Consider the following 56799-nt stretch of genomic DNA (forward strand, 5'->3'; position numbering starts at 1 on the left):
ATCTGACGGAAGAGGTCGGCGTCGATGGCACCGCGCACGTCGTCCAGCAGCTCCTCGGACACGGGCGAGTCGAGCGTCAGCACGCTGAGCGCCTGATCGCCCGCCGCGAGCCGCGAGATCTGCATGCCGGCGATGTTGATCCCGGCCTCGCCGAACTTCTGCCCGTAGACGGCGACGATGCCGGGACGGTCGGTGTAGAGCATCACGACGTGGTGCTTCTCGATCGGCAGCTCCAGGGCGTGGTCGTTGATGCCGACGAGCTTCTCGGCCTGCTTCGGTCCGGTCAGCGTGCCCGACACCGAGAGCTGCGTTCCGTCGGACAGCGCCCCCGTGAGGGTGATGACGTTCCGGTACTCCTCGCTCACGTCGTCCTTGAGCAGGCGCACCGCGATGCCGCGCTGCTCCGCCAGGAGGGGCGCGTTCACGTACGACACGGTCTCGCTCACGATGTTCGTGAAGACACCCTTGAGGGCCGCGAGCTTGAGCACGCTCACGTCGTAGTCGTTGAGCTCGCCGTGCACCTCGACGTCGAGGCTCGTGAGCGGCGACGTGGCCAGTGCGGCGAAGATCTGACCGAGCTTCTCCACGAGCGAGATGCCGGGACGCACGTACGGGTCGATGACGCCGCCCGCGACGTTGACCGCATCCGGGACGAGGTCACCGCCGAGCGCGAGCCGCACCGAGCGCGCGACCGAGACGCCGGCCTTCTCCTGTGCCTCTTCCGTGCTCGCACCGAGGTGCGGCGTGACGACGACGTTCGGGAGGTCGAGCAGGGCACGGGCGCTGCCACCCTCGGCCGGGGGCTCGGAGGTGAAGACGTCCAGACCCGCACCGGCGATCTCACCGGCGACGAGAGCTTCGTGCAGCGCCTCCTCGTCGATGAGCCCGCCGCGGGCGACGTTCACGACGAAGGCGGTCGGCTTCATGGCGGCGAACTGCTCGGCGCCGATCATGCCCGTCGTCTCCGGGGTCTTGGGCATGTGGATCGTGAGGAAGTCGGCTTCGGCGACGAGCTCGTCCAGCGAGAGGAGCTGCACGCCGAGCTGCTGGGCGCGCGCCGAGGTGACATAGGGGTCGTACGCGACGACGCGCATGTCGAAGGCGGCCAGACGAGCGGCGACGAGGGCGCCGATCCGGCCGAGTCCGACGATGCCGACGGTCTTCTCGAAGAGCTCGGCACCGGTGAAGGAGCTGCGCTTCCACTGGCCGGCGGACAGCGAGGCGTGCGCGGCCGGGATCCGGCGGGCGAGGCTGAGGATGTGGCCGACCGTCAGCTCGGCGGCGGAGACGATGTTCGACGTCGGGGCGTTGACGACCATGACGCCGGCCGCGGTCGCAGCCTTGATGTCGACGTTGTCGAGGCCGACACCGGCCCGCGCGACGACCTTGAGCTTCGGCGCGTGCGACAGCGCCTCCTCGTCGATGCGGGTCGCGGAGCGGATGAGCACCGCGTCCGACTCCGCGAGGGCGGCGAAGAGCGCCTCGCGATCGGTGCCGTCGACGTGGCGGACGTCGAAGTCGGGGCCGAGCGCCTCGATCGTGGCGGGAGAGAGTACTTCGGCGATGAGCACGACAGGCTTCGGCACAGTGGATCCTTCGGGGCAGCGCGACAGGCGGGAGGGGCCGATGCGCCGCACACCGTCGGGGGCGCGATCGCGACAACTCTACCGGAGCGCCGGGACCGCTCCGTGCCGTGTGACGGCGTGACGGATCCGGCTCAGGCGCTGGGCAGCGTCAGACTCAGCGCGAGCAGGCTCATCCAGAACACCGCGACGATGCCGAGTCCGGCGAGGAAGGTCAGGGCGAGCTCGCCCACACGACGGCGTCGGCCGATGGCGAAGGCGAACCCGAACACGATCACGGGGAACACCACGCCGAACAGCAGCGTCGCCCATCCGGTGCCGGTGAGGCCGGTCTGGGCCATGGTGATGAGGTGCGCGACCGCGTTCCACACCGCATACGCGTAGAAGAGCCCCGCGAGGGCGATGACGGTCCACACGAGCCAGCGCGGCGAGCCGGTCGCCACGGCGGACGGTGACTCCGGAGCGGTCATGAGCCGATCACCCCCACGGTCACGAACGGCCACGGCACGAGCAGCACGACGCCGGCCAGGAGCACGGCGGCGCGGATCCAGGAGGCCCGGCCCCGCGTCAGCACCCACGTCGCGAGGAACCAGAGCGCGGAGGCGGCGATCGCCAGCACGAACCAGGGCAGGAACATGAAATCCGCGACGAGGAACGAGGCGAGCGGCTGCAGGCGGAGACCGCCGGCGATCCACCCCACGGTGTAGAGCAGGTAGACGCCCCCGACGACACCGACGAGGACCAGCATCGCATTGCTGAGACCGGAGGGCGCTGCGGTCTCCTCGTCCACCGACGCGGGTGCAGACGCCGAGGGTGCGACGGCCTCGGCCGGGATCGGTTCCGGAGCAGGCGTGGAACGCCGTGCGGCGTCCCGGGGGCGCTGCTCCGCGCTGTCGTCGCCGTCCCAGCTCAGGGCGTCGTCCGAATCGGATGTCATCTCTCCAGAGTAGGACACCCCGACCACTAGGCTCGGGGATGCCTCGGCGGGGTCGCCGGGGACTTTCGGGGGAAAGGACAACCATGGCCGAGAACGAGCCCACGTCGTCTGCTGCGCCGCGTCGTTCCACGGCCGGCGCCACGACCGGCGAACCGCCCGCGGGCTGGACGCCGAGCCCGGAGGCCAAGGCCTCCGCGACGCGCTTCCGCATCATCGCCGCGGTCCTCTGGGCGCTCGCGATCGCGGGCGAGGCCATCGGCATCTTCTGGCTCCTGCGCCAGCGCGAGTTCGTCGATGAGGGCGGCGCGCTGCTCCGCGATCCGGACACCGGCCTCCTGGAAGAGCAGGGAGCGACGGCGCAGTTCCCCCAGTGGGCGTTCGTCGCCCTGCTCGTCCTGCTGTTCGTGATCGCGGCGCTGTCGATCATCGGCTCGATCCTGTGGAAGAAGGCCAACACTCTCGACCCCGCGCGCCGCGCCGACAAGACGCGGTTCTTCGTCCAGAACCAGCTCGGCGCGATCATCGCGGTCGTGGCCTTCCTCCCCCTGGTCATCCTCATCTTCCTGAACAAGGACATGGACAAGCGGCAGAAGGCGACCGCCGGCATCGTCGGCATCGTCCTGGCCGTCCTCGCCGCGATCGTCGGGACGAGCTTCGCCCCGCCGTCCGTCGAGCAGTACACCGCGGATCAGTCGGCCGTGATCCAGCTCCTCGGGGCCGATGAGGTCGTGTGGGTCGACGGCGGCAAGGTCTATCACGTCTGCGACGAGGTGCCCGCGATCCAGACCGGCAGCGAGATCCGCACCGGCACCACCTCCGAGGCCATCGAGGCGGGGAAGATCCGGCTCACCCTGCAGTTCGCGTCCGAGCTGCGCACCTGCGGCCTGGCGGTACCCGAGAACGCCGACGAGATCACCGAGGCCCTCCGCGCGATCCAGGCCGGCCAGGTCGACACGCCTCTCCCTGCTCCCGTCTGGGCCGACCCGACGGATGCCCCGATCCAGATCGAGGATGCCCCGGCCGACGAAGGCTGACGTCAGGAGGCGCTCAGGGCCTCGACGAGACGGTCCTCCGCCGAGGCGAGGTGGGCGCGCAGCACCGCGGCGGCGCGCTCCGCGTCCCCGGCGGCGACAGCCTCGAGCATCTCCGCGTGCTGCGCGGCGATGAGTTCGGCATCGAGGAGACGCCGCCCCTGCACCTGCGCCATGCACAGCCGCACCTCGTCCAGCACGCTCCGGTACATGCGGCTGGTCCGCTCGCTGCCCAGGGCGTCGATGAGCGCCGTGTGGAAGCGGAGGTCGGGATCGACCGTCGCGGGATCAGGGCCAGGTGCCATCGCCTGCAGCTCGGCGTTCGCCGCCACGGCGGCTGCCGGCACGGCGACGCTCTCCGCCAGCTCGCGTAGTGCCGCGCTCTCCAGCCGGATCCGCGTGCGGTAGACGTCGCGGACGGTCTCCGCCTCGATGCCGACCACGCGCGCCGTGCGATGCGCCGTCCGCACGAGCAGCCCGCTGGCCACGAGCTGCTCGATGGCCGCTTTCGCGCTGGGACGGGCGACGCCGTAGGTCTGGGAGACGGCCGCCTCGGTCAGAGGCTCCCCCGAGCGGATCTCGCCGGAGAGGATCCGGCTGCGCAGCTGTCCGGTCACGGCGTCGACCACGCCGACCACGCCGAGGGGGCGCTCCGCGATCGAGGTCATGCGGAACAGTCTAGTGAGGCGTCCGTCGTTCAGTACACTTGTCTGACAATCTTCGAGCGGAGCAGAGGAGCACCGTGCCCACCACCCTCGACCACCCCCTCGATCCCGCACTGCTGGGGCCCGAGACGCAGGTCCACGCCCGATCCATCGACCGCTTCGCCCGCGCCCACGACGCCTCGCATTACCTGCTCGTCCCGGACGCGGTGCTGTCCCCCGCGGACGCGGAGGGCGTCGCCCGCGCGTTCTCGGCGGTCCGGGCGGCCGGACGCACGCTCACGTTCCGCTCCGGCGGCACCAGCCTCTCCGGACAGGGCATCAGCGGCGATATCCTGGTCGACACGCGCAGCCACTTCCGCGACATCCACATCGAGGACGACGGCGCCGCGGTCAGGGTCGGCCCCGGGGCCACCGTCCGGCAGGTGAACACGCGGCTGGCCCGGTATCGCCGCAAGCTCGGGCCGGATCCGGCCAGCGAGATCGCCTGCACGATCGGCGGCGTCGTCGCGAACAACTCCAGCGGCATGGCCTGCGGCATCACGGAGAACTCGTACCAGACGATCACGTCGATGGTCGTCGTGCTGCCCAGCGGCACCGTCCTGGACACCGGACGCGCGGACGCCGCGGACGTGCTCCGCGCCGCGGAACCCGCCCTGTTCGCCGGGCTGTCGTCGCTCCGGGAGCGTCTGCTCGCCTCGCCCGGGAACGTCGCGTTCCTGCGGCAGCAGTTCTCGATGAAGAACACGATGGGCTACGGCCTGAACGCCCTGCTCGACTTCGACGACCCGGTGCGGATCCTTGAACACCTCCTCATCGGATCGGAAGGGACCCTCGGCTTCGTCGCGGAGGCCCGTTTCCGCACCATCGAGGTGCGCCCCGCGATCGCCACCGGTCTGCTCGTCTTCGAGACGCTGTCGGCGGCGATGACCGCGCTCCCCGCTCTCACGGAGCTCGGACTCGCGACGATCGAACTCCTCGACGCCGCCTCGCTGCGCGTCGCCCAGGGCCTGAGCGACGTCCCCGCCGCGATCTCCGAGATCGACGTCCAGGGCCACGCCGCCCTCCTCGTCGAGGTGCACGCCGTGGATGACGACGCCCTCGCCGTCGCGAGCGCATCAGCGCAGGCGCACTTCGATGCCCTCCCCCTCGCCGTCGCCCCACGCCTGACGACCGATGCCGCCGAGCGCGCCGCACTGTGGCACGTCCGCAAGGGCCTCTACACCGCTGTCGCCGGGGCGCGGCCGTCCGGGACGACCGCGCTCCTCGAAGACATCGTCGTCCCCGTCCCCCGGCTGCTGGCCACCTGCGAGCGACTGATCGAGCTGTTCGCGCAGCACGGCTACGAGGGCTCCGTGATCTTCGGGCACGCGAAGGACGGGAACGTCCACTTCCTGCTCAACGAGCGCTTCGACGACCCCGAGAGCGTGGCGCGGTACCGCCGCTTCACGGACGACCTCGTCGAGCTCGTCCTCGCGCAGGAGGGATCCCTCAAGGCCGAGCACGGTACCGGACGCATCATGGCGCCGTTCGTGCGGCGTCAGTACGGCGACGAGCTCACCGACATGATGTGGGAGATCAAGCGGCTGTTCGATCCGGACGGGATCCTCAACCCCGGCGTCGTGCTGTCCGACGACCCGGACTCGTACCTCCGGGATCTCAAGCGCGTGCCCACGGTGGAGCGCGAGGTGGACCGCTGCGTGGAGTGCGGCTACTGCGAGCCGACCTGCCCGAGCAAGAGCATCACGCTCACCCCGCGGCAGCGCATCGTGCTGCGGCGGGACATGGCCTGGGCCGAGGAGCAGGGCGACACGGCGCTGCTGCGGGACCTGCGCGCGGACTACGACTACGACGGCGTGCAGACCTGCGCGGTCGACGGCATGTGCGGCGTCGCGTGTCCGGTGGACATCAACACCGGCGACCTCGTCCGCCGCCTCCGGGCCGAGCAGGAGAACGCGGTGGAGGGTGCGGCCTGGGGGACGGCGGCGAAGCACTGGAGCACCGTCACTCGCGCCGGCGGCGTCGCCCTCACGGTCGCCGATGCTCTCCCCGTCCCGCTCGTGCGCGGCGCGACGCGGGTCGGACGGGCGGTGCTCGGCGCCGATACCGTCCCCCTCTACGACGGGGGTCTCCCCCGCGGCGGCACCGCGCCGCCCCGACCGGTCTCGCCTCCCGACGCCCAGGCCGTCTTCTTCGGCGCCTGCATCGGCACGATGTTCGGTCCGGAGGACGAGGGTCCCGGCTCCCGCGACGCCCTGCGCGCCCTGCTCGACCGCGCCGGGATCCCCGTCGTGGTCCCGGAGGAGAACGGCGGGCTCTGCTGCGGGACACCGTGGAAGTCCAAGGGGCACCTCGACGGCTATCGCCTCATGTCCGACCGGGTGCTGGCCTCGCTCTGGGACGCCAGCCATCACGGGGAGCTCCCGGTCGTCTGCGACGCGGCCTCCTGCACCGAGGGCCTCGACGTCATGCTCACCCAGGCCGTCGCCGCCCATCCGGAGTACGCCGGTCTGCGCATCGAGGACGCCACCACGTTCGTCGCGCGGGAGGTGCTGCCGCGCCTCTCCGTCGATGCGAAGCTCCCCTCGATCGCCGTGCACCCGACCTGTTCGACGACCGCGCTCGGCGCGACCGGGGCGCTGACGGCGATCGCCGCCGCCGTCGCTGACGAGGTCTTCGTGCCCGACGGCTGGGGCTGCTGCGCGTTCGCCGGTGACCGCGGCATGCTGCACCCCGAGCTCACCGCGAGCGCGACGGCCCAGGAATCGGCCGAAGTCTCCGCGGCCGATACGGCCCGCGGCGGCTTCGACGCCTTCGTGTCGGCCAACCGCACGTGCGAGATCGGCATGACCCGCGCCACCGGCCGCCCGTACCGCCACGTGATCGAGGTTCTCGAGGAGCGCACGCGCCCCTAGCTCAGCGACGAAGGGCCCCCGTCGGATCACCGACGGGGGCCCTTCTGCGGAGCGTGTGTCAGGCGCCGTGCGCGGTGAGCACGGCGACCGGAGCCTCGCGGAGACCGGCCGGGATCACGATGCGGGTCGAACCGCCGTCTGCGGACACCTCCGCCGGGGTCCCGTCGGCCCACGACAGCGCAGCGGCCGTGAGCTCGGACGGCAGCTCGAACTCGCCGTCCGCCGGGTCGAGCGCATGCACGTGCACCGCGTCGGTGGACGTGGTGTAGCGGCGAGGAGCCCCCGTGCGCTCCCCCATCCGCGTCCAGGGCCGCGTGCCGTAGATCGCCGCACCGCTCACGGCCAGCCAGCTGCCGAGCTCCTGCATCGCCTTCCGCTGCAGCGCCGGAATGGATCCGTCCGCCGCGGGGCCGACGTTGATGAGCAGGTTGCCGTTCTTCGCGACGACGTCGACGAGGAGCCGGATCAGGGCCGCGCCGGAGAGCGAGTGGCGCTCGTCCTCCGCCTGGTTGAACCCGAACGAGTAGCCGAGCCCGCGGGTCGACTCCCACGGCTCGGGGATGATGTCCGGGATGTCCGTGTATTCGCGGGTGAGGAACCCGTGGTACGGCACACCCCAGCGGTCGTTGACCACACCGTCCGGGACGGCGTCGAAGTACCGCTGCAGGAGTGCGGCCACGGCGTACTCCTCCGTGCCCTTGCCGCCGTCCGGCCACTCGATGTCGTTCCAGAGCACGTCGGGCGCGAACCGCTCCACGAGCTCCTCGAGCTGCGCGGCGGCGTACCGGGAGAAGTGGGCGTCGTTGCGACGGAACCGGAACAGGTCGGTGTCCGACTCGATCGGTGGGAAGTCGCTGACGTGCCAGTCGAGCGCTCCGGAGTAGTACACGCCGAACTTGGCTCCCGCCCGCCGCGTGGCGTCGTGGAACTCGGAGATGAGGTCACGGCGAGGGCCGCGCGCGACGGCGTTGAATCCGGTCGTGGCGGTGTCCCACAGACAGAACCCCTCGTGGTGCTTGGTCGTGGGCACGACATAGCGCGCTCCGGCCGCGACGAGTTCACCGACGAAGGCCTCGGCATCGAAGGCGTCGGCGTCCCACTGGTCGGCGAGGTCCTCGTACGAGGTCCCAGGACCGTAGGTGCGCTGGTGGCGCTCCCACGTCGGGCTGCCCGGGATGCGCACCGTGTTGCCGTACCACTCCGCGTACTGGTGCCACGCATAGGCATCCTCGGTGGGGATGTTCACGCCCTCCCCGTGCTGCACGGCCCACGCCGGCACGGAGTACAGCCCCCAGTGCACGAAGAAGCCGAGCTTGGCGTCGCGGTACCAGTCCGGCACGCCGTTCGCGGGGTACACCGGGGACGCCGCACCGAAGTCGGGGCCGGTGCGCTTCTCGAAGTTCATCATGATGCCGTGTCCTCCTCGTCGGCCCCGCGGCGCACGACCACCGCGGTCAGATCGGGGTCGCCTGTCGTGTCGAACGGGAACACCCCGGGGCGCAGGCGATGGTGTCCGAGGCGGAGCAGGTCCTGGTCCACCCCGCCCGGGGTGAGCGCCAGCGTCCATCCCGCTGCCAGCTCGTACAGCTCCGGCTCCAGGTAGCCGATCTTCACGACCACGATCTCGGCCGTCGTCGGCTCGAGCCCCAGAATCCGGAAATCGGAGAGGTGGTGGAAGGGCTTGCGGCGCTCGGTCAGGATGGCGTGCAGCCCGCCGACCGCGAGCACCACCTGGGTGCCGGCGTCCGGGTCGCCGTCGGTGACGGAGAACACCGTGCCGGTGATCTCGACCGGTCCGTGGGGCCCGGAATCGACCGCGGCTCCGGCTGACAGCGTGACCGTCGCACCGACGCCCGCCTCCACGGCTTCGGCGACGGCCCGCGGATCGAAGATCGAGGCGACCAGCGTCGTGTGCGTGCCGTCGGTGAGCTCGGGTCGCTGCAGCAGGTGGGCGAGGGTCCAGGTCACATCGCCCGCTCCCCCGGCCGTCGGGTTGTCCCCGGAGTCGGAGATCACGTACGGATGCGGGGCACCGGGGGCCAGCGCCTCCTCCAGCGCGTCGTCGAGGCTTCCCGTCTTCGCGACGAAGACGAAGTCCTTCCGTGCCTCCCAGAACATCCGGGCCACGCGCTCCGCCTCACGGGCGATGACCTCCCTGTCGTCCCCGGTGACCACGACGTACGCCTGGCAGCGCGGCTCGTCGGCCCATGCATAGCCGATCCACACCGACGCGTCCACGACGCCAGGCAGCGCCTCGATCTCCGGCAGCTCGGCGTAGATGCTCCGCGCGGGCTCCAGTCGCGTGCTCGTCTTCTCCCCGGGCAGCAGCACGGGCACGGGCACCCAGGCCGTGAAGGGCCGCCGTGCCTGCACGTCGCTGCCGTGCGGGCCGCGGAGACGGTCGAGCAGGTTCCACACCGCCCGCTCCTTCGTGTTCAGCCAGTCCTCATGCGGCGCCATCCGGTAGCAGGTGAGCAGATCCACCGCGTCGCGCAGAGTCTCCGAGACGTTGCCGTGCAGGTCCATCGATGTGGAGACGAGGGTGTCCGGGCCCAGGGCGTCCCGCACCGCGAGAGCGAGGTCGCCCTCGGCATCGTCCATCCCGACGACGCTCATCGCGCCGTGGATGTCGAAGAAGAATCCGTCGAACGGCCCCTGCGTGCGGATCCCCTCGACGATCGCGTCCTTCATCCGGCGGTAGGTGTCCGGGTCCACGGCACCACCGGGCAGCGAACGGCCGTGCGTGAGCGGGACCCACTCCGCGGCCTCGGCGAGCTCGCGTCCGGCGTCGAGGAACGGGTAGTACGCCCGCAGTGCATCGCCGGTGCGGATCGTGAAGGCCTCGTCCCCGGAGATATGCGGGGAGAAAGTGCTCGACTCGATGGAGATGCCGCCGATGCCGATCCGGGGCCGCGCGAGCCCGCCCTCGGCGAGCGGCGGCAGCGGACCCATCCAGATCTCGTGGGCTTCCGGGCGTGCGGTCACGGTGGTGTTCTCCTCTGCGGTCGCAGTCGTGGTCAGGAAACGGGGGCGAGGGCGCGTCGTGCGCTCTCGATGGCGCCGAGCGCGACGGCGTCGGCTCCGAGGACGGCGGGGACGACGCGCAGCGCGATGCCCGACACTGGGGCATCGGTACCGAGCGTCCGCTCGATCGACGGCTCCAGGAGGTCCCAGGCGGCCGTGACCCCGCCGCCGACGATGGCGATCGGCAGGTCGAGGAGCGTCGCGGCACTGGCGCAGGCGAGAGCGAGCGCCCGTCCGGCGGCGTCGAACACGGCGCGGGCGTCGGCGTCGCCGGCCCGTGCGACCTCCGCGACCTCCCTGGCATCGTTCACCGGACGACCGGTGCGCTCCTCGAACCGCCGGGCGATCGACGTCCCGGACGCCAGGGTCTCCAGGTGACCGGTCTGCCCGCAGGTGCAGACGAGGTCGCTGTAACCGGGCGTGTGCCCGATCTCGCCGGCCGCGCCGTGGGGGCCGTGGTGCAGCTCCCCGCCGATGACCAGCGCGCCGCCGACGCCCGTGCCGAGCATCACACCGAGAACATCGGGAACGCTCGGACCCGCCGCGGCGGCTTCTCCGAGGAGGAAGGCGTTCACGTCGTTCTCGACCCGCACCGGGACGCCGACGCGCTGCGCCAGCTCCGGGCCGAGCGGGAAACCCGCCCAGTCTGCGAACAGGGCGGACGCGGCACGGATGGTGCCGCTCTCATGGTCGATGACGCCCGCGGCACCCACCCCCACCGCGGCGACGGCGACACCGGCTTCGGCCGCCAGCCGCGTGACGAGGTCGGCCGCGGCGTCCGCCATCGCCGAGCCGCCGACGCTCGCGGGCGCCGGGACGCTTCCGCGTGCGAGGACGTCTCCGAAGGCGTCCACGACGAGGGCCGCGATCTTCGTGCCCCCGATGTCCACCCCCGCCAGAGCGAAGTCGGACCCGGGGCCCGTGGTCGTTCGTCGAGGGTCGTCCGTCTGCTGCCCGACCGCGTTCATCGTCCGCCCAGTCCGGCCATCGCGATGCCCTTGACCAGGTGCTTCTGCAGCACGATCACGAGCAGGGTGGTCGGAATCATCGAGATGATGGCGGCGGCCATCTGCAGGTCCCACCGGGTGCCGGTGAGACCGGCGAAGCTCGCCAGACCGACCGGCAGCGTGCCGTGCGCGTTGTAGTCGACCGTGACGATGAGGGGCCAGAGGTAGCTGTTCCAGAAGGACAGGAACGTGAAGACCGCGAGTACCGCGACCGCGGACTTCGACAGCGGCAGGATGATCTGCAGGAAGGACCGGACAGGGCCGGCGCCGTCGACACGGGCTGCCTCCTCCAGCTCGTAGGGGATGCCGCGGAAGAACTGCCGCATCAGGAACGTGCCGAAGGCGCCGAACGCGAAGGGAAGGATGAGCGCCTGATAGGTGTCGACCCAGTTGAACCACTGCATGACCTGGAACATGGGGATGACGAGCACCTCGGCGGGCACCATCAGCGTGGCCAGGAAGAGGACGAAGACCGCGTCGCGGCCCTTCCACCGCAGGCGCCCGAACGCGTATCCGGCGGTCGTGGACACCACGAGCACGACCAGGGTGCCGCCGATCGCCACGATGAACGAGTTCATGATGTACGTGAGGAACGGCCCGTAGGCGAAGACGTCGACGAAGTTGCTCCAGCGGAGCTCGGAGCCCACGAGCGTCGGCGGCATCGAGAACATCTCGGAGTTCGGCTTGAGGGCCGAGAAGAACGCGTAGACGAGCGGCGCGATGAAGATGAGCGCCGCGACGTAGATGGTGACGTGCGCGAGGATCAGTCGGGCGCGCGCGCCCGGCGTGGTCGCCGCACCACGCGCCTTCTCCCGCTCGCGCTGACGCCGCGGGGCGGTGCCGGTGGGCCGGACGAGGGTCTCAGTGCTCATAGTGCACCCACTTCTTCTGTGCGGCGAACTGGATGCCCGTGATCGCGATGATGATCGCGAACAGGATCCACGCGGCGGCGGCGGCGAGTCCGAGATCGCCGAAGGTGAAGCCCTGCTCCCAGATGTACATCACGAGGGGCTTGGTGGCGTTGCCGGGGCCGCCTCCGGTGAGCATCTGCGGCTGGACGAAGACCTGGAGCGAGGTGATCATCGTCATGATCGTCGCGAAGAAGATCGACGGCGAGATCATCGGGATGATGATGCTCCACACACGCCGGATGCCCTGTGCGCCATCGATACTGGCCGCTTCCAGGACGCTCTCCGGGAGCTGTTCGAGGGCGGCGGAGAAGATCAGCATGTTGTAGCCGAGTCCCTGCCAGACGCTCATGACGACGACCATGATCATCGCCCAGTTGGGGTCGGCGAGGAAGTTCGGCAGCTCGATGCCGAACCAGGTGACCGAGAGGCCGTTGAAGAGCCCCTGCGGCTGCAGCATCATCTTCCACACCAGGACGTTCGCGACCATCGGGGTCACGACAGGGATGAAGAAGAGGACGCGCAGGGCACCGCGGCCGCGGATGCGGGGGCCGAGGCCGAGGGCGAGCACGAGCGAGAGAGCGACGCTCAACGGCACGTACAGCAGCGTGTACACCGCCGAGTTGCGCAGCGCGGGCCAGAAGTCCGGGCTGCTGGTGAACAGCTTGACGTAGTTGTCCACCCCGTTGAAGGTGCGTTCGCCGAAGGTCGGCCAGTCGAAGACGCTCATCACGATCGAGAGCCCCACGGGCACGATCGTGAACAGGGCGAGGCCCACCAGGGCTGGGCTTGCGAAACCCAGCGCCTGGCGGCCCTCGACCTTGGCGAGCGATCCTCGACGTCTCGTCGTGATCGTCATCTCGTTGTCTTTCTCTGTTACTGCTGTGCGGGCCGGATCCGGCTCACTCGCCGAACTGCGCCTGGGCGTTCGACAGCAGCTCCTCCATCGTCATCTGGCCGTTGTAGACGCTGACGAGGTTGGGCTGGATGTAGCTGTCGAGCTTCTGCCAGTTCTTGGTCATGTACAGCGGCACCGTGTCGCCGAACGCGGCCTCGAACACCGACTGGACCTGGTCGCGGTACTGCTCGTCGATCGACTCGAAGTACAGCGGCTGCGACGAGATGCGGGCCGGGTAGGAGCGGCCGGACGACGCGATGTAGTCCTGCGCGTCCTCGCCGACGAGGGAGCCGAGCACCTTCAGCGCGGCCTCCGGGTTCTTGCAGTTCTCGGCGATGCCGTAGCCGGAACCGAGGATGGGACCGGGGTTGCCGTCCACGCCCGCGGGCAGCGGCACCATGCCGGCGGCGAAGCCGGACTCGTTGTTGAGGTAGCTGACGGCGTTCCAGGTGCCGTCGACGGCCATGGCCGCGTTGCCACCCGTGTACTGGTTCTCGCCCCAGCCGGTGTCGGAGGCGGAGGCGACCGGAGCCGCGACCTTCTTCTCCGTGACCAGGCCGGCGTACCAGGACGCGGCGTCGACGAAGTCCTCGTCGTCGATGTGCAGCGTGCCGTCCTCGGAGGCGGGCTGCGTGGCGGAGTACGCGATCGGCATCGACATCCACTGGTAGCCGCCCATGCCCATGCCGAAGCCGTACTTGCCGTCCTTCGTGGCGTCGGCGGCGATCGTGTCGAAGTCGTCGAACGTCCAGCCGATCTCCGGCGTGGCGGCACCGGCGGCGCTGAGCATGTCCTGGTTGTAGTAGACGAGCATCGTGGCGACGTCGAACGGCACGCCGTAGACCTTGCCCTCGAAGCTGAGGATGCCGTCGGCGCTCGGGTTGAACTCCGACCAGTCGATGCCCGCGGTCTTGAGATCCTCGTCGCTGAGCTCGCGGAAGCCGGCCGTGTAGCCGCCGAGCTGCGCGCCGCTCATGCCGGTGATGCACGCCATGTTGCCGCTGGCCATGTTGGTCGTGAGCTTGGTGAAGAAGTCACTCCACGGCGACGTCTGCAGCTTGATCTTGATGTCCGGGTTCTGCTTCTGCGCGAACTCGATCTGCGCCTCCAGCGCATCGACGTCCGACTCGCTGCCGGCCCACATGTCCACCACGATGGTGTCGCCGTCGGCCGAGCCCCCGGATCCCCCGCTGCTCGCACAGCCGGTCATCGCCACGGCCACGCCCGCGACAGCGGCGACAGCCCCCACACGCAACTTCTTCATTGAATGCCTCCTGAGAAGGGATAGGTTATTTCGACGCTCGAACTAACCAATTAGGATTTCGTATGAAGTTACGCTGTCATAGTTCGCAAGGTGCCGCAAGCTGAACATCCGATGTTTATAGGGTGGTGATAATTCGTCACTCGCCTGAAACACGCGGCACCCCCGCTACGCTGACGATGCCTCGAGACGAAGGGCCTTCATGACGAACCCCGCCGACACCACCGTCGACGACCCGCACACGCGGCGCATCCTCGACTTCGTCGCCCGCGGACAGGCGCGCTCCCGCTCCGAACTCGCCTCCGCCCTCGGCGTGGCCGCGTCGACCGTCGGCCTGCGCGTACAGGCGCTCCTCGATGCCGGCGTGCTGGAGGAGGCGGGGGCCGGCACCTCCCGCGGCGGACGACGGCCGCGCGTGCTGCGGATCGCCGGCGACGGCATCGTGCTGTCCGCCGATCTCGGCGGACGCCATGCCCGCATCGGACGGCACGACCTCAGCGGCGGCCTGCTCCACTCGGAGACCATCGCGATCGACGTCGCGGACGGCCCGGAAGCGACGCTGGAGAGAGTGTCGGAGGTCTTCGAGCGCCTGCTCGCCGAGACACGGGTCCACGCGATCGGCGTGAGCCTGCCCGGCCCCGTCGACGTCGCGACCGGCTCCGTGGATCAGCCCTCGCGGATGCCGGGGTGGCCCGGATTCCGCGTCGGCGAGCACCTCGCGGAGCGCCACGGCGTCCCCGTCGTCGTCGACAACGACGCCAACCTCGCCGCGCTCGGCGAGCACCGTCGCCAGCTCGGGCACACCCAGCACAGCATCACCGTCAAGGCGGGCACCGCGATCGGCAGCGGGATCATCGTGGACGGGCACATCCATCGGGGAGCGACCGCCGCAGCCGGCGACATCACGCATACGCGGATCGACGGCAGCGGCGACATCCCCTGCTCCTGCGGCAACACCGGCTGCCTGGAGACCGTGGCCAGCGGCGCGAGCCTCGTCCGCCAGATGCGCGAGCGCGGCAACACCGAGGTCCGCACCACGGCCGACGTCCTCACGCTGGCGCGGGACGCGGACCCCCTCGCCACGACCCTCGTCCGCACCGCGGGGACCCACCTGGGTCAGGCACTGTCCGGCGTCGTGAACTTCTTCAACCCGCACGCCCTGTTCCTCACCGGGAGCATGAGCGCCTCCGAGCCGTTCATCGCCGCGGTGCGCAGCCGGGTCTACGAGGCCTGCCACCCGCTCGCGACCCAGCGCCTGCGGATCGAGGCCGCGGCCACCGGCGCGGACGCGATCCTGCACGGCGCCGCCCGCCTCGCGCTCGAGGGCATGGACATCCCGGTGGCGACGGCCTGAGCCGCCGCCACCGTCAGCCTCACTCCCCCGTGAGGCGCAGTTCGATGACCGGCATCAGCACGTCGGGACGCCGTACCGGAAGATGCACCGTGAGCGTCCCCTCGGCCTCGCCCGCCGGCGTCATCAGGTCGGCCTGCTGGTCCGGGTCGCTGACGCTCGTACGCAGCCAGGAGCCGTCGTTCAGCAGCCGCGCATACGAGACCTTGCCCGCAAGACCGGGCAGATGCACGAAGCCCAGCGGCCAGCTGAACAGGCTCAGGTAGAGCCGGTCGCCGCGGAGCGTGTACACGCCCTCACGGGGCGGCGTGAACGGCGCGTGACCGGCCCCGATCACGGCGCGGTCGTGCAGGCGCATCCACTCCCCGATCTCGGCGAGGGTCTCCGCATCCCGGGGCGCGATCGCCCCACGCCCGTCCGGGCCGATGTTCAGGAGCATGTTGCCGCCCATCGACACCGAGTCGACGAGCATCTGCGCGAGCAGCACCGGCGACTTCTGGTCGGTGTTGTCCCGGTGGTACCCCCAGGAGCCGTTGAGCGTCTGGCATGCCTCCCACACGAGGGGCACGCCGTCGCGGACGATGGGAGCCGTCGGCTGATACTGCTCGGGCGTCACGAAGTCCGCGGGGATGCCGAGCCGGTCGTTGACGAGCATCTCCGGCTGCAGCTCCCGACACAGCGCAAGCAGCGCCTCGGCGTCCCAGTCCTGCGGCCCCTTCCCCTCCCAGCCGTCCTTGGACTCGGGATAGGTGAAGTCGAAGAACAGGTAGTCGATGTCGCCGTACCCGGTGAGCAGCTCGCGGACCTGACCGTGCAGGTACTCGCGGTAGCGGGCCATGTCGCGCCCCTCGTTCAGGGCGTGCGCGTTCTCGTCGTCGCGTCGCGGGTGGTTCCAGTCCACCGTGAAGTCGGGGTGATGCCAGTCGATGACCGAGTGGTAGAGGCCGACCCGGATCCCCTCGGCACGGAGGGCGTCGACGTACTCGCGCACCAGGTCGCGCCCGACCGCCGCGACGGAGGTGAAGTCGGTCAGCTTCGAGTCCCAGAGGCAGAAGCCGTCGTGGTGCTTCGTCGTCAGCACGACGTAGCCCATCCCCGTCTCCTTGGCGGTCTTCGCCAGGGCCGCGGCATCGAAGAGGTCGGGATCGAAGTTGTCGAAGTACGGGCGGTACTCCTCGTCGGTGAGGCGTTCGTAGTTCTGCACCCACTCGTGCCGCGCGGCCCCGCTGTAGAGGCCGAAGTGGACGAACATGCCGAAGCGGGCGTCATCAAACCATTCCTGTCGCATGCGTCCATCCTGGCACAGACATCGGATGTCTGCGCCGCGGAATGCCGTACGGAACGCCGAACGGGCGCCCCCGGAGGGACGCCCGTTCGTTCGCGAGTCGAATCAGCGCGCGGCGCTACCGTCGACGTAGTCCTCGTCCTGCTGCTTCCAGGCGAAGAGCGAACGCAGCTCCTTGCCGGTCGCCTCGATCGGGTGCTGCTCCTCCTTGGCGCGGAGTGCGAGGAATTCCTCGGCCCCGTTGTCCTGGTCCTCGATGAAGCGCTTCGCGAACGCGCCGGACTGGATGTCGGACAGGACGCCCTTCATGCTCTCCTTGACGCGCTCGTCGATCACGCGCGGGCCGGACACGTAGTCACCGAACTCGGCGGTGTCGGAGATCGACCAGCGCTGCTTGGCGATGCCGCCCTCCCACATGAGGTCGACGATGAGCTTGAGCTCGTGCAGCACCTCGAAGTAGGCGATCTGCGGCTGGTAGCCCGCCTCGACGAGGGTCTCGAAGCCCGCCTGGACGAGGTGGCTCATGCCGCCGCAGAGCACGGCCTGCTCGCCGAACAGGTCGGTCTCGGTCTCCTCGGTGAAGGTCGTCTTGATGACGCCGGCACGGGTGCCGCCGATGGCCTTCGCGTACGACAGCGCGAGGTCCCAGGCCTGGCCGGAGGCGTCACGCTCGACGGCGATGATGTCGGGGATGCCGCGGCCGGCGACGAACTCGCGACGCACCGTGTGGCCGGGAGCCTTCGGGGCGACGAGGATCACGTCGACGCCCTCGGGCGCGTCGATGTAGCCGAAGCGGATGTTGAAGCCGTGCGCGAAGGCCAGGGTCTTGCCCGCCGTCAGGTTCGGGGCGATGGACTCGCTGTAGATCGTGCGCTGGTGCTGGTCCGGCGCGAGGATCATGATGACGTCGGCCCACTCGGTCGCCTCGGCGACGGTCTTCACGGGGAAGCCGGCCTCCTCGGCCTTCGCGGCGGACTTCGAGCCCTCCTTGAGGGCGATCGCCACCTCGACACCCGAGTCGCGCAGGTTCTGGGCGTGGGCGTGGCCCTGCGAGCCGTAGCCGACGATCGCGACCTTCTTGCCCTGGATCAGGGACAGGTCGGCGTCGTCGTCGTAGAAGATCTCGGTGCTCACTGGTTTCTCTCCTTGGTTGTGGTTGTGCGGGACGCGCGGTCCCAGAGTCTGTCGAAGGGTCAGCCGCGCAGGACGCGCTCGGTGATGCTCTTGCCGCCGCGGCCGATCGCGAGGAGGCCGGACTGGGCGATCTCCTTGATGCCGAAGGGCTCCAGAGCGCGCAGCAGCGCCTCGACCTTGCCCTTGTCGCCGGTGACCTCGATGACGAGGGCGTCGGCGGCGTAGTCGACGACCGACGCGCGGAAGAGGTTGACGACCTCGATCACGTTCGAGCGGCTGGCGTTGTCCGTGCGCACCTTCACGAGCATGTGCTCGCGCTGCACGGACGACGCCGGGTCGAGCTCGACGATCTTGATGACGTTGATCAGCTTGTTGAGCTGCTTGGTCACCTGCTCGAGCGGCAGTTCCTCCACATCGACGACGACCGTGATGCGGGAGATCCCCGGCACCTCGGTCACGCCGACGGCGAGGGAGTCGATGTTGAAGCCGCGGCGCGCGAACAGGCCGGCGACGCGGGTCAGAAGGCCGGGGGTGTTCTCCACCAGCAGGCTCAGGACGTGGGTCGACATGGCTCAGTCCTCCTCGTCGAACGCGGGCGCGTGGTCGCGCGCGTACTGGACATAGCTGTTGCTGACCCCCTGCGGCACCATCGGCCACACCATGGAGTCGGCGCTCACCACGAAGTCGATCACCACGGGGCGGTCGTTCGTCTCCAGCGCGAGCTGGATGGCGGCGTCGACCTCCTCCTCCTTCTCCACGCGGATCGCGAGGCAGCCGTACGCCTCCGCGAGCTTCACGAAGTCGGGGATGCGGATCGTGCCGTGTCCGGTGTTCAGGTCGGTGTTGGAGTGGCGGCCGTCGTAGAACAGCGTCTGCCACTGCCGGACCATGCCCAGCGACGAGTTGTTGATGATCGCGACCTTGATCGGGATGTTGTTGATCGCGCAGGTGGCGAGCTCCTGATTGGTCATCTGGAAGCAGCCGTCGCCGTCGATCGCCCAGACCTGGCGCTCCGGCTCGGCGACCTTCGCTCCCATGGCCGCCGGCACCGAGTAGCCCATCGTGCCCGCACCGCCGGAGTTCAGCCAGGCGTTCGGACGCTCGTACTTGATGAACTGCGCGGCCCACATCTGGTGCTGCCCCACACCGGAGGCGAAGATGCCCTCCGGTCCGGTCAGCTCGCCGATGCGCTGGATCACGTACTGGGGCGCGAGCAGGCCGTCGGTCGTCGGCGCGTACCCGAGGGGGAACTCGTTCCGGAGGCCGTCGAGGTACGACCACCACTCCTCGATGTCGGGCTTCGTGTCTGCCGTCGCTCCGCGGAAGGCCGCGTCGAGATCGGTGAGCACGTCGCGCACGTCTCCGACGATCGGCACGTCGGCCGTGCGGATCTTGGAGATCTCCGCCGGGTCGATGTCGACGTGCACCACCTTCGCGTGCGGCGCGAACAGTGCCGCCTTGCCCGTGACGCGGTCGTCGAACCGTGCGCCCAGCGAGACGAGGAGGTCGGCCTCCTGCAGCGCCAGCACGGCGGGGACCGTGCCGTGCATGCCCGGCATTCCCAGGTGCTGCGGATGCGAGTCGGGGAAAGCACCTCGCGCCATCAGCGTCGTGACGACGGGCGCACCGGTCGACTCGGCCAGTTCGAGCAGCTCGGCCGCGGCCCGGCCGCGGACGACACCGCCGCCCACGTACAGCACCGGCTTCTTCGCCTCCGCGAGGAGCGCGGCCGCCGCCTGGATCTGCTTGCCGTGCGCCTTCGTCACCGGGCGGTACCCGGGGAGCTCGATCTTCGGCGGCCACACGAAGGGCGCGGTCGCCTGCTGCGCATCCTTGGTGATGTCCACCAGAACCGGACCGGGGCGACCGGTGCCGGCGATCTCATAGGCAGCCGCGATCGCGCCGGGGATGTCCGCGGCGTCCTTCACGAGGAACGAGTGCTTCGTGATCGGCATCGTGATCCCCACGATGTCGGCCTCCTGGAACGCATCCGTGCCCATCAGCGTCGAGAACACCTGACCGGTGATCGCGAGCAGCGGCACCGAGTCCATGTAGGCGTCCGCGATCGCCGTGACGAGGTTGGTCGCCCCGGGGCCCGAGGTGGCGATGCACACGCCGACCTTGCCGGATGCGGAGGCGTATCCCTCCGCCGCGTGGCCCGCGCCCTGCTCGTGCCGCACGAGGATGTGACGCAGCTGCGACGCATCCATCAGCGGGTCGTAGACCGGGAGGATCGCTCCGCCGGGAAGGCCGAAGACGTCCGTGACACCGAGAAGCTCGAGCGAGCGGACGACGGCCTCCGCACCGGTGATCTCCGGAGCGGATGGGCGGGCGGGCGGCCTCGGCACGGCCGAGACGGAGTCAGCAGTCATGACTTTCCTTCTGATGAACTGTGCGGGACACCGGCGCTCCGATCGAGCGGTTCCTGAGCCGGTCGATGGATCAGCCGGTCGTCGCTCCCTCGGCGGCGGACCGCACGAGGCGCGAGTACTTGGCAAGAACGCCTCGGGTGTAGCGCGGGGGAAGCGGCTCCCAGCCAGAGCGGCGGGAGGCGAGCTCCGCCTCGTCGACGAGTAGGTCGAGAGAGCGAGCTGCGATATCGACCCGTATCAGATCACCATCGCGCACGAAGGCGATAGGACCTGCGTCCACCGCTTCGGGTGCTATATGTCCGATGCACAGGCCGGTTGTGCCGCCTGAGAATCGTCCGTCCGTCAAGAGTAGTACATCTTTTCCGAGCCCCGCGCCCTTGATGGCCGCGGTGATGGCGAGCATCTCGCGCATACCCGGTCCGCCCTTGGGGCCCTCGTACCGGATGACGATGACCGTCCCCGGCTCGATGGTCCCCGCGGCGACCGCGTCCATGGCGGCGCGCTCGCGCTCGAAGACCCGCGCGGGACCCTCGAAGACGGCCGCGTCGAAGCCGGCGGTCTTGACCACGGCACCCTCCGGAGCGAGCGACCCGTGCAGGATCGTCAGGCCGCCGGTGGCGTGGATGGGGTTGTCGAACGTGTGGATGACCTCGCCGTCGATCGGCTGCGGGTCGAGCTCGGCGAGGTTCTCGGCGAGCGTCTTGCCGGTGACGGTGAGCGCGTCGCCGTGCAGCAGCCCTTCGTCGAGCATCGCCTTCATGATGACGGGGATGCCGCCGTGCCGGTCGACGTCGTTCATGACGTACTTGCCGAACGGCTTCATGTCGGCCACGTGCGGGACCTTGTCGCCGATGCGGTTGAAGTCGTGCAGGCTCAGCTCGACCTCGGCCTCCCGGGCGATCGCGAGGAGGTGGAGCACGACGTTGGTCGAGCCGCCGAGGGCCATCGCCAGGGCGATCGCGTTCTCGAACGCCTCCTTGGTCAGGATGTCGCGGGTCGTGATGCCCTGGCGGAGCAGGTTGACGACGGCCTCGCCCGACCGGTGTGCGAAGTAGTCGCGGCGGCGGTCGGCAGCGGGCGGCGCGGCGGAGCCCGGCAGGCTCAGCCCGAGGGCCTCGGCGACGGAGGCCATCGTGTTGGCCGTGTACATGCCGCCGCAGGCGCCCTCGCCGGGAGCGATGGCGCACTCGATGCGCTTGAGGTCCTCCTCGCTCATGAGGCCGGCCCGGCAGGCACCGACCGCCTCGAAGGAGTCGATGATGGTGACGTCCTTCTCGGTGCCGTCGGAGAGCTTGACCCAGCCCGGCGCGATCGATCCGGCGTACAGGAACACGCTGGACAGGTCGAGCCGGGCACTGGCCATGAGCATGCCGGGGATCGACTTGTCGCAGCCCGCGAGCAGGACGGAGCCGTCGAGGCGCTCGGCCATCATGACGGTCTCGACCGAGTCGGCGATGACCTCGCGCGACACGAGCGAGAAGTGCATCCCCTCGTGGCCCATCGAGATGCCGTCCGAGACGGAGATGGTGCCGAACTGCAGCGGGTAGCCACCGCCGGAGTGCACGCCCTCCTTCGCCCCCTGCGCCAACCGGTCGAGGCTCAGGTTGCAGGGTGTGATCTCGTTCCAGCTGGACGCGATGCCGATCTGCGGCTTGTCCCAGTCGGCGTCCCCCATCCCGACCGCGCGGAGCATGCCGCGGGAGGTCGTGGCCTCGATGCCGTCGGTGACGACGCGACTGCGGGGCTTGATGTCGATGGGCGCGCTGGTGGAGGGATCATGCGAGGACATGACGAGAGTCTATTCCTGCGCGACGGCCCTCTCGTTCGCGAGCGTCTCCAGAAGCGCGGCGATCTGTTGTGGAGAGTCCACACGGAGGGTCGCGGCGCTCTCCCCCGGTCCGACGCGCACACCGAGGTCGCCTTCCTGCAGCACACGCATCGCATCCTCGTCGGTCACGTCGTCACCGGCGAAGAGGATGCCCGTCGCGTCGAAGCGCTCCCGAAGGGCGATCATCGCGGCGTCCTTGCCCTCGTTCCGCGACGAGAACTCCAGCACCCGATGGCCGGCGCGCCGGCGCCACTGCGGGAAGCGCTCGGCGACGAGGGCGTCGATCTCGGCGAAGACCCTCTCCTCCGTCTCCCGATCCGCGCGCCGGGTGTGCACGCCCATGCCGAAGGTCTTCGGCTCCAGTTCCGCGCCCTCGTAGCGGTCGATGATCGGCTGCGCGGCGGCCCACAGCTCCTCGCGCGCCCCGGGCTCGGTCGTGTCCCCCGGGGCGTCGGCGGCCCCCTCACCGGGGAACCAGTACTGCGCGCCGTGGGAGCCGGCGAGGACGAACACGGAGTCGTCGGTGTGCTCGGTGATCTCTCTGAGGTCGTGCATGCTGCGACCGGAGACGTAGGCCACGATCGTGTCGGGCATCGCCGCGAGACGGGCCATCTGCACGGCGACCTCCGGCAGCGCCCGCGCGGCCATCGGGTCCGCGACGAGCGGGGACGCGGTGCCGTCGAAGTCGAGGGCCACGACCAAGCGCGGCGTCGTCGCGAGGGCGGTGAGGTCGGCGTCGGCGGTTCCGGGGATCCAGGGGCGCGTCACGGTGTCTCCGATCGAGATGAAGAAGGGTGTGCAGGGAGTGCGGTCAGCGGCGGCGGACGTCGGCCAGAGCGTCAAGGAAGGATGACGACCAGGCGTTCACATCGTTGTCCAGCACCCGGCGGCGGAGGGAGCGCATGCGCCGCGACTGCTCCGCGGGGGACATCTCCACCGCCTCCATGATCGCGTCCTTGAGGCCCGCGATGTCGTGCGGGTTGACGCGCACGGCCTGGCGGAGCTCGTCCGCCGCGCCGGTGAACTCGCTGAGCACGAGGACGCCGCGGTTGTCTGTCCGGGTGGCCACATACTCCTTCGCCACCAGGTTCATGCCGTCACGCAGCGCTGTCACGAGCATGACGTCGGCCGCGAGGTACAGAGCGACCATCTCCTCGCGCGGGTACCCCTGGTGGAGGTAGCGGATGGCGGAGTGACCGACCGTGTCGTGGTCGCCGTTGATGCGGGCCACCGCGAGCTCGATCTCGTCCCGGAGGTGCGCGTAGGCGTCCACCCGCTCCCGGCTCGGGCTCGCCACCTGGATGAGGGTGACGTCCTCCACGTCCAGGCGGCCGTCTTCGAGGAGCTCGCCGTATGCCTTGATCCGGTGCCCGATGCCCTTGGTGTAGTCCAGGCGGTCGACGCCGAGGAGGATGCGCTTGGGGTTGCCGAGGCTGGCGCGGATCTCCGCGGCCCGCGCCCTGACGTCTTCGCGGGCGGCGAGTTCGAGGTACGGGGCGGTGTCGATGGAGATCGGGAAGGCCTTGGCGATGGCCGTCCGCGAGCCCCCCTCATCCGGGACCGCGATGCTCGACCCCTTCACCTCGTAGCGCAGCCGGCGCCGGACCGCGGTGAGGAAGTAGGTCGCGTCCTGCGCCCGCTGGAAGCCGATGACGTCGGCGCCGAGCAGTCCGCGCAGCACCTGGTCCCGCCAGGGAAGCTGGGCATAGAGGCCGTGGGCCGGGAAGGGGATGTGGTGGAAGTAGCCGATGGTGACGTCGGGGCGCAGCTCGCGGACCATCTGCGGCACCAGCTGGAGTTGATAGTCGTGCACCCAGACGGTGCCGTCCTGCGCCGCCGCGGCCGCGGCCGCCTCCGCGAAGCGTCGGTTCACCCGCACGTACGCGTCCCACCACTCGCGGTGATACTGCGGCGGCGCGATGACGTCGTGGTACAGCGGCCAGATCGTGTCGTTGGCGAAGCCCTCGTAGTAGTCCGCGACCTCGTCGGAGCTCAACGCCACCGGGATCAGGTGGATGCCGTCGGCATCGAAGGCCTCGAGCTCCACGTCGGGCTGGCCCGGCCAGCCGACCCAGGCACCGTGTACACGGCGCATCATGGGCTCGAGGGCGGCGACGAGGCCGCCGGGCGACGTCCGCCAGGTCTCCTCGCCGTCGGGGCCCACGACCCGGTCCACCGGGAGGCGGTTGGCGACGACGACGAAATCAGCAGCGGTCACAGGGGCACTCCTCGGTCCAGTAGCTTCCAACCTATCGAGGATGCGCGCCGACCGCCGGTCCTCCCTCAGGCCTTGACAGCGGACGCCGCGCGGTGCACACCGCTGAGAGCCCAGTTCCCGAGGCCCGCCGCGAACGCGATGCCGGCCGCGATCATCGGGAGGACGAGCGCAGCGGAGGTGCCGAGGCTCTCCGCGATCTCCCCCGCCACCGCGGCGCCGATCGACTGACCGACGATCACGCCGGAGCCGAGCATCGTCATCACCGTCGCCGACCGGCCACGGGGGCTTCGAGCGGCTCCGAAGCTGTACTGGGTGACGAGGGTCGGACCGATGCCGATGCCCATGATGGCCAGGGCCAGCATCATGCCCCCCGGGGAGTCGACGATGCCGAGGAGCAGCGATCCGGCGAGCAGGATCCCCGAGAACACGAGCCAGCACGCGCGCAGGGAGAACCGGACGGGGAGCCAGGCGACGCCGAGGGCCAACAGCGCGGAGCCGACGCCCATCACGCCGTACAGCAGCCCCGCCTGCTCCGGGGCTCCGAGGTCGGCCATGAACGAGGTGAGCGAGGTGAGCATGGTGCCGAAGAAGATCCCGACGCCGAGGATGCCGAGGACGACGATGAGGAGCTGCGGACGGAACAGCTCGGACACGGCGGACGGTGCCCGACCGTCGTCAGTGCGGTCCTGGGAGACGTGCCGCCCGCTCGGGTGCAGGGCGAAGGCTCCGACGAACACCAGGGTCAGCGCGGCGGCCCCGACCAGCGGGGCCCACGGCGCGAGCGCCGAGGCGAGCACACCCACGAGGAAGGGCCCGAAGACGAAGACGGTCTCGTCCGCGGCCGACTCGTACGCCATCGTGCCGGAGACGGTGCGCGCGCGGCGCTCCGCGGGCATCCGCTCGCCGATGATCGTCACCAGCCGGGAGCGCGAGAGCGGCGCCACCTGGGGCGCGGTCGCGCCGATGCCGATCGCGGCGAGGAGCACGAACCCATCAGCGGCCGGGCCGTAGACGACCGCCGTGAAGAGCAGGAGCATCGCCGCGTTGCCCACGGCGAGCGCGAGGAGGACCGTGCGCTGACCGAAGCGGTCGGCGGCGGCGCCCAGGAGCGGTCCGAAGCAGGCGGTACCGAGACCGACCGCAGCCGAAGTGAGTCCGCCGAGGGAGAGCGACCCCCGCGCCGACACGACGACGGTGAGGACGCCGACCACCATCATGGCGAACGGCAGTCGCGCGATGAACGCGATGAGGAAGTACGGCAGGCCGGCGAGGCGGAAGAGGCTCGGCTCGGCGGTGTCAGGCGTGGTGCTGGTGTGTGTCATGGCTCTCGCGCGTCGATGACGCGTGTCGGGTGCCGCCGCTGTCCGCCGGAGACGCCGACGGCCGGTAGATACACGGTTTCTGCGGCCGCGGGTGAACCGCGACCCTCCCATGATATCCGGTGGCCCTGGACGGACGCCCTGCCAGCCTCTCCCCCGGCTTGTCAAGGCTCCGGCCCCCGCGCCCCGGCTGCGGGTACCGTAGGGGCATGCGCTACCTCTTCAGCACCGGACTCGTCGCCGCGATCTCGGCTGGGATCTCGCTGCTGCGCGGCACCCGCAATGAACCCATCACCTGGCGCTCGCTCCTGTCGTGGGTGAGCTGGGGCATCACGATGGCGCTCGCGGTCGGCGCGGTCGTCGACATGCGCCGCGAACGCCACGGCGTGCCGGTGGACGCCGACTCCCCGCAGTCGGTGAAGAAGTCCAAGAAGGCGCAGCGTCTGCAGTTCCGTTCGCAGAAGGCCCTCGCCGATGCGCAGGGGCACGCCCAGGACAAGCGGTCCTGACGCACCCCCGCGCCTCCCGCGTCAACGGGTGAGGATCAGCGCCTCGCCCTGACCGCCGCCGCCGCACAGGCCGACCGCCGCGGTTCCGCCACCCCGGCGGGCCAGCTCGTGCGCGACGTGCACCACGAGACGGTTGCCGGAGGCGCCGATCGGATGACCGATCGCGATGCCGCCGCCGTGCACGTTGACGATGTCGCCGTGCAGCCCGAGCTCGGTCTGCGAGCGCGCGACTACGGCCCCGAACGCCTCGTTGATCTCCACGAGATCCAGATCCTGCGGCGTGATGCCCTGTTTCCGGCACGCCTGCTCGATCGCCCGCGCCGGCTGCGCCTGGAGCGAGTTGTCCGGGCCGGCGGTCTGGCCGCTCGCCCCGACGGTCACGAGCACCGGCCAGCCTTTGGCCTCGGCCGTCCCGCGCGTCGTGACGACGACGGCGGAGGCGCCGTCCGAGATCTGGGACGAGTTGCCTGCGGTGATCGACCCACCCTCGGCGAAGGCGGCACGCAGTCCCGCGAGGGTCTCCACGGTGGTCTCGGGGCGCACCCCCTCGTCTCGGGTCACCCGCACGGGCTCGCCCCGGCGCTGCGGCACCTCGACGGCGACGATCTCCGCGTCCAGCACCCCGCTCTCCTGGGCGGCGGCGGCCCGCTGATGCGAGAGCGCCGCCACCTGGTCCTGCATCTCTCTGGTGAGCTCGTATCGCGCGTTGTGCCGTTCCGTCGACGCGCCCATGCTCTCCCGGTCGTAGGCGTCCGTCAGCCCGTCGTAGGCCATGTGGTCGAGGACCTCGACAGTGCCGTAGGTCCAGCCGTCGCGCGATCCCATGAGCAGGTGCGGCGCGCGGGTCATGGACTCCATGCCGGCGGCGACGACCACCTCGGCGTCCCCGGTCCGGATCATGCGCGCCGCATCGATCACCGCGGTGAGCCCGGACAGGCACACCTTGTTCACGGAGTGCGCGGGCACGTCCCAGCCGATCCCTGCGCCGATCGCCGCCTGACGGGCGGCGTTCTGCCCGGATCCGGCGGCGAGCACCTGTCCCACGATCACCGCGTCGACGTCTGCCGGATCCACTCCCCCCTGCTCCAGGGCGCCGCGGATCGCGAACGATCCGAGCTGCGGCGCGGTGAAGGCGGCGAGCTGTCCTTTCAGCCGGCCCTGCGGGGTGCGCGCCGCGGCGACGATGACGACATCGTTCTCACTCATTGCTCGGTCCTTCCGTTCTCCAGTTCCGGGGCGAGGCGGAGGGACGGCTCCGTGGCCTCCCGTACCTGCTGCACCGTGACATCGGGCGCGACCTCGACCAGCACGAGGCCCTCCCGCGTCACGTCGATCACCGCGAGGTCCGTGATGATCCGGTCCACGACGCCGCGGCCGGTCAGCGGCAGCGTGCAGGCGTCGACGATCTTCGCCGAGCCGTCCTTGGCGACGTGCTCCATCAGCACGATCACCCGTCCGGCGCCGTGCACGAGGTCCATGGCGCCCCCGGGGCCCTTGACCATCTTGCCCGGGATCATCCAGTTCGCGAGGTCGCCGGAGGCAGAGACCTGCATCGCCCCGAGGATGGCGGCATCGATCTTCCCGCCGCGGATCATGCCGAAGCTGAGGGCGGAGTCGAAGAACGCCGCTCCGGGGAGCGTGGTCACCGTCTCCTTCCCCGCGTTGATGAGATCCGGGTCGACCTCGTCCTCCCGCGGGTAGGGCCCGACCCCGAGGATGCCGTTCTCCGACTGCAGCACCACGGTCACGTCGGACGGGACGTGGTTCGGGACGAGCGTGGGCAGGCCGATGCCGAGGTTCACGTACGCGCCGTCCGGGAGCTCGACCGCAGCGCGCGCGGCCATCTGATCTCTGGTGAGCGCCATGTCAGGCTCCTTCCGCGGCGACGGTCCGCCGCTCGATGCGCTTGGGGATGTCCTCGCCGACCTCGACGATCCGGTGCACGAAGACCCCGGGCAAGTGGATCGTGTCCGGATCCAGCTCCCCCGGTTCCACGAGCCGCTCCACCTGCGCGATGCACACGCGTCCGGCCATCGCGGCGAGCGGGTTGAAGTTCCGGGCTGCCTTGCGGAACACGAGGTTGCCGTGCCGGTCGCCGCGCGCCGCATGCACCAGGGCGAAGTCGGTGGTGATGGCCTCCTCCAGCACGAACTCGCGGGGCTCGCCGTGCACCGCGAACGTGCGCACGTCCTTGGGCGGTGATCCCACCGCGATCGATCCGTCGGGGTGATACCGGCGGGGCAGGCCCCCGTCGGCCACCTGGGTGCCGACGCCCGTCTGGGTGTAGAACGCGGCGATCCCGGATCCTCCCGCTCGCAGCTTCTCGGCGAGCGTGCCCTGCGGCGTCAGCTCCAGCTCGAGCTCCCCGGACAGGAACTGCCGCTCGAACTCCTTGTTCTCCCCCACGTACGACGAGGTCATCTTGCGGATGCGCTGCGCGGCGAGCAGCACGCCGAACCCCCAGTCGTCCACCCCGCAGTTGTTGCTCACCACGCTCAGGTCGGTCGTGCCCTGTGCGAGGAGCGCTTCGATGAGCGCGATCGGGTTCCCGGAGAGTCCGAAGCCTCCGACGGCGAGCGAAGCGCCGTCCGGAATGTCGGCGACGGCGGCCTCCGCGGATTCCCACTGCTTGTCGATCACGTCTGCTCCTTCGGTTCCGTGTCCCCACCAGCCTCCCGCCCCGGCGGAGTCACGGCCAGCTCCCTCTTGCGATGTGGACGCCCGCGCCACTAGCGTCCACGATGTGGACACTGCGACGAACCCCGTCCCCGGCACTCAGGCTGTCGCGCGGGCGGCGCGGCTCCTGCGACTGGTGACGGCCGCCGGCACCGACGGCGCCACCCTGCAGGAACTCGCCGGCAGCGCCGGTCTCTCCCGCCCCACGACGCATCGCCTGCTCAGCGCCCTGCGCGTGGAGGGGCTCGTGGACCGGGACGGCGACAGCAGCCGCTGGATGCCGGGACCCGAGCTTTTCCTCATGGGATCCGTGGCCGCCGCTCGATACGACGTGACGGCCCTGGCCCGGGACATCGTGCGGTCGCTCGCCGTGAAGACCGAGGAGAGCGCCTTCTTCTCCGTCCGGCGCGCGGACGAGACGGTCTGCCTGCTGCGCGAGGAGGGCTCGTTCCCCATCCGCTCCTTCGTGCTGAGCGAGGGGGTGCGCTTCCCGCTCGGAGTGGCGAGCGCCGGCCTCGCGATCCTCGCGTTCCTCCCCGACCATGATGTGGATGCCTATCTGGAGCGCCATCCTGAGCTCGTCGAGAGCTGGGGGCGCGCTCATGGCGAGCGCCCGCTGCGGAAGCGCCTCGCCGAGACGAAGGAACGCGGATTCGCCGTCAACCCCGGCCTGATCGTCGAGGGGAGCTGGGGCCTCGGCGCGGCGGTGTTCGACCGTGCAGGGCGCCCGGAGTGGGCGCTCAGCCTCACCGGTGTCGCCTTCCGCTTCGGCCCGGAGCGTCAGGCCGAGCTGGGCCGGATCCTCCTCGCCCACGCCCATCAGCTCTCGGCGAGGATCGCCCACGCCCGGCGGTGACCTCGATACATATCAGTAGGTATATACTTTCTGGTATGAATCGCTCGGAGGTCATCCCGTCACTCGTCCTGTCGGGGTACGCGCTGGGCCGCATCGCCGCCCAGGACGCAGGGAACGACGCCCCCGCGGCGCAGTGGCGGGTGCTCAGCCTGCTCGATCAGTCCGGTCCCCGCCGTGTCGGCGAGCTCGCCGCAGCAGCTCGCACCACGCAGCCCGGGATGACCCGGCTGCTCGGCACGCTCGAACGCGAGGGTCTCGTGCATCGCTCCCCCGATGCCGACGACTCCCGTGCCACCGTCGTCGCCGTGACCCGGGACGGGACGGCGGCCCTGACTGCCTGGCGCTCCGAGTTCCGGGAGACGATCGCGCCGCGGTTCGCCGACCTCGACGACGATGACTGGCACGCCCTCACCCGTGCGGCAGAGATCCTCGCCGCCCGCACCTCCGCAGACCGGACAGGAGAGATCCGTTGAACACCGCCCCCGCATCCCGCACCCCATCGGTCTGGAAGCAGCCCGCCCAGGTGTGGGCCGTCGCCTTCGCGTGCGTCGTCGCCTTCATGGGCATCGGCCTCGTCGATCCGATCCTCCCGGCGATCGCGGAGTCCCTGGAAGCGACGCCGGTCGAGACGGAGCTCCTGTTCACCAGCTACCTCCTGGTCACCGGCCTCGCGATGCTCGTCACGAGCTGGATCTCCAGCCGGATCGGCGCCAAGGCCACGCTGCTGGTCGGACTCGGACTGATCGTGGTGTTCGCCTTCCTCTGCGCGATCAGCGGCAGCGTCGACGCCGTCATCGGATTCCGGGCCGGCTGGGGTCTGGGCAACGCGCTGTTCATCTCGACCGCGCTGGCCACCATCGTCGGCGCGGCATCCGGCGGCAGCAGCGCGGCGATCGTGCTGTATGAGGCTGCTCTCGGCCTCGGCATCGCCGTGGGCCCGCTGCTCGGCGGCATCCTCGGCGAGCAGAGCTGGCGCGGACCGTTCTTCGGCGTCGTCGCCCTGATGGCCATCGCGTTCATCGCCGTCCTGGTGCTGCTGCGAGGGCCGGGCGAGAAGCGCACCCCCGTGAAGTTCTCCGCCCCCTTCACCGCTCTGCGCCGTCCCGCTCTCGCGATCCTCGCCGTGGCCGCCCTGTTCTACAACATCGGCTTCTTCGTGCTGCTGGCGTTCTCGCCGTTCCCCCTGGGCTTCGGGGCCATGGGCATCGGCCTGACGTTCTTCGGCTGGGGCGTCGCCCTCGCGGTCACCAGCGTGTGGGTCGCGCCCGTGCTGATGCGCCGGATGCCGAGGACCCACGTCATCCTCGCCGTGCTGCCGCTGCTCGCCGTCGACCTCGTCGTCGCGGGGCTGGTGGTCGCCGAACCTGCCGCTCTCGTCGTGTGCATCATCGTGGGCGGCCTGCTGCTCGGCGTCATGAACACCGTGCTGACCGAAGCCGTGATGGAGGCGACCGACCTCCCCCGCTCCGTCGCCTCCTCGGCCTACTCCGCGGTCCGCTTCCTCGGCGGCGCGATGGCCCCGCCGATCGCGGCGCTCCTGTGGCACCTGTTCAGCGCGACCGTGCCGTACCTCTTCGCCGCCGCCGCCGTCCTTCTGGCAGCACTGACGATCCTCCTCGGCCGGAAGGTCCTCGCGCACATCGACGACGAACCTGCCGACGCGACCGCGGAGGACGCGGCGGCGATCCTCGTCGGTGACGCCGGCTGACACGCTCGACTACCGTGGGGGCATGAGCGACCCCTCTTCCCTCCCCGAGCGCAGCCGACGGGTGCAGGAGCACCTCCTTGCGGCCGGTGTCGAGACCGAGATCCGGGTCCTGCCGGACTCGGCACGCACCGCTGCGGAGGCGGCCGCCGCCATCGACTGCGACGTCGCCGCGATCGCCAACAGTCTCGTCTTCCTCGCCGACGGCCGCCCCGTCCTCGTCATGACCAGCGGCGGGCACCGGGCGGATCTCGCCGTTCTCGCGCGGAGCATCGGGGCACGTGCGGTGGCCATGGCGCCACCCGCCGTCGTCCGTGAGGCCACAGGACAGGCGATCGGCGGAGTGGCGCCCGTCGGCCATCCCGCACCCCTCCCCACCTTCATCGACCGCGCCCTGCAGCAGCACGACGCGATCTGGGCCGCGGCGGGCCATCCGCACACCGTCATGCCGCTGACCTTCGCCCAGCTGTCGAGCCTCACCGCCGGCACGGTGATCAAGGTCGTCTGACCGGATGTCCGCGCCATGCCCCATGATGGAGGCGATACCGGCCGCGGTCGGGTGACCGACGACAGGGAGGCGACGACATGTGCGGACGATTCGCGAACGACGCGACGACGGACGAGCTGATCCGGGAGTTCGTCGCCGAGGGCGGCCGACCGGAGGACTGGTGGAAGTCCTGGCACGGCGCCTACTCGATCGCGCCCACCGAGAGCGCCCCCATCGTCCGGGACCGGGGTGAGGGCCGCATCCTCGAACTCGTGCGGTGGGACTGGCAGAGTCCCCCCAACCGTCCCCAGCGCGCCCCGCTGATCAATGCACGGATGGAGAAGCTCGCCGCCGGATTCTGGGCGCCGGCGTTTTCTGCGGCCCGCTGCCTCGTCCCGATGCGCGGGTACTTCGAGTGGACAGGTGAGAAGGGGCACAAGACGCCGCATTTCCTCCACGGGGACGGCCTGCTCGCCGCCGCCGGCCTCACCTGGTCGATGGATCACGAGGGCGAGAAGGTGCGCTGCTTCGTCGTCGTCACCAGGGAGGCGCGCGACGCCGGCGGCGAGGTGCACGACCGGATGCCCGCCTTCCTGACCCCCGACACGTGGGACGCCTGGCTCACACCGGAGAAGCTCACCGGGCAGACCAAGTTGGACACGCTGGCAATGCTCGATCACACCTCCGCCGACGTCGCGGCGACGCTCCGCGGCCACGTCGTGGACCGCAAGGTGAGCAACACCCGCACCGTCGACCCGTCCGATCCCACGCTTCTCGATCCGGTGGCCTGAAACGGGGAGACACGCGACGACGCACGACACCCCGGTCGGGTAGGAGAACGGGCAGAAGTGTGAAACGCTGAGCACACCCCACACCAGCGGTCATCGCGTCCGCGCCTCTTGGCACAGGTTCCCGTGGCGAGAAGGGAATCTTGCAATGGGCAAGTTCATCTACGAGAACAGCGTCAAGGTCGATATCGAAGACCGCGCTCTCACTCACATCCAGCTGGTCATGACCGCGAAGCTCCGCCGTGGCGAGCCCTTCGGCTTCACGTGGAAGGACGACGTCAGCATGGGCGGCGGCCGGACGACGGTCTGGATCCATGCCGGCAGCTCGCTCGTGTACAAGTACCACGGCAGCCGTCAGCCCAGCGTGAACCGCGCCTGGATCGAGGCTCTCGCATTCACGGCGAACGCCCCGAGCGGGCTGTATCTCGTCCCCGAGCCCGCGGAGCAGCAGCAGCCGGATGAGCGCGAGAGCGCTCTCACGCGCTCCTAACACGCCGACGGAGCGGGTTCAACCCCCCTTCGTATCGGTCCTGTCCCTTCGTACCGTGGAGCCATGGGGAACCATACGGGAATGACGACGACGCACATCGAGATCGATGGGCACGACTTCCTCCTGCCTCGCAGCACGGACGTCGCGGACCTCATGTCTCGGATCGAAGCGGCCGCCCGCTCGCAACCGACCTTCGTCGACTTGGCGACGGGCGATGCGCTGACGAGCGTGCTCATCACCGCCCAATCCCGGGTGGTCGTCTACCTCATCCGCGAGGACACGGGGCAGGATGCCCCCATCGACGCCCGTTCGACGCTCGACTGGGATCTCTGAGGAGCACGGCCCGCTCGTAGACTGGACCGATGCTCGTCGCTCTCATCCGCCCCCGAGGATCCATGACCATCGACGTCACCGGGACATCCCTCGAAGACGTCCACACGCAGCTCGATGCTCATCGCGAGCCGGGCTACGCGCTCACGTCCGCCCCGGTGCGCATGCTCAAGGGCGAGGCGAAGATGGAGGCGACGGGAACGTTCCATCGCATCGACGGCGTCGAGCAGATCGAGGCCGACGACATGGCAGGCATCGAGGCCAAAGTGCCCGAGGGCTGGCAGTTGCTGTCGGTCCGTCGCGCCTGACGCGCGACCCGCCCACCCGAGCGCACGTTTCCCACCCTCTCGCGCAGGTCGACCCGCACGCACCGTGCGGGCTCGAAAAGGCTCCTGCCCTAGCCTGCAGAGGTGCGGTTTCGATCCCGCTAAGAGCACCCTGGCGGCCGGCATGGACGCGACCGTGGATGCAGCGAGCGTCTCGTTCGTACAGACAAAAGAAAGAGCCTCGGAGATGGCGAGATCTCTGAGGCTTGTTCCGTGCACCCCCAGGGACTTGAACCCTGAACCCACTGATTAAGAGTCAGTTGCTCTGCCGATTGAGCTAGAGGTGCGTGGCCCGGGATAACCCCGACCGAGGAATTACATTACCAGCGGTTGGCGCCGAGACGAAATCCACGGCGACCCGGGCGTGGCTCGGGCGTTTCGCCCGCCGATCCTGGCCGATGGTCTCTGCGGCTGCGTCGATGACGGCGACTATTCTGAGAGCGTGACCGCCACTTCCGACGCCGCTGACCTGCGCGCCGATCTCCAGCTCGCCCTTCGCCTCGCCGACGCCGCGGACGCGCAGTCGCTCCCCCGGTTCGACGCTGCCGATCTGGTGATCTCCACGAAGGCGGATCACTCCCACGTGACCGACGCCGACCTCGCCACGGAGCGCGCGATCCGCCGACTCCTCGAGGAGGAACGTCCCGACGACGGCATCTTCGGCGAGGAGTTCGGCGCCCAGGGCAGCACCGCGCGGCAGTGGATCATCGATCCGATCGACGGCACGGCGAACTTCCTCCGGGGCGTCCCGCTGTGGGGCACGATGATCGCTCTCGCGATCGACGGTGTGCCACGGGTCGGCGTGGTCAGCATGCCGGCGCTCGGTCGACGGTGGTGGGCGGCGACGGGACACGGCGCCTGGACCGTCGATGACCGCACGGAGCGACGCCTCGCCACCTCCTCCGTCTCGGCGCTGGATGAGGCCAGCGTGAGTTTCCAGAGCATCGCCCAGTGGCGCGACGCCGGGCAGCTGGACGCCCTGCTGCGTCTGAGCGAGCACGTCTGGCGCGATCGGGCGTACGGCGATGTCTATGCGTACATGCTCCTGGCGGAGGGACGATTGGAAGCCGTCGCCGAGTTCGATGTGAAGGAATACGACATCGCCGCCGCCGTGGCCATCGTCAACGAGGCGGGTGGGCGCATGACGGCTTTCGACGGTTCCGAGACGATCTCGGCGCGCTCGACGCTCGCCACCAACGGCATCCTTCACGACGACTTCCTCCGTCTTCTGCACGACTGATACCTCCGAGGCACCATGAACTCCCGACGACTCGCGGCTCTGACCGGCCTCGTACTGATCGGGGCGCTCCTCACGGCGTGTACTGACGGCGGCACACCCGACCCGTCGCCCTCGCCGGAGCCCACATCCGCCGCGGGTGACGCCGCGGCGACGCCGGCGGCCACGGATGAGCTGACGTGCGAGTCGATGATCTCGGAGGGCACGGTCGCCGCCCTCACCGAAGCCGGGTGGACCGCCGAGCCGCGGGAATTCCGCGTCGGCGGCGTCGAGCTCTCGGAGGGACTCCTGTGCTTCTGGGCGGACTTCACCGTCCCGTCCGATCACGGTCAGATGTACGGCTGGTCTGCGCTCTCCCCCGCCGACGCCGAACGGGCGCGGGAGGGCCTCGAGGACGAGGGCTGGCGGAGCGAGGAGAGCGCCCAGGGCGTCTACGTCACGGAGGATCCTCAGTACGCGATGAGCACCGACGAGGACGGCTACGGCATGACGTACCTCTTCGGCGACGGCTGGGTGAAGGTCGCCGACACCAAACAGGGGCTGCTTCTGGTCGAAGGCCGGGACTGAGCAGCGCATCATCCCGACGACGTTGTCAAGCGTCTGGGCTCCTCTCCGCGGAGAGAGCATGCTGGAGGTATTCGTCGAGGAAAGGAACGCGCATGGCTAACGACAGCGACCGCAACGACATCAGCACCGAGCCCTCCCCCGGCCCGGAGGAGAACGACAACCTCGGCGCCGAGGACAACAAGGGCGAGCCGCGAACGGTTCCGCCCACGGATGGGTCCGACGATGACGGGGACGACGTCCTCGCGGAGGATCCGGACCGCTCGCACTGAGCCTGTCGAACACAGGAGCCCCGCCTCATGACGAGGCGGGGCTCCTGTCGTCTCGTCCGGGCGTCGACCCCTGGACGATCTCGTCGACGAGGTGGATCCCCCCAGTCGAGTTGGCCGACTGCATCAGATCCTCGATCCACTGCGGATTCAGTTTCGGCGGCTCCCGACCTTCGAACGTGAAGCGCAGCGGGATCGCCGGATGCAGCCAGATCGTAGAGCGACCGTAGGCCTCTCCCTCGGGGTGGGTCCAGGACACCGTGAAGCTCTCGTTGCGTCGGAGCTTCGTCGCGATCACGACCTTGAGGTGCGCGAGCGCTCGGTCTTCGATGTGGAGCTGGCTCGTGCCGTCGTACATGATGAACCCCATGTGCGAATCGTAGGCCCGCGTTCCATCCGTCACCAGAGGCAGTCAGGTCCTCTGGAGTTCATGGCCGCCGGGATCTGAGCGCGAGCATGTCTGTATGAGCGCCCACCGCTGAGTGACGTCCCCCGAAGAGGGGACAGACGGCTCCTGGCATACGTCGATACTCTGGCCGGATCAGGGGACTCGTGCGAGATGCGAGAGGTGCGAGCGTCGATGGCCGGTCACGCCGATCATCGCCCGGCGCTCATGATCGGAAGGACTTCTCATGACGATCGATGTCGTTGCGGAGCCGCTGGTGGCAGCAGTCCGCGAGGCGTGGGCCAGGGCGCGGGGAACGATCCTCATGCCCTCGGGATTCCAGCTGACGGAGGTGACGGTCGATGCCGGATCGTTGACTGCTCAGGTGGCCGACCCCGCCGGCTCGCGATTCGGCATGCGCGTGGCGCTTCCGAATGCCGCGCGGTGGGAGGGTCGTGTCCAGGGCGGAGAGGGGACATCAGAGCACTGGGCGCTGTGGAGCGTCATCGTCCCCCTCATGGAGGAGCTGGAGACGGACGCCGCGCACCGCTTCCCTCCGGACGCCGACGGCGTCCGCTGGGTGGCCTCATAGGAGAAGCCCCGGTGTCCCGGACGAGAGTCCGAGCCACCGGGGCTTCTTTCTGGTGACAGCGACCTGGTGCCTCCAAGAATCGCTTTTGCTGTGTCTCATGTCTCATCTAGACGAAGAATTGCGATGAACGAGATCCTCCGCTGAGACACTTCCGTCTGGCCTGCCGGTGACGCTGCAAGGAGCCTACTCAAAGACCTTCACGGCATGGCGGGGATGCTCAGAAATCTCCCGTCGCCCCAGAAGCTTCGCCAGTGTGCTGCGAATATCGTACTCTCGATCCCACACCAACGCGACGAGGTCGTCGTGCTGTGCGATGGGTCGCACGAGGTCAAGCACATCCCCTTCAAACGAGTGATACGGCGAAGCGATCCGAAGCACCTCGTCTTTGAACCGTTCGTACTCTGCCCGCGACCTGAAGTGCACGGAAAACTTGGAGTCGACGCGCTCGCCAGTCGACACCGTCCACCGTTCCGCAAGAGTCGCAAGCAACTGTTCGACCTCATCGCTGTCAGTGGTCGGTAAGATCAATCTACTTCCGGTCGATACTCGAGCCGAGTCCACGGGCAGACTCGAGTCCCAAAGCACCGACACCTGCCGTTCGAATTCGATCTCGCGTAGCGCAAAATCGTCGAGTTCGACAAAGCTCATGCTGAGGTATCGGCGAACATTTTGGGCGATCCATAGGATCGGCGCGTCCGACAGATTGAAGCGCAGAGGACCACCTTCCGCCACTTCGCGTTGGACTTCTGAAATGATCTCCTCGCAATGATAAGCCTTGCAGAAACGGAAAAGCTGCGCTGAGCGTGAAGGCAGTCCCTCCCAGATAGATCGCCGCGGTAACGGATACTCCGATAGCAGCGACTCGAATTCACGTTGCAAGCGATCTTTTTCAACGGACGAGATCTCGTGCAGTTTGGACATCGGCTCAAATCCGATGCTCTCGTTGTCAAAAACACGCTTGGCAATACTGTAGATTCTCGACTGGGCACACATGTTGAACAATTCTGAAGTGACCATGTATGAGATCTCGCAGTGATAGTTCGGGTTATATCGATTGAGATCTTCGACGGGCGACCGTTCTAAGATGTACCTTGCCGAAAGAACGTCTCTAGCGGCTTGACTGAGGAGCCCGGGATACTCCGTCCTGTGACGCTTTCGCAAACTCTTGCTCGGTCGAATTTCTTCGGCGAGATCCTCGGTCTCGTCGCGAATTTGCCCTCGGAGTATCAGAAGTGAGTCGCGCGCCGCTTCGATGCCTATTCTTTGCGTTTCGTCCTGCAGCGTCATTCTCTGGGTCAAGAGGTCAATGTCAGATAGGAAGGGGTAGTCATCGGCGATCCGCTTGGACCTAGCTCCTTGGGGATTTTGCTTGGTGAAGAGCTCCGTGATGATAAGGCCGAGGGCAAATATGTCCGCTGGTTTACCGACACTATCGGGATCACGCCGAGCCATTTGCTCGGGCGCCAGGTAGTTTCGGTTTGCGAGAAGATCGCCATGCCTCGTCAGGTCCCAGTTCTTGAACCTGGCGATTCCGAAGTCTGCTAACACCGGTCGACGAGCAGCGGTGTCGACCAATATGTTCTGAGGTTTAATGTCCCGATGAACGACATCTTCACCATGCACGTATGCGAGAGCATCGCAGAGCTGGATCGCATAATCGAGAAGCACCTCGAAATCGGACTGAGCTTCGATGACGTCCTGGAGTGTAGCCTTGTAGAGGTCCATGACGTAGTAGAAGGCATCGTCGTCCTCCGACTGCGAATGGATCTTGATGACGTTTGGGTGATTCGCCCTGAGCCCGTACGCAATCTCGTTTCGGAATCGCTGGTTGCGCGTGCCACTCTTAGCGTCTTTCGCGATCCGCTTCAGTGCATACGACCGATCATCTGCTGCGGATCGCGCGCTCCAGACTTCGGCTGCGCCGCCTCGACCGAGCTCTGCTTCGAGCGTGTAGTCAATTGCGTCAACTACTTGAACCTGGCGTTTCTTCACACCCTCAAGCTACTCTTAGTCCCCATCTCAGGGGGGATCAGAACTCTGCAATGCCGATTGGACCCTCGGAGAAGTGTTCGCGCCGCGAGGCTACTCTTCGTCAGCGAAGGACAGGAAGCGCCCATGCCGACGTCGATGCTCATCCCAGCGCCCACGGCCCGCGAGACCCACGGGTGTTGGGCGATGTCGAGCAGTAGTCATTACAAGCTCAGTCTTCGCGCGGGAGATTCCGACGAAGAAGATACACTCAGCCTCCCGCTGTGGTCCCCAATGCGTCTCTTCTTCCGTGCCCAGCATTACGACTTTCTCGAACTCCAGCCCCTTGGACTTGTGGATGGTAAGGATGCGGACCGCGTCGACACCGGAGAGCCGGGCGAGTGCGGACTTCTCGCCTCCGGTTTCCGCGATGGCCTCCGACAACGCGTGTATTGCGTCGTCAACCGCGGTCTGCAACTCGTCCCCTCTCAGATAGGACGCCGACAAGCCCATGAGCACCGGAGCGGAAACCAAGTTCAGGAAGTCCTGAATCAGCTGTGGCCAACTCTCCGAGTCCCAGCTCTCCGCGCGCACTGTGGCGGATGCCATCGCGAGGAACTTCTTGACGTCGCGGTCGCGACGTAGAGCCGCTTCGTCGTTCTCGTCGAACAGATCGAACACTTGCATCAGATCCGCGTAGGCTCCCGGTTGCCGCGAGCTCACGACCACACGCACGAAGTTGAAGATGAGCGCGGCCGCCGGGTCCGCAACGAGCTTTTGATGTTCGCTGTCGACAAGTGCCGGGATGTCCCGAACAGCCAGCGCATCCATGAGCGGCGCCGCGTACAGGTCGGGCCATTGCCTGACGAGCACGACGATCTCTGCCACGGGCACCCCCTCGTCGATCCACTCGCTGATGAGTTCGGCCAGCGCGTCAGCTTCTTCCAGGTCGTTTCTGTAATCGAGCCGACGTATGGTGCCCTCATCACCCTGCAGCTCATCTACAGGAACCTCAGCGCCGGGCTCCATCTCGGCAATCATCCGGTTCTGCATCCGACGAAGCCTTGGCGCGGAGCGGTGGTTCTGTCGAAGCTCGAGAACCTCCGCGCCGAAATCTGCAGCGGCTTCCTCCATGATGCCTTCGACCGCGCCTGCCCACGCCATGATCCGCTGTTTTCCGTCGCCTACTGCCGTGATCTTGGCTTCCGATGACAGAAAGGCCTCCTTGACGAGGGAGTACTGCGCGCGCGTCGAGTCCTGGAACTCGTCGAGGAATACATGACTGTATGTCTGGCGAAGCGCCTGAAGAGCAAACGGGGCGCTACTCAGGACCTCCCCTCCGAACGGAACGAGATCATCGAAAGTGATCTGACGCCGCTCAATCTGCGTCTTCATTTCGATCTGATAGTCGGCGTCGAGGGCGAACTCTCCGGTCAGCGCCTCCCGATAGTTGTCGATGAGGCGCTTGGCGAACGCGTGGAAGGTGAAGCTATCGAAGCGAGTGGCGAGCTGAGCCCCTGCGCGCCGCTTGACCCGCTCGCGAAGGTTCCGCGCCGCATCGACCTTGAACGAGATCGCGAGGATTCGCCGTGGATATGCGCAGGCCCCGGTGCGGAGCAAGAAGTCAGCGCGCTGAGCCAGCAATTCAGTCTTCCCAGCTCCTGGGCCGGCCGTGACGACCACATGCCCGTCGACGGCAGTCACCGCCTTGAGCGCATTCGGCTCAAGACCGACGCCATCCGCGGGATTCCACTGCACCTCGCCGCTCACTCGGGGATCCCCTTCAGCAAGCCGCGCACTGTGGATACAAGCCGAGCAAGGACTGCAGGGAGTCCGGCCATTAGCCCGTCATCATCGAGGAGGGCTAGGGCTGAGATGTGCGCGACCGGCTTGCTACTGAGTTTGAAGTGCTGGTGGTAGCTACCGAGGAGTTCCACAGCGTTCTCAGGCAGACGGTCTACGTTAGCGCGCGACTTCCCTAGAACTGCCTTGAGCTGAGTTTCGGTGGGCTTAGCGGCGTTTCCTTCGTACGCCTCTGGGTACGACTCCATCATCATCAGATCGAGATCGACGGGATTCGAGAAGAACACATGTTCTGCTTCGAGACGCGCGATTGGTGAGTTCCCCGACGGATACTCCTTTTGTTCGTATGCGGGGAAGTCCTTATCTGCGTTCCACGCCGGTATGTAGTCCAGATGCTTTTGCGAGAACGTCTTCGGACGCACCTTGTTGACCTGTTTGAGCGCGTAGGTCACCCGCCCCCACCCTCCCTGATAGCGGGCGCAGTCGAGGTCGAGCAGCGTGACGTAGGGGATGTCGAGACCGTCCAACAGCCGCCAGAAGTGATTGACGTGCCTGCCTCCGAGCGGGACTACGGTGACGGAAGCATCATCTTCAGCGATGCCTGCGGCTGCAAGAATCCGTGGGAGCACGATCTGCTCGCTGTCCCCTTCCCCGAGCACAACCAGACGGGCGAAGTAGAGCTCTGGATACGCTTCAACCGCCTCTCGAACAAATTTCGCGGCCTCGCTGTCGTTCTCCGGCATGATGATGCTACGAACGGTTGTCTCGCGCCGGTTGTTGAGCCGGAGATAGCGGATCGACTCGGGTCGCGTTCGGCGGAGCATCGCTGGCGCGTGGGTCGCAACAACGCCCTGGGCATCGCCGAACCCGCAGGCGGCTCGAATACTCCGCATAATGCGGCCGAGGTACTGCGGGGCGAGGCTGTTCTCCGGCTCTTCAATCGCAAAGATCGTGTGCACCGGCGGACGGAGGCGATTGACGTCGACGGATGCGTCCTCTCCTTGCAGCACCTTGCGTCCCACAGCCTGCCACGCCAGCACGAGCGAGATGTAGAGCAGTGATTTCTGGCCGTCACTGAGGCGTTCAAACTGCAGGGAGTCTGCGCCATGGCCCGGAGTGAATCGAAGAGTCAGCTGACGCAGCGCGCTCTCGATGTCTTTGGACCCAAAAGCCAGCGCAGGGTCCTTGAAGAAGTCGCCACGATGCAGCTTGACCCAGTCTTTAGCCAGTTGAACTCCGATGCTGGCAACGGCGGCGTTACCGGCAAGAGTGTCCGTAATGCGCTCGGTGAGTTCTGCGAGCAGTTCCTTTTCCGCCGTCCAGGTCGCAGCCCGGAGTGTGCGCCCTAGGAGAGAAGCGGAGGCATATGAGATCTGCTCGGATGGGTCGCGCCTTGCGGGGAGGTAATGCACTTCGATGTGGGCGCGGTCGGCCCTCGACATGCGCGCAGTTCGCAACGGAACGCCATCTTCGTCCGCGTCGAGCACGTAGTCGATCTGTTCGACAACGGTGCCGTCAGGCTCCAGCGTCGCCGTCAACCTGATCCGCATCGACGGCGGGCCATCGGCAGTGAGTAGAGACATGTGCGCGAAGAACGGCGGCACTGCGGGCCGGACTTCTTCGTCGCCGGCTTCGGGGAACTCGAAGTCAGCTTCGATCCACAGCGTTGGCGGATCGACCTCCTCGGCGTCAGGCTTGGCCATTGGTACATGAAAGTCGAGCGCCTCGACCCGTCGTTGAGCGGCGATGGGCGAGAAGAGCCGCGAAAGTGCTTCGAGGACAGTCGTCTTCCCAGCCCCATTGGGTCCGAGAACGTAAGTAATCGTCTCAAACGAGATCTCTCTTGGCGTTGGCCCGAAGGCCTGGAAGTTCGAAAGCCGAACATTCTTCAGGTGCACCGCATCCCCCTGCATTTGTGTTGCTGTCGTCGAAACCGTATCGCGGAGTGGAATCACGGTAGCCCTATCGAGCGGCGCGGCAAACAATGGCGTGTCCTGTCCCGTATGCAAGCAGTCAGATTCCTCGATAGCGCGCGCATGGCGCGGCGCGACCGCAACGCGTCTGCGACCGTCACCGTCACCGTCACACGGATGCGTTACGCGCCGTGGCCACTCAAACCGCTCTGACTTGCCGAGAAGAAGTGCTGCTGGCCCGCCATCGACAAGATGAGTGTGTGGACCACGAATGCGCCGCCATCGGGAGACGGCTTCGAACGCTTAGCTCAACGTCTTGCGATGACGGCCTTCGGCAACCATGTCAAGCCCACCCGCCTCTGTGGTGACCGCTGGCGAAAGTTGTACTTGGACGACCCGGTCGGGTACGACGGCCCAGCGACGATGAGGCTCAGCCTCCCCCGGTGGGAAACTGATTGTCGGCAGCCCACTTGGGCATGTCGCGCCGCGTTACCTTCCGGGTAGCCGACACGGCAGTTCGGCAAGGGGGGCATCAGCGATAGAAGGCGTGTCCTCCGTGCTCGGGTAGCCATCGCTTGTTCCAACGTCGCGATTCTGCCGAGGAAGCACGTCATCCGACGAGCGAACTACCGGGTCGTGACGTCCGGCTGGTTCGCCGGAAGGAGCTCCTCCAGCCGAACATCCAGCACCTGCGCCAGCGCCACGATGGTCCGCAGGGAAGGATTGGCCGGGGAACCCGTCTGACCTTCACCTGCTTCATACCGTTGAACCGTGAAGCGCGTGAGTCCCGCGCGAAACGCGAGCGCCTCCTGGGAAAGGTCCTTCTCCACTCGGAAGCGGCGAATCTGGCGGCCGAGTTCGACGGCAAACTCACGCCATCCTTCGCTCGCGCCTGCTGTCTTCCGAACCACCAACCAAGCCTTACGAGAAAGGCGCGGGTGTATAGCCTTTCTCATGTGGCATAATTTCCACAGCCATACGAAACATTCACTCCATCGACAGGCGCTCCGCGCGTCTCGACCTGCACGTGTGCCGCTGCGCATCGGCTCCGGGTCGCCTCGATGCGTAGGTCCCGTTCAGGTCGACCCTGATTGTTGAGTAGCAGTGACTGATCCCCGACCGATCTGGTGGAGTGCCACGGAGGTCGAAGCTCCCGATGCTTGGATTGAGGCGTTCAACGCGCTCACCGCCGATGAGCGGTCAGATGAGTTGGGGCTCGCCGCCGCCATCTTCATCGCGCGCGTCCGGCGCCGCACCGGACGCGGCCCGACCTTCTCGGAGGTCTTCTCTGAGTTGTTTCGAGACGATCCGCTGCACCCTGAGTGGCCGACCGGCCTTACCTATCCCGTTCGCGCCACCATCCACCACGCGTTCCGCCTCCACGTCGCCATTCAATGGAAGCGAGGTGGATGGATCAGCTGGGATCCAGGGGTGGAGCGCAGCCTCAGAGTCGGACCCACCTTCAGGGAACGGTCACGAGCGCGCCAGGCCGCGAGGTCGCGATGTCGCGATGAGACTCGCCCACCACAAGCCGCGGGTTGGAGCTAAATCGTGCGGACACCACCACCGCTAAAGGCCCTCGAGATCGCATCGATTATTGCGCTGCCTGACCAGCGCGTCGCTGTGGTCGGTGACGTCCACGGCAACTTCCGATGGCTGGATATCGTCGCCAGGGCGGTCCAGGAGCTCGCACCGGAGGTCACCACCATGCTGCAGCTCGGCGACTGGGCGATGGATCCCGACACCACCGACGAGGCCCTCGACGGAACAGCTATCGAACGCATCTATGTGACGCTCGGCAACCACGAGAATTGGGGCCAGATAACCCCGCTGCTTGATGCCCACCCCGGCGCCGCCGTTCGGGTTTCGAAGATCACGTGGTTGCTGCCGAGACCTGGCCGTCTGACCATCGGCGGACGCAGTGTGCTGTCGCTAGGGGGCGCAGTGTCCGTCGACAGGGCGTGGCGGCAGGAAGGCGTTAGCTATTGGAAGGACGAGGAGATCACCAGCGAGCATGTGAAGTCGGCCATCGCCGGCGGTCCAGCGGAAGTCATGCTCACGCACGAGCCGCCTGCTGGGACACCTGTCCGCTCTGTGCAGGAGATCCTGCGGACCAACCCCATGGGCTTCCCTGACGACGCTCTCCGGGACTCAGCCAATTCCCGCGCACGAGTCGCGAAGGTTTGGAACATCGTCTACCCGGAGTTACTGATTCACGGGCACATGCATGCGCCAGGGGGCGGGCAGACCGAGTACGGGTTACGTGTGGCGAGCCTCGGTCAGGACGGGCAACAGGGGAACCTGGGAATCCTCGACATGCGCACGCTGCGCATCGAGACGCCGTCGCTGCGTCAGATTCGGGAAGCGGCAGGGTGATGACCGACTTGAACCCCTGGGCCCAGATCATCGGTCCCTGTTACACAGCGGCGTCCATCGCCCGCGCTCTCGGCTGGACCCCAGATCGAGTGACTGCGGCCGTTGAATCCCTCTCGCTCCTCGAGCTTGAGACAGACGACAACGTGCTCCTCTACCCCGCCTTTCAGATCGATGACGGGCGAATTATCGAGGGGATCAGCGAAGTCATTCGCGTGCTGAGCACGGGGACGAGGTCGACATGGACGTGGGCACAGTGGCTTAACTCGCGAGTCGATGATGAGACCGGCGAGGAAGCCGCCAGCGCCATCGAACAGCTCCGTGCCGGACATATCGAGGATATGCTCCGCGATGCCCGGCACGCTGCCGCAGCATGGAGCAGTTAAGACCTCCTGTCGCTAAGAGATCTCGGGCTTCGGCATCGAAGACGTCACCCCGACAGAGATCCTCATTGGCGGCATTGGTCCGGGAGCGTCGCTCCCGGACCAATGGATCAGACCGCCACGTCGCCGACGAGATTGACCCTGATGCCGATCCCTTCGAAGAAGGCGGCCTTCGCGATGAGCGCCTTATGGGCGGTTTCGGCGTCGGGCGCGTAGACGGTCTGCGCGCGCAAGCGCAGGTGATGCTTATCCGATTCACGCCCATCCCGTCCCAACAACGGGCAACTTCACGTTGAGCGGAGCCGCACTCGCGATGAGCGCCTATCCCGCCCGCAGTCGGGGCAGGACTGGGCGAGTCCCTTCGAGTAGCAGAGCGAGACCACCGCAGAGCGTGACAGCATCCACGTCGAGAGTTGCTCAGGCGTCGTGCGAGGCTACCGGAACTGATATCGAGCGCTCGAACGCACTCACCAACTCGGCAGACAGCCTGCCTCGCACACCGACCGCGTACCCGTTTGCGAGCCCCCACGCCCGAATCTCGCCCGGCGACGTGGTCGGTGATGCCGATGCGGTTATGCCCGCGTGAGCCGGTTCCTCACGCGGATCAGGGCGCGTGGCCTTCGGGGACGCGGCGACCGCCGGTTGAAGGTGCTTCAACAGCGTCGAGTATGTCTGCGGGTCGATGATACGTGTCCCGAGTTCGTGGGCTCGTTCGAGCTTCCCACCAGCGAAAGAGCCGTCGGTCACCACCATGGCTGTCAGACCGGACACGGTTCCGAGGACACGTACACCCAGCGTTCGAGAGCGTTCCTCCAAGCGGGATCGTTCCCGTTCGCGTTCGACGAACCCTGTGAACACCACCCTGTCTCCCACGCGCAGAGGATCGCCGTGCTCCCAGTTCCTGGGCAGCGCGCCCAGCCCAGCGCTCAGACGTGCAGCCCGGGCAGCATCCGCCTCGGCGATGAGGCTCGGTACGAGCTTGGCGGGTAACCGCAGTGCGGTGGCGATGGCCTCCAACTGTGCGCGCTCATCTCGCGCGACGCGGCCATCGTCGAGTGCGGAGTGCGCGAGCGCCAACAGGAGGGCCGCGTGCGCGGCGGCGACGTCAGTGTCGCTGAGTTCGTACATCTCGACGAGGTCCTGCAGCGCGGCCGCTTCGTCGTCCGAGATGACTCCGTCTTCGAGGGCATCGAGGACTGTCTCGACGTACGTTAAGGAGCCCACTGGAGCGCCCTCGTCGAGCACCTCCGCGAGGCTGAGCTTCGTCAGTTGCGCGATGAGTGCGGGCTGCTGTGGCGCGGTTCGGGTCACGCGACTACGCCGCGCGGTACGAGGCAGCGACTCGTCCGGCAAGAACGCCGACGGGGCGCGGCTGGGGGCTGTCGGCCAGACGACACCCCGCGCTTCATTCGGCACGGAAAGAAGCGACGGATGCGGGAGCATGCGCCCCTGCATCTGGAGATAGTGGCGGAGGAGGCCCGCCGTCGCGCGCGCATCTCCGAGCGCGGAATGAGCGCCGTGCAAAGGAATCTGAGCACTCCAGCAACAGTCGATGAGACGACGTCGCTCGAGGTGGGGAAGGTAGTGATGACTGCCGTCGAGCGTGCAGAACGCCGGCAGCCACGGAACATCCCACCCGGCGCGGCGGAACTCCGCGCGGAGAAAGGAGAGGTCGAAGCGTGCATTGTGTGCGGCGATAGGCAGGCCCGAGATGTAGGGAATGATTGAGGTCGCAACATCGCGAAACAGTGGAGCACGTACTACATCAGCTTGAGTGATCCCGTGGATGTGAGTCGCCCCCACCGGACCCTCGGGGTTGAAGCGTGTGGACCATTCATCCACGACCTGGCCTTGGTGATCTACGCGAACGACCGCTAGTTCGAGCACGCGGTCCCTGTTCGGAGACAAGCCAGTCGTCTCGACGTCGATGATGGCAAAGTAGGGCTGCGACGCGCGGGGGGAAGGAGCGGTCATCGTCGGAACCGTCACGCCCGACTTCGCGCGTCCACCAAGCAGCTTGTTGAGCCAACCCATCCCCACCCCTTGTCTCGGTCGCCAGTCACACGGCGCACGTCATCATCATGCCGGAGTTGAACGACATGGCGCGCCAACGGTGTCGCCTCCTCATGCGGGCCATCGAAGACGCCGCGCGGCTCGCTGCTGCGCCTGTGGAGGAAGTCCTGTCCGGTGCATCAGCACTAGCGTGAGCAACCCGACCGTCTGCTGCTCTAGATCGAAGATGTTCCCATCCCCTTCGAAGTTGCCGGTGTGCGCCAACGCGTTGCGTGCACGCACGAGGTTCTTCGCCCACAGGTCGACTTCGTCGATGACCGTCGCGCGCGCGAACTCGTCCGGTATCGAGGCGAGCTCAGTGAGACGCTCACGATACGTGGGTCCGTTGCGGATCTTCGCACGCAACCACAACCGTTCCTCCTCGTTATCTGCCGCTTCCAGCACTCTGTCTCGTAGCTCATCGAATCGCTGCTCGGGGATCGACATCGAGAGATTCGAGTACGCGGTCTCCAGCGACTCCGCGGCTGTCGCACTCAGCAGCAGCCGTGTCTCCGTGTAGCCGGGACGCGAGTACTGCAAGCCGAAGAACACGTTGCATGCTGTGCTCGCATCATGTCGAAGCTGAAGCCACGCTGGAACCAAATCCTCGAACGCGACGTCATCGCAGGTGAATCGAAAGCGCTCGTGGGCGGGCCCGACGCCCTCCGGCGATGCCGTGTGAATGCGCTCCCCGTATGTCTCGACCGTCTCGAAGTCGTCGGGGCCCATTCCCTCCCTGCGCAGGATGAGCAGCTCGCTGATGAGCCCGGAAGGCTCGCCAGAAGCCAACGTCATCAGGTCCGACAGGTGCAGAATTCTCTCATCGAACCCATACGCGTCCACGGGTGCGGGCGAGGTGATGAACAGGTACGGGGTGATCTCGGTCGACACGGTCTGCGTCGCGTGAGTCGTGTCCACATTGAAGTACTGCGGGATCGAACGAACCACGAACTTCCACCCGTCGAACTCGGCCTCCTCGGACTTGTACTCTCGAACGGTCGACGAGTAGGCGAAACCGTCCTGTTCGCGCCCTCGCTCAATGCCCGGGGCAGACAAGAACGTCGGCAGATTCTCCAGCTGCACGCGAGCACTGGTGAACACCGGCTCGTCGGGCAAGAAGTGTGCGCCGATGAAACAGCGGCTGATGTGGAGCCGTTGGAAGTGCTCGCCTCCGCCCATCCCGCCGCGCGTGTGCAGCACGAACGCCCGTAAAAGCGTTACGGGCTTACCTTCCGCGTCACCGTGAATAGCCGCGATGGTGTCTCCGAGGTCCACGAGACCACCGCCCAACTCCAGTCGGGTCTCACCGTTGGTTTTTACCGTCAGCTTGCCCGCCACCACAGTCTGAGGCGACTCAGCCACCCACCATCGGCCGTGAAGTTCGTGTGCGACGTCTCCCATGAGTCATAGTGTGCTCTATCCGAGGGCAACCGACCCCTAAACCCCAGTGCGCCCCATCTCGATTCAGTCGTAGGTGTGGTGGACGTGCCAACCGTCGGCATCCTGGAAGACGTCGAAAACCAATGACTGGCAGTCGCTGTCGGTCGCCTGGAACCGCCACCCGTAGAGTCCACGGCTCTCCTCGAACGGCGCCGCCCAGATCGAGTCGCGCAGCCGTGTGGGGGTGTCGGTGACACGCCATCGTCGGCCTGCGAAGACCATCCTCGTCGGAATGTCGTTGACCATCCATAGGGTCGCAGGCGGATGGGCTGTCGCGGATCGCATAGATCGAGGATAGAACATATGTTCGAATCTTGCTAGTCTGAGTTTTGGCCGGAGGAGGGTGCCGGTATGGGATCGAGTAAGCGGCTGGCCGCCCACTACGACATGAGGGCACAGCATCGTGAGGTCCTCGCCGCCGCACGTGTCGGGCCCCTCCAATCGCTCACCGAACGCGAAGTTGCGCTGCGCGAGCAACCGCTGACCATCTACCCGCAGCCATACCGTCGTGTGCGCGCGTGGGTGCGATTCGGACCGCGGGCGATCCGGGTCGACGCCAAGCTTGCCCGCTCCACTCCATATGCCGCCGGTATCGAGTTCCGTACCGAGGAACAGATCCGCCGGTGCTGGGTGTGGGGCAACGCAGTCCAGTTCGTCGGCGAGGAGTGAAACGGTCGTTTCAGCGCGCCGGTCATTGGTTTCGTGGATCTCACGCCCGCGCATAGAGAGAGCATGACCGCACTCAACATCACCCCATTCCCCCTCTTCCTCACCCTCAACGAAGCACCGCTCTATGGCTTCGACGACCGTGACCGCGATGCCGCGACGTTCGCGGGCCGCAGAGTCGTCGGTATCGACGCGCTCGTGCCGGGCGTTCACGCCGAAGAGATCAACAAGTACTGCTCGCTTGTCGAACGCATGAATGCGGATGCCATCCGCACCGCCGGAGGTGAGCTCCGCTTCGAATACTCTGCGGCGCAGCTCGAGGTCATCCTGGACCTGGCTGAAGAGCAGGGCGTCCGCGCCTGGGACGCTGCCGCGTTCATCGCCCAGCAGGTGTTCCCTGACCTGACCATCCTCGACTCGACGAAGACACCGATCTCGACGTTCGATGCGCTCCCGAAGCACGACGGTGTCAACCAGCGCTCGTTCCACGGCGACTCGAACTTCCCGCTGAGCGTCGAGCCGCCGGCGTGGTTCCCGACGGCCGGGATGCCGAACGTGACGTTTAGCGGGCGCTAACAAGAGTGGAAACGTCCCGGGGGCGGGGTGGTCCAGCGCGCCATCCCGACAGTACTTGCACAGGAATTCGCGCTTGCATCGTCATCCGACCTGAAGCCTCAACTCGACGCTCGGGCACCGGTCCCAAATCTGCTTAGTAGCGGCGATAGCGCTCGAGCGTTTCACGGTGCGAGATCAAAGCGGCATCCAGCGTTACTCCGTCGCGCTCCAGGAGCGTCGCCCACTTGCCCTGTCCGCTTCTCTCCAAGTCACGACGGAACTGCGTCTCCGCATTGGGCATGTCTGCCAGCCATTGCCACTCCCCCACATAGTCCCCGGAGATAGCCCGGTAGCCGCGCGACCGCTGAGATTGGAGAAGCCCAAGGCGGTACTCGAAGCCGTAGAACGCAGTCTTAAAGGCATCGTCCTCGGGGAGAAGATCTGTGAAGTAGCGACGCGTGTCCAGTGAGAAGACATGACTCACCGGATACATGTAGCGAGTTTCTTCGCATCTCGGCATCGCACTGATCCAACTATCGTCCGCGATGCGCGCGTAATGGAGGAACTGTACGCAGTTCTGTGGTTCGGTGTCGCGGTAACGGTCGACGACCTCGACCTTTTCTGTGAGCGTCGGGAGGAGGTACTCGCGTCCGCGACGCGTTGACGCGATAGACAGCACCTCGAGTGCGACCAGCGCGGGAATGCGTCGCGCGCCCCGGTAGCCCTCGTTGAAGGTCTGCTCGAAAACCGCAGCGGCATCGACGAGGCGCTGCACGACGTCCTGCCACAGTTGATCATGGTGGCCGTCCGAATCGTGCCACACGCCTTCGATGAGGAGAGGTACGAGTCGTTCCATGGATCGGAATCGGTCATCCCACACGGACTGCAGATCGGCACCGGTGACGGTCTCTCCCCCGCCGGTAATCGCCTGGGTTGCGATCCCCTCTACCACTTCATCGACAACGCTCATGACGAGGTCGTGGAGGTCGATGCGGCGGACGGGGTCCGGAAGGTACTTCTTCAGACGCGCAACGGCGAGAGCGGTCGTGAGCGGCGCGGCGCTCATGCGGTCTAGCGCATCGAGATTCTCGGCAAGCTCGGTGAACAGGACATCGGCGTTGCTAGCCGAGATCATCACCCCACGGCGTCCGGCCATCAGGCGCTGCGCGTTCTCCTTTCTGGCACTGCGGGCGTCCCAGAAAAGTGGGTACCGAGAACGGGCCTCTTCCAGCGCGTGCACGAGCGCTTCATCCCATTCGGCGGACCACCCTGAGACCAGAAGTCCGTACTCCTCGAACACCTGCGAGAGAAGCCGAGTCCACTCCTCCGGATACGTTGACAGTTCGTCGGGGGTGTTGCGAGAACCGAGATCCTTGTAGTCGCCGTGCAACTTGATGACCGTGGCGGGAGCGTGAGCGAGTGGCATCATGCCGTTGACGGCCTCCGGTCGGGCGATGACCTGCGGGGACACCCCGACGACTTCGAGGGCCTGCTCCATGAGGCGGTCGAAGTTGGTCGTGATAATCACACGTACAGCACCCCGCGCCACAAGTTGGGCAATAGCCTGGTGGGCGCGACTCGGAACAAGCCGCTCCCCATCCGTCGCTTCACCTTCGAAGAACTCAGCAAGGAGCCCCTGCCGGGCCGCCGGTGTGGGCGCCAGCTGCTCGAGCAAAGTCGAGTATCCGAGCTCGCCTTCCCCATGTTCGGACCACCACGCCTCAGCGTTGGCTCGCGCCTGCGCTGCGCCTTCGTCGCCGCCTTGAAGCACTGCCGTGCGAGCGACCAGTTCGGTGACCACGCCCCATCCCGTCGGGACGCCAGCGCCGGTAGATACGCCCGATCCAAGGAGCAGCGCATAGACACCTGGCTGAGCGTGCATCGAAGTTGCGAGTGAGACGAGTGGTGGAATTCCTTGAGGCATTAGGTGTCCTTCCCGTAGCCTTTGCGGTGTTCGTGTGAGCGTGCCCGGGTGTTTGCGCCTCGGTCGTGGTACCGGCTAGCGCAGCGAGCTCAGGTCGGAGCCGATAAGGCCGAGAAGCCCTGTGGCTAGGCCGAGTACCTCAAAGCCGGCGCCAATGAGTATCGGGAGGAGTTTCGCATCCGACTTCTGACACCATCTGATACCGCCGACGACGAGAACAGCGAGTCCCGCCAGCGCGCTAAGAAACGGAAGAAGCCCGGCGTTCAGGATGACCAGCGCGATGCACACCAGCGCCGCAACGAACCCTGCGCTGAACACGACGACGATCCGGGTCGTGCGCTGCCTAGCCCATGCGAGTTCTTCCTTGAGCTGCTGCCCTTCTTGCCTCGAGGTCACAGAGTCCGCAACCGCGGAGTCGGCGAGTCTGCGCTGCTCGCTCGCCTCGTGCCGTGCGGCTTCAGCGTTGCGGAGCGCATCGGCCTCCGACTGCTTCGCCCGCTCAACGCTCAGCGCACTCTGCCGGTCTCTGCGCTGGTTCCTTCCCTCGAGAACTTCGGCCGCGATGGATGTGGCCGAGCGATTCGGATCCGCACGTAGCGCCGTGTCGAAACTGAGTTGCATGTAGCGGAGATCCGACTCCGATCCCCCACGCTCGGGAGAGATCTGCCGTGCCAGGTCCATAGCTACGTCACTAGGGAAGCGAGACGGAAGCAACCACATGGCCTCGTCGACAAGTTGACGCGCGGCTGCTCCGGCAAGGTCCACGACCTCCGCGGGAGGCACCGTCACCGAGAGAAGAGTCGACCATTGCGCCAATGAGAGTGTCAGCGAGACGGCATCGGCGCGCTCCACCGCGCGATACGCGGCCGACATGTGGCGATCCGGCGTTATCACCCATCCACCAGGCCAGGCACTGCCGTTCGCCTCTCGACGACGCCGTCGCCACATCATGGCGATGGTGTCTGCGTCTCTTTGAATAGCACTCGTCGAGCGCCCGGAGTTCGTCTGTTCTAGGTCGTTCTCGAGTGCGGCGCGACAACGCTCCACTCGCACGATGTCGTTCTCGTTGTAATGCGCGCGCACCACCACGCCGAGCTCGCTCAGGACATCCGCGATGCCCTGAGCAGCTTCCACCATCTGGTCGAGATTGGTGTACGTCCCCTCCTTGACTGCCTCGATGCAGTAGCTCGGCAGTTGCTCTTCGACTAGCGAGGCGTACCACTCGGCGCGGACCCCGCGGTCATGGGCTTCGTGGAGGCTCTCCTTGATTCGTGGGATCTCGCGCTCCATCAACGATTCCAGCTCTTCGATGGTGTGGTCCGCTACGACAACGTCCCATCCAGCAGCCACCGCCGCACGAATGGTCGTGGCTGCAGGATTGCTCACGCGCGCCGGGCCCACGAGATCGACGAGAACCGGTGTGTCGATGATGGCCCGCTGACCCGCTGGCGTCCCGAGACGTTCGATGACGGCGGCAGAGTCCCTCCCCGCCACGTACGAATGAAGCACGCAGCCGGTTGTGATGTGGCTGACGATCTCCGCGCCGAATGGGTCGAGGGGGTCGAGCGCGGCGATAGCGCATGCCTGCAGGAAGGACACAACATCCGGATTTGCATCGACCCGGGCTATCTCTGCGAGCACCGTCTTCTGGTGGATGCCGCGAGGCGCCAGCCGCTTCGTTACCAAGTGCTCGACCTGGCCGAGGTATGCGTCCTGCGAAGCTGTGATACCTACGACTAGCGCTCCGACAATGCGCTCGAGCCACAACTCCGCGGTCTCATGTGAGATGTCTCTGCCCGCGTCCGCGAGGGCCCGCGCGCGCAGCTCCTCCACGGCAGACGCCTTGACCGCTGCGACCCACGCAACTTGACGGTCGACGTCATCAGCACCATGAGCGGTCAAGCCCCAAAGTTCGGTTCCGTCAAGACCGTTCGTCGGATGCAGCAGATTGAGCTCCTGTCCGACCAGAAGCGCTTCTCCGACCGAGGCTTCATCCGTCCGGGCGCCCGGCCAGACCTGGCTGACGACGGCGGTGACTTCTCCTACAGATTTGTCGCCGCTGCGCAGACTGTGCGTCGCAGCAGCAAGAAGCAGATCCCTCTTCGTCGCTGCGCCCTGCGCCTTCACCAGGCTGTGCACCGCCCCTATAAGCGCGTACCCACCATCCAGCAGCGCATCGGTCGATGCGGCGTAGTCGTCCTCGATCACTGCGTCATTCATCGTTGGCCCCCCATTCATTCAACCCAGAATTCTGACGGTACTGGAACGTCGGCCCAGTTTCGTGCGAGACTCGCGGGCCCCCGCGCACCGCGGATCTGACGTCGTGTCGATGATGCTTCGTCCCCGTATCCTGGGCACATGAATGAGCATGGCCCCTCCATTCGAGGCACTTTGCCAATCTTCGCCGCGAAGACGCATCGCCAGCCCATCTGGCACTACACCGACGCAGCCGGTTTGGTCGGGATCCTCAGCGGTACGACTCGCTCCCCCAGCAAGCCCCCCGCCGATGACGCTTCCACAAGCGCTTCATCTGTGTCATCTCAGACCGGGACACTTCGTGCAACGGCCGCCACTCTCCTAAACGACTTCAGTGAGCTGAAGTTCGGCGCAGAACGAATCCTCGATTGGTACAACGCAAAGGACAATGCGCTCGGCGGAACAATCCGCGACCACGTCGCGATCCGATACGTTCTCAGCGACCTCGTAAGTCAGCTCGCCGACCACCCAACCTTCGTATGCTGCGCGTCGACAATGCGCGATTCACTCGAGCACTGGCGCGGTTACGCAGGAGAGGGTGGATATGCCCTGAAGCTCGATCCCTGGGCCACGTACACACTGCTCGACCGACCTTCGGTGGAAACCGGATACATGGTCGAACCGGTGTGGCTGCGAGTCAGATATGAACCGGCTGAACAGGACGAACTGATCTCTTGGGTTTTCGAGCAGCTTCTCGCATCGAACTCGTTGGTTGGACGGATGGTCGCTTCGGAGGACGAACCAAGTGCGGTCGCTGTCGTCCAAGCACATCTGGCGGCCCTAGCCGCTGTTCTCAAGCACCCGGCGTTCCGGAACGAATCCGAAGTGCGGCTCGTCGTGCAGCGGCCCGCCGGTGTGTCCCCGAGCTTTCGCCCGTCTAGGCGAGGCCCCGTGCCATACCTGACGCTCGGACACGCACCGCTGGGAAATGCCCAGTCCCCCACCTTTTTCACGCCACTCCCAGTTGAGGAGGTCATCGTGGGTCCACCGAAGGGAGACGCCATGGTGCAGCGCGAGCGCGGCACGCGCATGCTCCTTGAAGCGACGGGACGTTCTAGTATCCCAGTCAATCGATCCGACATCCCGTTTCTGCCGTGAGACCCGGATTGGCCCGATCCGGGTCTCACGGCAGATATGGTGAGCGCGGTCGCTTGATGCGAACGACGGGAGCCGCGGACTCGTCGGGCTGAACAGCGAGCCACAACGCATAGATCGTCTGCAGATGAATCGCCCGTTCATCCTCCAGAGCCTTCACGCGCGCTCTGCTTTCCTCCAACTCGTCGTCAGTCGTTCGCTGCTTCATCCCGTCGACTGACAGACCGCCGGTCTCGCCTTGTAGAGCACTGAATCGCTCATTGATGGCGTATCGTGTCGGTTCTCGCAGGTCCTGAGCGAACGCGCGCGCGACCGTCGCGTGGGAGAGAGCAGCAATGTTCTCGATCTCGCGCTTCGTCCGTCTCAACGTCGAACTTCCCGACATCTCCTCAATCGCCACGAGAATTCGCTCGAACACGTCATTACTCACTGGTGCTGGTTTGATAGCCATCTGTCAGTCTCCTTCGACAGTCCCCTGAATTTCGTTCCGCATCGCAACCCGACCTGCGCGGCCTTCCCGCATGTTCCTCTCAAAGCCAGGGTGCAGGCTGTCCGAGTCCAGCATCCGGTCGTAGCGCTCAATCTGCATATCAATCACAGGGATGTGTTTGATGTGCACGACGGCGTTGGGACAGCCGGTCGTTGCACAGATCCGGTCAGCAAGCTTGGGACCTCCCGGACCGCACGCTGCTGTCTCTTCTCGATGAGCGCAGTCATTGGTGAGGCCAAGGTGATAGTTTTCCGCCGCGCGAGAGATCAACAGTTCTGCTCGACCTGGATCCGCGACGATCTGAGCACGCAGCGCCATCAGATACTGGCCCGATGGTCCGCCGATTGCACCGTCGGAGTAGATGAGTTCCGCGACCGCTTGCTGAACGACCTTGGCACGCTCATCGTCGAGCGCAACGCTTGCAACGTGATGCCGGTCCCTCATGTAGCTTCCGGTCACCCGGAGCGATGCGTGCCCGAGCTGTATTCCTATGCCCACCTCCATGCCTGGGTAGGCAGCGGCGTACACACAGAAGGATCGTCGTAGCGATCTCGCATTGATTGCCTGACCGCGCGGTATCTGGATTGAAGCCAGGCCGAAGTCGCGGCCACGACCTGGACGTCGGTCCGGGGCGCTGTTCGCAAAGTCGACGAGTCGTCTTATGTCGCGGTGGGGGTTGTACTCGCCATCATCTCCCCCGCTCCCGGTTCGCCCGCTTCGCGCGAACAGCCGTTTGGTTTGGGTGAGCGCCTCCAGCGCCGAGACGGCGCTCTCGACCACCGTTGGAACCCACCAGGTGCGTGGACGGCCGAAAACACCCGTCCCCTTGAAGGTCATCGACTTTATCTCCGGAGCATCAGGGTGATGAAGAAGCGCTCCTCGCTTGAGAGCCTGGAGCTCGCTATCGCGCATCGCCGACAGGCTAGCAATCAGC

The 56799-nt window shown here is 67.1% G+C and carries 55 protein-coding genes and 1 tRNA gene (1 of these 56 only partly in view); 21 read left to right on the top strand and 35 right to left on the bottom strand.

Going from position 1 to position 56799, the window contains the following annotated elements:
• The 3 genes from serA to M4D53_RS10420 all read right to left on the bottom strand — a co-directional run.
• Window positions 1-1586, bottom strand: a 1586-nt coding sequence (gene serA / locus M4D53_RS10410; RefSeq protein ID WP_259953905.1) for a phosphoglycerate dehydrogenase, incomplete at its 3' end; no start/stop codon positions are given.
• 131 nt (window positions 1587-1717) lie between these two features.
• Window positions 1718-2053 carry a hypothetical protein gene (locus M4D53_RS10415; RefSeq protein WP_259953906.1) on the bottom strand — a complete coding sequence of 112 codons (336 nt, stop codon included), beginning with the start codon at window positions 2051-2053 and terminating at the stop codon, window positions 1718-1720.
• Window positions 2050-2520 carry a hypothetical protein gene (locus M4D53_RS10420; protein WP_259953907.1) on the bottom strand — a complete coding sequence of 157 codons (471 nt, stop codon included), beginning with the start codon at window positions 2518-2520 and terminating at the stop codon, window positions 2050-2052. Before M4D53_RS10420 ends, M4D53_RS10415 begins: the two co-directional genes overlap by 4 nt.
• 83 nt (window positions 2521-2603) lie before the next feature.
• On the opposite strand from M4D53_RS10420, the gene M4D53_RS10425 reads away from it, so the two are divergent.
• A complete protein-coding gene (locus M4D53_RS10425) occupies window positions 2604-3554 on the top strand; it encodes a hypothetical protein (protein ID WP_259953908.1) in 951 nt (316 codons plus the stop codon).
• A gap of 2 nt (window positions 3555-3556) precedes the next feature.
• Here the strand turns inward: M4D53_RS10425 and M4D53_RS10430 are convergent, their stop codons facing one another.
• A complete protein-coding gene (locus M4D53_RS10430) occupies window positions 3557-4219 on the bottom strand; it encodes a GntR family transcriptional regulator (RefSeq protein WP_259953909.1) in 663 nt (220 codons plus the stop codon).
• Between the two features lie 74 nt (window positions 4220-4293).
• On the opposite strand from M4D53_RS10430, the gene M4D53_RS10435 reads away from it, so the two are divergent.
• Complete coding sequence (locus tag M4D53_RS10435; protein WP_259953910.1) at window positions 4294-7128, top strand: FAD-binding and (Fe-S)-binding domain-containing protein; 2835 nt, start codon at window positions 4294-4296, stop codon at window positions 7126-7128.
• A gap of 58 nt (window positions 7129-7186) precedes the next feature.
• On the opposite strand, the gene M4D53_RS10440 is transcribed toward M4D53_RS10435, so the two are convergent.
• The 6 genes from M4D53_RS10440 to M4D53_RS10465 all read right to left on the bottom strand — a co-directional run bounded on the left by M4D53_RS10440 (window position 7187) and on the right by M4D53_RS10465 (window position 14229).
• Window positions 7187-8536 (bottom strand): alpha-L-fucosidase, encoded by a 1350-nt coding sequence (locus M4D53_RS10440; RefSeq protein ID WP_259953911.1) that lies wholly within the window; start codon window positions 8534-8536, stop codon window positions 7187-7189.
• A complete protein-coding gene (locus M4D53_RS10445; RefSeq protein WP_311198663.1) occupies window positions 8533-10080 on the bottom strand; it encodes a M81 family metallopeptidase in 1548 nt (515 codons plus the stop codon). Before M4D53_RS10445 ends, M4D53_RS10440 begins: the two co-directional genes overlap by 4 nt.
• A gap of 65 nt (window positions 10081-10145) precedes the next feature.
• A complete protein-coding gene (locus M4D53_RS10450) occupies window positions 10146-11120 on the bottom strand; it encodes an ROK family protein (protein WP_259953913.1) in 975 nt (324 codons plus the stop codon).
• The gene (locus M4D53_RS10455; protein WP_060920974.1) at window positions 11117-12031 is read right to left on the bottom strand and encodes a carbohydrate ABC transporter permease; all 915 of its coding nucleotides are present in this window, start codon (window positions 12029-12031) and stop codon (window positions 11117-11119) included. Before M4D53_RS10455 ends, M4D53_RS10450 begins: the two co-directional genes overlap by 4 nt.
• Window positions 12021-12926, bottom strand: coding sequence for a carbohydrate ABC transporter permease (locus M4D53_RS10460; protein WP_060920975.1), 906 nt, complete (start codon window positions 12924-12926; stop codon window positions 12021-12023). Before M4D53_RS10460 ends, M4D53_RS10455 begins: the two co-directional genes overlap by 11 nt.
• A gap of 43 nt (window positions 12927-12969) precedes the next feature.
• Entirely contained in the window at window positions 12970-14229 is a 1260-nt protein-coding gene (locus M4D53_RS10465) for an ABC transporter substrate-binding protein (RefSeq protein ID WP_060920976.1), read from the bottom strand.
• 199 nt (window positions 14230-14428) lie between these two features.
• Between M4D53_RS10465 and M4D53_RS10470 the strand changes: the two genes are divergently transcribed.
• On the top strand, window positions 14429-15580 hold the full coding sequence (locus tag M4D53_RS10470; protein WP_187663923.1) for an ROK family transcriptional regulator: 1152 nt from the start codon (window positions 14429-14431) through the stop codon (window positions 15578-15580).
• A 19-nt stretch (window positions 15581-15599) separates the two neighbouring features.
• Here the strand turns inward: M4D53_RS10470 and M4D53_RS10475 are convergent, their stop codons facing one another.
• The 8 genes from M4D53_RS10475 to M4D53_RS10510 all read right to left on the bottom strand — a co-directional run bounded on the left by M4D53_RS10475 (window position 15600) and on the right by M4D53_RS10510 (window position 25736).
• Entirely contained in the window at window positions 15600-16865 is a 1266-nt protein-coding gene (locus tag M4D53_RS10475) for an alpha-L-fucosidase (protein WP_187663922.1), read from the bottom strand.
• 102 nt (window positions 16866-16967) lie between these two features.
• Window positions 16968-17996: a ketol-acid reductoisomerase gene (ilvC, locus tag M4D53_RS10480; RefSeq protein ID WP_025103269.1), complete on the bottom strand. Its 1029-nt coding sequence runs from the start codon at window positions 17994-17996 to the stop codon at window positions 16968-16970.
• A 59-nt stretch (window positions 17997-18055) separates the two neighbouring features.
• Entirely contained in the window at window positions 18056-18565 is a 510-nt protein-coding gene (ilvN, locus tag M4D53_RS10485; protein ID WP_025103268.1) for an acetolactate synthase small subunit, read from the bottom strand.
• Window positions 18566-18568: 3 nt separating this feature from the next.
• A complete protein-coding gene (locus M4D53_RS10490; RefSeq protein WP_259953916.1) occupies window positions 18569-20368 on the bottom strand; it encodes an acetolactate synthase large subunit in 1800 nt (599 codons plus the stop codon).
• Window positions 20369-20438: 70 nt separating this feature from the next.
• Window positions 20439-22157 carry a dihydroxy-acid dehydratase gene (gene ilvD / locus M4D53_RS10495; protein WP_259953917.1) on the bottom strand — a complete coding sequence of 573 codons (1719 nt, stop codon included), beginning with the start codon at window positions 22155-22157 and terminating at the stop codon, window positions 20439-20441.
• A gap of 9 nt (window positions 22158-22166) precedes the next feature.
• Window positions 22167-22964 carry a trehalose-phosphatase gene (gene otsB, locus M4D53_RS10500; protein WP_259953918.1) on the bottom strand — a complete coding sequence of 266 codons (798 nt, stop codon included), beginning with the start codon at window positions 22962-22964 and terminating at the stop codon, window positions 22167-22169.
• A 43-nt stretch (window positions 22965-23007) separates the two neighbouring features.
• Window positions 23008-24414, bottom strand: coding sequence for an alpha,alpha-trehalose-phosphate synthase (UDP-forming) (locus tag M4D53_RS10505; RefSeq protein ID WP_259953919.1), 1407 nt, complete (start codon window positions 24412-24414; stop codon window positions 23008-23010).
• Window positions 24415-24479: 65 nt separating this feature from the next.
• On the bottom strand, window positions 24480-25736 hold the full coding sequence (locus M4D53_RS10510; RefSeq protein WP_259953920.1) for an MFS transporter: 1257 nt from the start codon (window positions 25734-25736) through the stop codon (window positions 24480-24482).
• 206 nt (window positions 25737-25942) lie between these two features.
• Here M4D53_RS10510 and M4D53_RS10515 point away from each other — a divergent pair, with 206 nt between their 5' ends.
• On the top strand, window positions 25943-26242 hold the full coding sequence (locus M4D53_RS10515; protein ID WP_025103262.1) for a hypothetical protein: 300 nt from the start codon (window positions 25943-25945) through the stop codon (window positions 26240-26242).
• Between the two features lie 21 nt (window positions 26243-26263).
• Here the strand turns inward: M4D53_RS10515 and M4D53_RS10520 are convergent, their stop codons facing one another.
• From M4D53_RS10520 to M4D53_RS10530, 3 genes are read right to left on the bottom strand one after another with little or no spacing between them, the layout of a single operon-like run.
• Window positions 26264-27448 (bottom strand): acetyl-CoA C-acetyltransferase, encoded by a 1185-nt coding sequence (locus M4D53_RS10520; RefSeq protein WP_187663916.1) that lies wholly within the window; start codon window positions 27446-27448, stop codon window positions 26264-26266.
• The gene (locus M4D53_RS10525) at window positions 27445-28107 is read right to left on the bottom strand and encodes a CoA transferase subunit B (RefSeq protein ID WP_259953922.1); all 663 of its coding nucleotides are present in this window, start codon (window positions 28105-28107) and stop codon (window positions 27445-27447) included. The genes M4D53_RS10520 and M4D53_RS10525 overlap by 4 nt, the downstream gene beginning before the upstream one ends.
• A 1-nt stretch (window position 28108) precedes the next feature.
• Window positions 28109-28882: a CoA transferase subunit A gene (locus M4D53_RS10530; RefSeq protein WP_259953923.1), complete on the bottom strand. Its 774-nt coding sequence runs from the start codon at window positions 28880-28882 to the stop codon at window positions 28109-28111.
• Between the two features lie 103 nt (window positions 28883-28985).
• On the opposite strand from M4D53_RS10530, the gene M4D53_RS10535 reads away from it, so the two are divergent.
• The 8 genes from M4D53_RS10535 to M4D53_RS10570 all read left to right on the top strand — a co-directional run bounded on the left by M4D53_RS10535 (window position 28986) and on the right by M4D53_RS10570 (window position 33882).
• Window positions 28986-29774: an IclR family transcriptional regulator gene (locus M4D53_RS10535; RefSeq protein WP_259953924.1), complete on the top strand. Its 789-nt coding sequence runs from the start codon at window positions 28986-28988 to the stop codon at window positions 29772-29774.
• A gap of 35 nt (window positions 29775-29809) precedes the next feature.
• Window positions 29810-30247 (top strand): MarR family winged helix-turn-helix transcriptional regulator, encoded by a 438-nt coding sequence (locus M4D53_RS10540; RefSeq protein WP_259953925.1) that lies wholly within the window; start codon window positions 29810-29812, stop codon window positions 30245-30247.
• Window positions 30244-31482 carry an MFS transporter gene (locus M4D53_RS10545; RefSeq protein WP_187663911.1) on the top strand — a complete coding sequence of 413 codons (1239 nt, stop codon included), beginning with the start codon at window positions 30244-30246 and terminating at the stop codon, window positions 31480-31482. The genes M4D53_RS10540 and M4D53_RS10545 overlap by 4 nt, the downstream gene beginning before the upstream one ends.
• Window positions 31483-31504: 22 nt before the next feature.
• Window positions 31505-31987: a YbaK/EbsC family protein gene (locus tag M4D53_RS10550; RefSeq protein ID WP_259953926.1), complete on the top strand. Its 483-nt coding sequence runs from the start codon at window positions 31505-31507 to the stop codon at window positions 31985-31987.
• A gap of 77 nt (window positions 31988-32064) precedes the next feature.
• A complete protein-coding gene (locus M4D53_RS10555) occupies window positions 32065-32757 on the top strand; it encodes an SOS response-associated peptidase (RefSeq protein WP_187663909.1) in 693 nt (230 codons plus the stop codon).
• A 145-nt stretch (window positions 32758-32902) separates the two neighbouring features.
• Window positions 32903-33244, top strand: a complete 342-nt coding sequence (locus tag M4D53_RS10560; RefSeq protein WP_187663908.1) for a DUF7882 family protein — start codon at window positions 32903-32905, stop codon at window positions 33242-33244.
• An 81-nt stretch (window positions 33245-33325) separates the two neighbouring features.
• Complete coding sequence (locus M4D53_RS10565) at window positions 33326-33577, top strand: hypothetical protein (protein ID WP_187663907.1); 252 nt, start codon at window positions 33326-33328, stop codon at window positions 33575-33577.
• Window positions 33578-33606: 29 nt separating this feature from the next.
• Entirely contained in the window at window positions 33607-33882 is a 276-nt protein-coding gene (locus tag M4D53_RS10570; protein ID WP_187663906.1) for a hypothetical protein, read from the top strand.
• A 232-nt stretch (window positions 33883-34114) separates the two neighbouring features.
• Here M4D53_RS10570 and M4D53_RS10575 read toward each other — a convergent pair.
• Window positions 34115-34187 (bottom strand) — tRNA-Lys (locus M4D53_RS10575).
• Between the two features lie 155 nt (window positions 34188-34342).
• On the opposite strand from M4D53_RS10575, the gene M4D53_RS10580 reads away from it, so the two are divergent.
• The 3 genes from M4D53_RS10580 to M4D53_RS10590 all read left to right on the top strand — a co-directional run bounded on the left by M4D53_RS10580 (window position 34343) and on the right by M4D53_RS10590 (window position 35973).
• A complete protein-coding gene (locus M4D53_RS10580; RefSeq protein WP_187663905.1) occupies window positions 34343-35140 on the top strand; it encodes an inositol monophosphatase family protein in 798 nt (265 codons plus the stop codon).
• A gap of 15 nt (window positions 35141-35155) precedes the next feature.
• Window positions 35156-35704 carry a hypothetical protein gene (locus M4D53_RS10585; protein ID WP_187663904.1) on the top strand — a complete coding sequence of 183 codons (549 nt, stop codon included), beginning with the start codon at window positions 35156-35158 and terminating at the stop codon, window positions 35702-35704.
• Window positions 35705-35796: 92 nt separating this feature from the next.
• The gene (locus M4D53_RS10590) at window positions 35797-35973 is read left to right on the top strand and encodes a hypothetical protein (RefSeq protein WP_187663903.1); all 177 of its coding nucleotides are present in this window, start codon (window positions 35797-35799) and stop codon (window positions 35971-35973) included.
• 25 nt (window positions 35974-35998) lie between these two features.
• Here the strand turns inward: M4D53_RS10590 and M4D53_RS10595 are convergent, their stop codons facing one another.
• Window positions 35999-36340: a DUF7882 family protein gene (locus M4D53_RS10595; protein ID WP_187663902.1), complete on the bottom strand. Its 342-nt coding sequence runs from the start codon at window positions 36338-36340 to the stop codon at window positions 35999-36001.
• 262 nt (window positions 36341-36602) lie between these two features.
• Between M4D53_RS10595 and M4D53_RS10600 the strand changes: the two genes are divergently transcribed.
• Window positions 36603-36947, top strand: coding sequence for a hypothetical protein (locus M4D53_RS10600; protein WP_187663901.1), 345 nt, complete (start codon window positions 36603-36605; stop codon window positions 36945-36947).
• A 183-nt stretch (window positions 36948-37130) separates the two neighbouring features.
• Here M4D53_RS10600 and M4D53_RS10605 read toward each other — a convergent pair whose 3' ends face one another.
• The 4 genes from M4D53_RS10605 to M4D53_RS10620 all read right to left on the bottom strand — a co-directional run bounded on the left by M4D53_RS10605 (window position 37131) and on the right by M4D53_RS10620 (window position 43542).
• Window positions 37131-38939, bottom strand: a complete 1809-nt coding sequence (locus M4D53_RS10605; protein ID WP_259953943.1) for a serine/threonine-protein kinase — start codon at window positions 38937-38939, stop codon at window positions 37131-37133.
• Between the two features lie 90 nt (window positions 38940-39029).
• Window positions 39030-40685, bottom strand: coding sequence for a UvrD-helicase domain-containing protein (locus tag M4D53_RS10610; RefSeq protein WP_259953946.1), 1656 nt, complete (start codon window positions 40683-40685; stop codon window positions 39030-39032).
• Window positions 40682-42673: an ATP-dependent nuclease gene (locus M4D53_RS10615; RefSeq protein WP_259953947.1), complete on the bottom strand. Its 1992-nt coding sequence runs from the start codon at window positions 42671-42673 to the stop codon at window positions 40682-40684. The genes M4D53_RS10610 and M4D53_RS10615 overlap by 4 nt, the downstream gene beginning before the upstream one ends.
• 584 nt (window positions 42674-43257) lie before the next feature.
• Window positions 43258-43542, bottom strand: a complete 285-nt coding sequence (locus M4D53_RS10620) for a helix-turn-helix transcriptional regulator (protein ID WP_259953949.1) — start codon at window positions 43540-43542, stop codon at window positions 43258-43260.
• 640 nt (window positions 43543-44182) lie between these two features.
• Between M4D53_RS10620 and M4D53_RS10625 the strand changes: the two genes are divergently transcribed.
• Window positions 44183-45007 (top strand): metallophosphoesterase family protein, encoded by an 825-nt coding sequence (locus M4D53_RS10625; RefSeq protein WP_259953951.1) that lies wholly within the window; start codon window positions 44183-44185, stop codon window positions 45005-45007.
• Complete coding sequence (locus tag M4D53_RS10630; RefSeq protein WP_259953952.1) at window positions 45007-45390, top strand: hypothetical protein; 384 nt, start codon at window positions 45007-45009, stop codon at window positions 45388-45390. The genes M4D53_RS10625 and M4D53_RS10630 overlap by 1 nt, the downstream gene beginning before the upstream one ends.
• 107 nt (window positions 45391-45497) lie before the next feature.
• Here M4D53_RS10630 and M4D53_RS10635 read toward each other — a convergent pair whose 3' ends face one another.
• The 4 genes from M4D53_RS10635 to M4D53_RS10650 form a co-directional block, all read right to left on the bottom strand.
• Entirely contained in the window at window positions 45498-45620 is a 123-nt protein-coding gene (locus tag M4D53_RS10635) for a hypothetical protein (protein WP_259953954.1), read from the bottom strand.
• 184 nt (window positions 45621-45804) lie between these two features.
• Complete coding sequence (locus tag M4D53_RS10640; RefSeq protein ID WP_259953955.1) at window positions 45805-47421, bottom strand: exonuclease domain-containing protein; 1617 nt, start codon at window positions 47419-47421, stop codon at window positions 45805-45807.
• Window positions 47422-47511: 90 nt separating this feature from the next.
• Entirely contained in the window at window positions 47512-48840 is a 1329-nt protein-coding gene (locus M4D53_RS10645; protein ID WP_259953956.1) for an ApeA N-terminal domain 1-containing protein, read from the bottom strand.
• A 63-nt stretch (window positions 48841-48903) separates the two neighbouring features.
• Window positions 48904-49125 carry a hypothetical protein gene (locus M4D53_RS10650; protein ID WP_259953958.1) on the bottom strand — a complete coding sequence of 74 codons (222 nt, stop codon included), beginning with the start codon at window positions 49123-49125 and terminating at the stop codon, window positions 48904-48906.
• A 105-nt stretch (window positions 49126-49230) separates the two neighbouring features.
• On the opposite strand from M4D53_RS10650, the gene M4D53_RS10655 reads away from it, so the two are divergent.
• Together M4D53_RS10655 and M4D53_RS10660 are read left to right on the top strand one after the other, a co-directional pair.
• The gene (locus M4D53_RS10655) at window positions 49231-49548 is read left to right on the top strand and encodes a hypothetical protein (protein ID WP_259953959.1); all 318 of its coding nucleotides are present in this window, start codon (window positions 49231-49233) and stop codon (window positions 49546-49548) included.
• A gap of 63 nt (window positions 49549-49611) precedes the next feature.
• Window positions 49612-50121 carry a hypothetical protein gene (locus M4D53_RS10660; protein ID WP_259953960.1) on the top strand — a complete coding sequence of 170 codons (510 nt, stop codon included), beginning with the start codon at window positions 49612-49614 and terminating at the stop codon, window positions 50119-50121.
• Window positions 50122-50254: 133 nt separating this feature from the next.
• Here the strand turns inward: M4D53_RS10660 and M4D53_RS10665 are convergent, their stop codons facing one another.
• Both M4D53_RS10665 and M4D53_RS10670 read right to left on the bottom strand, forming a co-directional pair.
• Window positions 50255-51901: an SIR2 family protein gene (locus tag M4D53_RS10665; RefSeq protein WP_259953961.1), complete on the bottom strand. Its 1647-nt coding sequence runs from the start codon at window positions 51899-51901 to the stop codon at window positions 50255-50257.
• Window positions 51902-52099: 198 nt separating this feature from the next.
• The gene (locus tag M4D53_RS10670; protein WP_259953962.1) at window positions 52100-54232 is read right to left on the bottom strand and encodes a hypothetical protein; all 2133 of its coding nucleotides are present in this window, start codon (window positions 54230-54232) and stop codon (window positions 52100-52102) included.
• A 150-nt stretch (window positions 54233-54382) separates the two neighbouring features.
• Between M4D53_RS10670 and M4D53_RS10675 the strand changes: the two genes are divergently transcribed.
• Window positions 54383-55378 (top strand): DUF2971 domain-containing protein, encoded by a 996-nt coding sequence (locus tag M4D53_RS10675; RefSeq protein WP_259953963.1) that lies wholly within the window; start codon window positions 54383-54385, stop codon window positions 55376-55378.
• A 25-nt stretch (window positions 55379-55403) separates the two neighbouring features.
• On the opposite strand, the gene M4D53_RS10680 is transcribed toward M4D53_RS10675, so the two are convergent.
• Both M4D53_RS10680 and M4D53_RS10685 read right to left on the bottom strand, forming a co-directional pair.
• The gene (locus tag M4D53_RS10680) at window positions 55404-55826 is read right to left on the bottom strand and encodes a hypothetical protein (protein ID WP_259953964.1); all 423 of its coding nucleotides are present in this window, start codon (window positions 55824-55826) and stop codon (window positions 55404-55406) included.
• Window positions 55827-55829: 3 nt separating this feature from the next.
• Window positions 55830-56799: the end of a hypothetical protein gene (locus M4D53_RS10685; protein WP_259953965.1), read on the bottom strand. The gene runs 1031 nt beyond the window's last position; only the last 970 of its 2001 coding nucleotides appear in the window; its start codon lies beyond the right edge, outside the window; the stop codon is at window positions 55830-55832.

The sequence above is a fragment of the Microbacterium meiriae genome (assembly GCF_025143875.1).
Classification (GTDB): domain Bacteria; phylum Actinomycetota; class Actinomycetes; order Actinomycetales; family Microbacteriaceae; genus Microbacterium; species Microbacterium meiriae.

Excerpts from the sequence above, each read along its gene's own strand:
- M4D53_RS10425 (WP_259953908.1), top strand. The coding sequence starts at position 2,604 with ATGGCCGAGAACGAGCCCACGTCGTCTGCTGCGCCGCGTCGTTCCACG.
- M4D53_RS10550 (WP_259953926.1), top strand. The coding sequence starts at position 31,505 with ATGAGCGACCCCTCTTCCCTCCCCGAGCGCAGCCGACGGGTGCAGGAG.
- M4D53_RS10415 (WP_259953906.1), bottom strand. The coding sequence starts at position 2,053 with ATGACCGCTCCGGAGTCACCGTCCGCCGTGGCGACCGGCTCGCCGCGC.
- M4D53_RS10645 (WP_259953956.1), bottom strand. The coding sequence starts at position 48,840 with ATGGGAGACGTCGCACACGAACTTCACGGCCGATGGTGGGTGGCTGAG.
- M4D53_RS10470 (WP_187663923.1), top strand. The coding sequence starts at position 14,429 with ATGACGAACCCCGCCGACACCACCGTCGACGACCCGCACACGCGGCGC.
- ilvD (WP_259953917.1), bottom strand. The coding sequence starts at position 22,157 with ATGTCCTCGCATGATCCCTCCACCAGCGCGCCCATCGACATCAAGCCC.
- M4D53_RS10450 (WP_259953913.1), bottom strand. The coding sequence starts at position 11,120 with ATGAACGCGGTCGGGCAGCAGACGGACGACCCTCGACGAACGACCACG.
- M4D53_RS10540 (WP_259953925.1), top strand. The coding sequence starts at position 29,810 with ATGAATCGCTCGGAGGTCATCCCGTCACTCGTCCTGTCGGGGTACGCG.
- M4D53_RS10555 (WP_187663909.1), top strand. The coding sequence starts at position 32,065 with ATGTGCGGACGATTCGCGAACGACGCGACGACGGACGAGCTGATCCGG.
- M4D53_RS10600 (WP_187663901.1), top strand. The coding sequence starts at position 36,603 with ATGACGATCGATGTCGTTGCGGAGCCGCTGGTGGCAGCAGTCCGCGAG.
- M4D53_RS10650 (WP_259953958.1), bottom strand. The coding sequence starts at position 49,125 with ATGGTCAACGACATTCCGACGAGGATGGTCTTCGCAGGCCGACGATGG.
- M4D53_RS10460 (WP_060920975.1), bottom strand. The coding sequence starts at position 12,926 with ATGACGATCACGACGAGACGTCGAGGATCGCTCGCCAAGGTCGAGGGC.
- M4D53_RS10445 (WP_311198663.1), bottom strand. The coding sequence starts at position 10,080 with ATGGGTCCGCTGCCGCCGCTCGCCGAGGGCGGGCTCGCGCGGCCCCGG.
- M4D53_RS10595 (WP_187663902.1), bottom strand. The coding sequence starts at position 36,340 with ATGGGGTTCATCATGTACGACGGCACGAGCCAGCTCCACATCGAAGAC.
- M4D53_RS10430 (WP_259953909.1), bottom strand. The coding sequence starts at position 4,219 with ATGACCTCGATCGCGGAGCGCCCCCTCGGCGTGGTCGGCGTGGTCGAC.
- ilvN (WP_025103268.1), bottom strand. The coding sequence starts at position 18,565 with ATGTCGACCCACGTCCTGAGCCTGCTGGTGGAGAACACCCCCGGCCTT.
- M4D53_RS10585 (WP_187663904.1), top strand. The coding sequence starts at position 35,156 with ATGAACTCCCGACGACTCGCGGCTCTGACCGGCCTCGTACTGATCGGG.
- M4D53_RS10440 (WP_259953911.1), bottom strand. The coding sequence starts at position 8,536 with ATGATGAACTTCGAGAAGCGCACCGGCCCCGACTTCGGTGCGGCGTCC.
- M4D53_RS10590 (WP_187663903.1), top strand. The coding sequence starts at position 35,797 with ATGGCTAACGACAGCGACCGCAACGACATCAGCACCGAGCCCTCCCCC.
- M4D53_RS10455 (WP_060920974.1), bottom strand. The coding sequence starts at position 12,031 with ATGAGCACTGAGACCCTCGTCCGGCCCACCGGCACCGCCCCGCGGCGT.
- M4D53_RS10640 (WP_259953955.1), bottom strand. The coding sequence starts at position 47,421 with ATGGGTTGGCTCAACAAGCTGCTTGGTGGACGCGCGAAGTCGGGCGTG.
- M4D53_RS10510 (WP_259953920.1), bottom strand. The coding sequence starts at position 25,736 with ATGACACACACCAGCACCACGCCTGACACCGCCGAGCCGAGCCTCTTC.
- M4D53_RS10565 (WP_187663907.1), top strand. The coding sequence starts at position 33,326 with ATGACGACGACGCACATCGAGATCGATGGGCACGACTTCCTCCTGCCT.
- M4D53_RS10675 (WP_259953963.1), top strand. The coding sequence starts at position 54,383 with ATGAATGAGCATGGCCCCTCCATTCGAGGCACTTTGCCAATCTTCGCC.
- M4D53_RS10515 (WP_025103262.1), top strand. The coding sequence starts at position 25,943 with ATGCGCTACCTCTTCAGCACCGGACTCGTCGCCGCGATCTCGGCTGGG.
- M4D53_RS10490 (WP_259953916.1), bottom strand. The coding sequence starts at position 20,368 with ATGACTGCTGACTCCGTCTCGGCCGTGCCGAGGCCGCCCGCCCGCCCA.
- M4D53_RS10630 (WP_259953952.1), top strand. The coding sequence starts at position 45,007 with ATGACCGACTTGAACCCCTGGGCCCAGATCATCGGTCCCTGTTACACA.
- M4D53_RS10525 (WP_259953922.1), bottom strand. The coding sequence starts at position 28,107 with ATGGCGCTCACCAGAGATCAGATGGCCGCGCGCGCTGCGGTCGAGCTC.
- M4D53_RS10680 (WP_259953964.1), bottom strand. The coding sequence starts at position 55,826 with ATGGCTATCAAACCAGCACCAGTGAGTAATGACGTGTTCGAGCGAATT.
- M4D53_RS10560 (WP_187663908.1), top strand. The coding sequence starts at position 32,903 with ATGGGCAAGTTCATCTACGAGAACAGCGTCAAGGTCGATATCGAAGAC.
- M4D53_RS10520 (WP_187663916.1), bottom strand. The coding sequence starts at position 27,448 with ATGAGTGAGAACGATGTCGTCATCGTCGCCGCGGCGCGCACCCCGCAG.
- M4D53_RS10420 (WP_259953907.1), bottom strand. The coding sequence starts at position 2,520 with ATGACATCCGATTCGGACGACGCCCTGAGCTGGGACGGCGACGACAGC.
- M4D53_RS10570 (WP_187663906.1), top strand. The coding sequence starts at position 33,607 with ATGCTCGTCGCTCTCATCCGCCCCCGAGGATCCATGACCATCGACGTC.
- M4D53_RS10660 (WP_259953960.1), top strand. The coding sequence starts at position 49,612 with ATGACCGCACTCAACATCACCCCATTCCCCCTCTTCCTCACCCTCAAC.
- M4D53_RS10475 (WP_187663922.1), bottom strand. The coding sequence starts at position 16,865 with ATGCGACAGGAATGGTTTGATGACGCCCGCTTCGGCATGTTCGTCCAC.
- M4D53_RS10655 (WP_259953959.1), top strand. The coding sequence starts at position 49,231 with ATGGGATCGAGTAAGCGGCTGGCCGCCCACTACGACATGAGGGCACAG.
- M4D53_RS10465 (WP_060920976.1), bottom strand. The coding sequence starts at position 14,229 with ATGAAGAAGTTGCGTGTGGGGGCTGTCGCCGCTGTCGCGGGCGTGGCC.